The following is a 55,778-nucleotide window of genomic DNA, read 5'->3' as shown; positions in this document are numbered from 1 at the left end:
TTTGGACCTGCTGTGCGCGCAACTAGTCCGCGGCCATTCGGCGCAGTCGGCAATGCCCGCGCCAACTGTACGCAAGGGTCTGGTCGACTGGCAAGTGCGTCGGGTCACCGACTATATGAAGGATTCCCTTGACCAGGAAATTCGGCTCGATGACCTCGCCGGCCTGTTGCAGATGAGCCGTTTTCACTTCTGCACCGCATTTCGGCTTGCCACCGGACAAACGCCGCATGAATGGCTTACGGCACTGCGAATCGGCCATGCGCGCCATCTGCTGATCACGACCGAAATGCCAGTTACTAGTATCGGTATGGCAGTGGGTTATCAGACGCCATCGTCGTTTGCCTCTGCGTTCCGCAAGGTTTCGGGGGTTACGCCTTCATCGCTGCGCCGCTCCCGGTAGCAGACATCCAGCAGATCGCCGCAGCCGAGTCGACGCATCATCTCGGCACGCACTCGATCTAGTACGAGAAATACGACGTCGGCGCCGTCCTTCACTGGATCGACTATAGTCCGGAAAGGACGCTGTCCCGCGGGGGTCTCGACGATCATTGCCACCGCTCCTGCCGTGGCACCGGGAATCTCTTCCGCACACGAAAGCTCGTCGGCCGCGTTCTGAATCCGTTGCTGGAATTGGAGCCCCAGCCGGCGCGAGTAAGCTGCGCTCGTGGTCTGATCGGCGGGCAATTCAGGCCGTTGGAAGGGGCTTGACAGCGTACCAAACATTCCCGACATGACAAGCGCGCTCTCGATGCCGAATGGGACCAAATCGCGCGCATATTGCACGGCCAGCGCCTCAAGGCCGGACTGGATTGCGCAATACCAGCCAAGGTAGGGTGCCGTCCCGCCCCCGGCAGCGGTGCCGAGCACCCAGATGATGAGCCCCGCGTGGGCTTCGCGCATGTGAGGCAGCACCGCGCGCAAGGTGCGCTGCGCGCCCACAAGGTACCGGCCGAGAGTCTTGGATGCCTGCTCCGGTGCGAAAGCCTCTGTTGGTCCAACCATTGATGGAACACCACCTTGGACGAGGATATCGATCTGCCCACTTGTATGAACAATCTCACCGACCGCTTTCGAAACACTGTCCGACGACTCAGGCTTCATGTCGACTATCCGGATGTCGAGGCCGTGCTCGATGGCGCTGTCTCGCAGACGCTGCGCCTGTGCGCGGTCGCGCCAACGGCGGCAGTTGAGCGCCGCGTAGACGGTATGGCCGCCGTGCGCCAAGGCAGTCACGGTGATAGGGCCGACGCCTTCTGCGGCGTGGGTGACGAGGATGATGCAAGCTGCTGGCATAGGGTCACTAAGGCGAGAGAACTGAATGCATCCTTATAGGCTCACACCGCTCGCCGGGCTTTCCGTAGATTGCGCCAAATGTTCCAATCTTGCGATCTGAGTGTTCTCCTCCGAGATCGCAAGATCGGAACAACCGGCGCAAGACTGGAACGGCACAATGGGTCATCACTCCCTACTATTCAGTCATCCCTGCAACAACGCAGGCCTAAACGAATACCAGGAGAGTCGTATGCAAGCAAAACAGAAGATCGTCATTGTCGGTGGCACTGGACTGATTGGACGCAAGGTTGCGGCACTGTTACTCGCCGCCGGCAATGAAGTTGTCGTCGCTGCGCCCTCCACGGGTGTGGACACTTTCACTGGGGAAGGCCTGGCGGAGGCGCTGACCGGCGCCAATGTCGTGATTGACGTCAGCAACGCCGCATCCTACGACCCTACCGTAGTTAAAGCCTTCTTCGAGACGTCGAGTCGTAGTCTTGCCGTCGCTGAAGCGTCAGCCAAAGTACAGCACCACGTGGTGCTTTCGATCGTTGGCGTGGACCGCATGCCGGATAACGGCTACTTCCAGGGCAAGGTTGCACAGGAGGCGGTTGTGACCGCAGCGCCTACGCCATATACGATTGTGCGGGCGACGCAGTTCCTTGAGTTCCTGACTGCCATCGCCGACGGCAGCGCCGTGCAAAACAAAGTCCGCCTGCCAGGTGGCCTATTCCAACCGATCGCTGCCGACGATGTAGCGGGATTTCTCGCAGAGATTGCCGTCGGCACGCCGATTAACGGAATTCTTGAAATCGCGGGTCCGGAGCGCGCACCGTTCGACAACATCATCCGCAATCATCTGGCCTTGATTGGTGATGCACGTGCGGTCGAGCGCGATCCGGCTGCGACATACTTCGGCGGCACCGTCACGGAACACTCGCTGGTCCCGCTTGGCAAGGCACGCCTTGGCACGACCACACACGCGGCCTGGTTGCAAGGTTGGCAGGCCGCTCGCTGACTAGCTGCGTCACTATTCACGTTATCCAACCGGAGTTGCATTATGAACAAGCTCATCGCCTCGCTGCTGTTCGCTACCCTGCCGCTGCAGGCGGCATTCGCTCAGGACCACTCAGCCCATCAGACATCGGCCGCGCCGAGCGCATTTGCCATACTGACCACTGGCGTCAAGGTGACGCCGGTGTATCAGCAAGCCATTCCGAACATGCCCGGGAAGAGTATCAAGGGCGTGCTTGTCGAGTACGAGCCCGGCGGCGTCAACGCGGCGCACACACACGCCAAGTCCGCGATCATCTACGCGACCGTGTTGGAAGGTTCGGTATTGAATCAACTGAATGGCGGACCACTGCGCACCTATACCAAAGGACAGAACTTCACCGAGATGCCCGGCGATCGGCACGATGTCAGTGCGAATGCGAGCAAGACCGAGCCGGCAAAGTTGCTGGCGGTGTTTGTAGTGGATACCGATGATGTTGTGCTGACGACGCCGCTGAAACAGTGATGCAACTGTAGATCGCCCTGCCGCCGTTGATGTGGTCACCATACTCCGATCATTGGAAGCGCCGCCTGGCTTTCAGGGGAGTGTCCTGCGAAGCTCCAGCCAACGAAGGTGACCCTGTCGACCGGCTCTATTTGAGCCGGTAGCTGCATGGCGAAATCCATCGACACTAAGTTGGATGCAATGAGCTTCCTTGGGAAGCGACTACGTGGATGGGAAGGATGGGGCAGGGGTCCATTCTAGGCGCTCGCCTGGACTGGGCGACCTGAGGGACGATTGATTGGTGCGTTGAGAACAACAACGTAGTTCGCTGCCGTGTCTAGTGCCTGCGGAACCTGACGACTAAGCTTCCGCCTAGCAAGTTGGATATTGATCGTTGCGTATCGATGCATCGAGGTGCTACGAATCGGGCATCGACATCGAAGTTGACGATGTCAACTCTCGTTCAAGAGAAAAAATGACCGAGCGAAATTACTATATGGAGAAGGAGGCGCAGTTGAGGTGCGACAAGTACCGACGCTTCGCCTTCCGCTGGGCGGCTGCACTCGCGGTGGCGATGGCAAGTATTGCGACTGCCACCGCGCATCCGGAGCCGATTACGCCAGCGCAGTATGTCGATCCGGTTCAGCGCGCGATGCCCGTGCCCACAATGACGCTCGACATGGAGCGCACCTCGTTGGTCGTGATCGATCCTCAGATTGACTTCATGAGTCCGGAGGGTGCCGCCTGGCCCGCCGTCGGTGAATCCGTCACGGAGACACGGATCGTGCAGAATTTGCTACGTCTGTTCGATGCCTCGAAGAAGGCCGGTATCGTCGTCGCGATTTCGCCTCATTACTACTATCCGCACGATCACCGCTGGAAGTTTCAGGGCCCGGCCGAACTCTTCCAGCACAAGATCAAGATATTCGACCGGCCCAGTTCGCTGAGCCTGGATGGCTTCCGTGGCTCGGGGGCGGACTTCATGCCGAAGTTCAAGCCCTACATCGAGGATGGCCATACCATCATTGCCTCGCCTCACAAGCTTTATGGCCCGCAGGCCAATGATCTCTCGTTGCAGCTTCGCAAGCAGGCGTGACGAAGATCATCCTGGCGGGGATGCTGGCGAACGTGTGCGTCGAGTCACACCTGCGCGAGTTCCTAGAGGAAGGCTTTGAAGTGGCCGTCGTGCGTGACGCCGTTGCGGGCCCAAAGCTTCCCGAAGGGGATGGCAATTTGAGCGCGCTGATCAACTTCCGCTACATGGCTAACGCGTTGTGGACCACCGACGACGTCCTCGCCCGACTAGGGAAGACTGACAAACGCTGACGCATCGCTACCCTGGTCGCCAGTTCCGTTGTACCACCCTTAGTTAATCTTGATGCCATGAAACTCTCGCCTACGCCGCAGCCGTCGACCTCCACGGAAGTCTCCCGTCGCCAACTACTCGTGCTCGGAACGGGTGCTGCCGTCACAGCGGCGCTGCCGCTCGCGGCCCCAGCCACTGCAGCGACTCCCAAAGCACCACGGGGCGGAGCAGCCTCAGAGAAGAATTCCGCTACGAACTACGTCACGACCAAGGACGGTGTCCAGATCTTCTTCAAGGACTGGGGCCCTGCCAATGCGACGCCCATCGTCTTCTCGCACGGATGGCCGCTAAGCTCGGACGACTGGGACGCACAGATGATGTTCTTCCTGTCCAAGGGATACCGCGTCGTTGCTCACGACCGCCGGGGTCATGGCCGCTCGTCGCAGGTCTGGGACGGGCACGACATGGACCACTATGCCGATGACTTGGCTGCGGTGGTGGCTCATCTCGATCTCAAGGGCGCGATCCACGTGGGCCACTCCACTGGCGGCGGTGAAGTCGTGCGTTACCTGGCGCGCCACGGCGAGAAGCGGGCTTCGAAGGCCTGCCTGATCGCGGCAGTGCCGCCGCTGATGCTCAAGTCTGCGTCCAATCCGGAGGGTCTGCCGAAGGATGTGTTCGACGGTCTGCAAGTGCAGACGGCCACCAACCGCGCTCAGTTTTACCGTGACCTGCCGGCTGGGCCGTTCTACGGCTACAACCGAGCGGGCGCCAAGCCCCAGGAAGGCACTATTCAGAACTGGTGGCGGCAAGGCATGATGGGGAGTGCGAAGGCGCACTACGACGGCATTGTGGCGTTCTCGCAGACTGACTTTACCGAGGACCTGAAGAAGATCAATGTGCCCGTGCTCGTAATGCATGGCGATGACGATCAGATCGTTCCCTACGCCGATTCAGGGCCGCTTACGGCCAAGTTGCTAAAAAAGGGCACGCTTAAAACCTACAAGGGCTTCCCGCATGGTATGCCCACTACGCAGGCAGAGGTTATCAACGCCGACCTTCTGGCCTTTATCAAAGCCTGACCGCGTCAGCTACGCACTCCACTTGGCGGGGGAGATTCAGGATTAGGATCCTTCTGCGCTCGACGTGTTCGGCGCCGATGCCATGACGAGTGCGTTACTTAGAAAATTAGTCACGTCCTAGAGGACGTGGCTTTTTGCTTTCGAGAGCAACTCGATCAATGACTGGTTCGCACATGGGATTGGTCATTAGTGGCACGCTATTCGATTGACGCAGTCTGGCCGGTCTTAGTCCTCGGAATTTACGCAGGGCTTGCCGGCGCCAGAGGCGAGTCTCGACCTGTAGCGATCCGTATGTCCTTGCCGTTAGCAGTCATTTGTCAATCGCGGGAAGCGGTGCAGCTCCGCCCCGGTGCGGACTGCAGGGAGGGTGTGATCGCCGAAACGCTCTAAGCAGGCTTGAGTTGTCGAAGCGTACTCTCGTGAGGCAATTCAGTGGGGGCATCTCCAGCGATTCCGTATACTTCCATCCCACTTAGTAAGCCGCCACTTTCGTAGATGAAAATTCCAGCAGGCGCATATTTCGGGTCGAGGAGAAAATCTCCCAGGATGTGAACGCCCGGCGGCGAAGGTTCGCGACCTGTGATCTGGAAGTAGAGGCTTGCACAGCCGCAGGGGCAACGCCACGGTGTGACAGATGCAGTAGCGAGTTGTGGGAGAAACGCCCGGCCATCTGGTTCACCATGCACGAGCATCCAGCGAGCGAGTGACATCTCGGAGACTGACAGCGGTCGATTCATTTGCACTGGACTCATAGTTTGGGTGTGGTGCAAGACATTCAGTTTAGCAGTTCACACACCTTGCCGCCTGAAGGCGTAGCCACTCGCGAGTGGCTCCACAGCCGGTATGGGTGACAAGCAACGCAGCACCAGAAATGAGGCGCTGAAGAAGGCGCGGCGGTATGTCATCGCGACGGCCGCAAGCGGTGGGCTGGAAGCCGTCAAAATGCAATCGTTCTATAATCGTGCAGTAGAAAAAGCGCGGCGTCGCTTTGACGCTGGATAGCGGACGCTCGCTAACCAAATCGCAATGGCCGCTTCTGGCCGGCCTCGGCCGTTAGTCTACCCAGGGAAGAGGCGCAGTCGGCGCCAGAGGCAACTGCCGACCCTAAGCGGCCTCTGGCTGCAGTCTAATCCGACCGCCTAAGGCTGTCTTTCCAGCGCTCGGACCATTGTTGAACCGCCAACTAAGCCACTCGCTAGCCCGCAAGTAAAAGGTACGAGCTTCCATATCCGCGAGGGCATGGATGTGAAAGTGCAAATCGCAGTTCATGCCCATACGCTGTGAGGCTGCCTCGCAAATTCAACCGGTCAACGCAACAGCTTGATGGAATCCTCCAGGGGCAGTCAAGGGCGCCTATCAGGAAGAGTGCAGTTGGACCATAGAATGCGCTAGTCGCAGACGCTGTAAGCGCAGATTCTCCGCTCTCGCAGATGGCATTCGAATACGACCACTACCCCGGCATTTACGGCCTCAGCGTCCCAGATGGAGAAGTCAAGCCGTCTAGGGGGAGGAACCATGACCAAGATGTCGGGCGGTGTCTTGGGTGTGTTCCACCAACCATCCGAAAATTCTTCATACGACATCGGTCGGCGTTCAACCAAGGTCAGTGCAATAGCAGGAAATGAGGTCGGGAAGTTCTCGTACGGCCGCGAAGGGAGCGACTCGGTCGGGTGCATGCGTTCTACGGTCAGCGTCCGGTCGTTGCTGACCGTGTATTCGACGTAACTCCCGTCATAGCTGAAGCCGAACAGCATCGGCAATTCAGGCAAGGGCATGTCTTCGGGGTCGCTCCAGCCAAAGTCCTTCTGACTGAGTCGAACGACCTGCTGTAGCGGGGCGGGGCCGTGCAGGATTCCGGCAAACTGATAGCCGTGCTCTCCACCGAAAGTCGATGCCGATTCACTAATCTCTACCTGATGGGCGAACATGTAGCAAGCGCCGTCGTAGTAAGCGTGCACGAAACGCTCGGGCTTCGTGGGGTCGTTATCGAAACACTCGAGTTCGTAGGGAGAGGAGGGACGCTGTTGCCGGAACTCCATCCTGACCAGTTCGTCCAGCCAATCCTGTGCGTGGCCATATCCGAGCGAGACGGCCTCTTCGAGATACTTGCGCTTCTTGGCGTTGGTGGTCTCAAAATCCAGCCTGTTTGGACAAAAATCGTACGCCATGCACATAAAGTACTTCGCTAGCGGATCTGGTCCGGTTGCGCGCCGTTCGAGTTCCGCTATCCAGGCAGCCTGGTCGGAGTCATCAGCGGCATTCCAGGCCAAAGAGAATAGCGCAGGAGCGAAACCGTCTTCCGCTAGCGCCCTCAGCGACACCAGCGCGTCCGGTCCTTCCCCGGCGTCGAGGCGCTGGAGCACGTCCTCGAAACGGGGGCGAAAAGCTTCCATCCTTTTGTAATATGCCTCGTCCATGACTCTCTTCTTGCTTTCCTTATTGGTGACCTGAAGTGTGGGACATAGATGTGACAACTCAGTCCACTCCGTGACCGCTCCCGGGACCGCGTCGACACGAAGATAGTCGACTATCCACGCGTGACGGCGGAACGTCGAATACGGGTTCGATGACGGTCATCCGCGGAGGAGCGCTTCAGCGTCGCCTTCTGGCCGAACGCGGAAGTTCAGCGGTCGCGGACCGCCGCTGCGGCGTCGAACTTCCGCTTCCGACCCTTAGCGGACCGTTGCGTTGCTCGTGTCTTCAATTAAGCTGCTGAAGGCGTCAGAGACTGTCCTCCCCATCTACGGTCACAAGGACTATGAAGTCAACTACAAGTGATGACCGACGGCTGTTCTACGGCATTATCGATCCGCAAACGGGAGCGCCGGTGCTGCGACAATTCCGGAAGCAGCAGGCCACTAAGCTGCGTTAATCGGGGCGACTCTCGGAGGCTGGGTGGGTCCTTTTCTGATAGCAGTCATCAGTCGTGAAAATCTTTACTTCACAAAGGCTTCACCTTATCCGAACGGCTGATTGCTAGTATGCGGATACCAAGTAGCCAAGAACGGATTTGTATGAGGAAAACGCTGGTTCGAGCTACCATCGGCGTGGTGCTTTTGTTTGTCGTGCTGTTGGTCGTCGCTGCTGGTCTCGTTTTTTATCGCAACTATGACGGCGAGTTGCCTTCATGTGCCGAGCCACCTGAGTTTTACCAGCAGGCGGTACTCGACCACTTCAAGCGCAACGACCTGTCCACCGAGGGCCTCGAATTCATCGAGGGCTCAGTCTACGATTCCCAGCTATCTATGATTGCCTTACGCCAAGGCTGGGGGGAATACTACGCGATTGTGGATTGCCGGGGAAACCTCGAGTTCAGCTGGAAATCGAAATAGGGAAAGGCCCTCACTCGGCTGCGCGGCGCCGCGGAGGGTGTCCAACAAGGACAGCTCAACCGCAATCATGGCACCAGCCTACAGAAATGGGTGCCTAGCTTGGAAAGCCTGAGCCCGAATTGGACCACATGCTTCCAGGCTGCCACCCAAAGTCAACTACCGACCCTAAGCGGGCTCTGGTGTGTAGTCTAGTTCTGACCGCTTATGGTTATCTTTCGAGCACCGGAACCATTGTTTGCACCGCAAACTAGGCCATTGGTTAGCCAGCAAGGCAAAAAGGTATTAGCTTCCATATCCGCGATGGTACTCACGTGAAAGAAGCAGATCGCGGTTCATGCCTAGGCGACCGCTACTAGCCGATCTGAGGCGTCCGACATTCTCGTTCGACTTGAGCGAATGAGGATTAATGCCCCCTTTGCAGTGCCCCACCACGCCACGGTGGTGAATCGCACCGTTCCGTGCGACAGTGCTCGTACTATGCCCTCGGTCAACGAGAGGCAAGCACTTGTACCATCTCTGTGCGTCAGGGCAGCCTTGCCTCGATTGCTGAAAGCCTCTCGTCAAGTTGTCGAACTGCCGCCTCCTGAGCCGCCGCAAGCGCTGCCATGGCCTCGGCAAGCAGTTTGATGCCGAGATCAGGGTTAGCCGTAGCCCTTTGTGCGGCCATTTCCGCTGTTTCCCGAGCCTTCTTGAAAGACATCGCGAGCATCCTATTACGTTTCTATAGAGCAGCAATTGTGACATGTGCGGGCGCTTGCAAAGGATGGCGTTGGGAATTGATCACATGCCTATCCTGCGCTATGATTGCGCTACCTACCGCGTCTTAGACGCATCGACTCCGCACCTCTCGGTGCCAGCTTCTGCAGTACGGTGGCCCCCAGCCTAGTCTGGTAGTCCATCTCATCCACCCCCATCGGGAACCACGTTCCCGGTGCGGCAACGGGTTCCCCATTTCCGCGAGAACCCACAATGCAAAACCCTACTGTTGTTATTGGCAAGATCCGTCCTGGCCGCAATCCGCGCAAGTACTTCGATCCTGTCCAGATGGCTGAACTGACCGAATCCATCCGCATTGACGGTGTCATCCAGCCTGTTCTCATTCGTCCCATCGAGGATGAGGAGCATGGCCACGAGTTCGAAGTGGTGGCCGGCGAGCGCCGTTATCGCGCCGCGATGGCCGCGCACGGCGACAGCTACCCGATCCCGGTCCACATCAAGGTGATGACCGATGCCGAGGCAGATCGACACGCGCTGATCGAAAACGTGCAGCGCGCCGACATGGCGCCTTCCGAGGAAGCCGTGTCGGCTGCGCGGATCGTTGGCGACCTGCGGGGCGATCGCGACGAGGCGGCCCGCCAGCTGGGCTGGTCGCGCTCGACGCTCGACAAGCGTCTGGCGCTCATGAACTGCAGCGAGTCCGTCCTGGAGGCGCTCAACACCCGTACCATCCAACTCGGACACGCCGAACTGCTGGCCACGCTCGCCAAGGACAAGCAAGACAAGCTCCTGCCGGTTATCGTGAGCGAGAAAAAGCCCGTTGCAGAGTTGAAGAAGACGATCGAGGCCGCTGCGTGCAGTCTCGAGACCGCGATCTTCGACAAGACCGAGTGCGCGGCATGTCCGCACAACTCGTCGTTGCAAACGGAAATGTTCGGCGAGGCGATTGCCATCGGCAATTGCACCAACCGCGCATGCTACGACGGCAAGCTCACGGCCAAGCTCGAAGGCATTGCCTATGGGCTCAAGGACGAGTATCCGATCGTGCGCATCATCCGCCCGGGCGACAACCACACCCGGATCCAGCTGAAGGTCGAAGGACCGACGGGCGTCGGCGACGAGCAGGCGAAAGCCTGCCACGCCTGCCAGAACTTCGGGGCCGCCGTCAGTGGCTTGCCCGATTCCATGGGTAAGGTCTACAGCGGCCAGTGCTTCGACACGGTGTGCAACCAGCAGAAGGTGGCCGCCCGGATCAAGGCAGAGAAGGACGCCGCCAAGCCAACCGACGTCAAGCCGGCGACGGGGGGCAAGGTAGCTCCTGCGAAGAAGGGCGATTCGGCAGCCGCGGCCGCCGAGAAGCCGGTCACAGCCATCAGCGAATCCGACAAGGTGAAGACCTATCGGACTGCGCTGTGGCGCAAGGCGCTGCGCAAGGAAGTCGCGCAGAATCCTGACCAGGCGAACGCGTACCTTCTGGCCGTTGCACTGAACGGACTGGCGCGCAACATCGCCGGCGACGTGATGGGCAAGTTCTTCGAGAAGCTGACCGAGCAGAAGTCCTCGTCCTCGTTGCAGGGGTGTCTGACAGCCGTGCACGCGCTGGACGCGCAGAAGCGCCAGCAGTTGACGATCGCGCTGACGGTTGCTGCCATCGATGGCGTGGAGGTGAACAACCTCCGCGAGCTGTGCCGCTATCACAAGCTGGACCTGCGCGCCCACTGGAATCTCCAGCAGGCGCAGGATTTCCTGGAATTGCTCACCAAGTCGGAGATGAAGGTTCTTGCCGACGAGATGGGCATCCGCAAGGCGCTGGGTGACCAGTTCGCCAAGCTGTTCAACAAGTCCAAGCCGGAGGTCATCGCCGGCCTGTTGGCGGTGAAGGACTTCGACTACACCGGCAAGGTGCCGAAGGTCCTGCACTACTAGTCGTTCACCCATGCAGAGGGCGCCCCGGCGCCCTCTGTCCATTCCCTTTCCCCCCAACTCATTTCACCTATGTTCACTGAACTTGCACCCCTCGTGCGTGCGGCCGACAAGGTCGTCCTCACCCTGTCCATGTCGGGCGATGCCATGACTGTCGTAGTCATGCCCGTCATCAAGAACGCCGCGGATGCGGCCCTGACCACGCCCCTGTCGCTGACCGCGACGCCGGCGGAGTTGGACGCCGAGTTCGCCGCGACCCTGACGGGCGTGACGGCTTCGCACCGGTCTCTTGCTGAACAGGCCGAAGCAACGAAATCGATCCTGGACGCCGCGAAGTCGACCCAGTCATCCAAGGCAACGAAGGCGCTGGCCAAGGCGGCCGCGCCCTCGGGCGACGCTGCCGTCGATGAAGACGGCGACGGAGAGGACGGCCAGACGGTGGAAGGTGCGAAAGCGGACGCGAAAGCCGAAGCTGCCGCCCCGGCCGCCACGGGCACCGACCTCGCATCCCTGCTGTAAGGAGACCCGCCATGGCACTCGAAGTCACCAAGCTCAAGCGTGAGTTCTCCTACAACGGCAACGCTGCCGGACGTGAGTCCCCAGTTCTCGCCCGACCAGGTGCGCGATGTCTACGCTGCCCAGTATCCCGAACTGAACACCGCTGCGGTGGACGGTCCGGAGATCAAGGGCGGCGTGGCCCGCTTCACGTTTGTACGCGCCGCCGGCGCCAAGGGCGCGGCATGCGCAAAGCTGATCTGATGAAGGCACTGGCCACCGGCCAGTTCGCCGCAACCACGGAGCCGCCCGCGAGGGCGGTTTTTTTACATTCTGAGGAGACGCAACGATGCTGTTCGACCCTCGGTCGTTTGTTCCAGCGCTCGATGCAGGACAACCCGGTTGGGCGCCTGCGCAACAGCATTCCGTTGCCGGACGTCGACCTGCCCATGATTTTCTGACCCTGCCTGCGGTCTCCGCAAGCATCCCCGCAAGCGGGATACTGACCTTCGGCGACGAGCGGGACATCAACGATCTCGTCATCGCGCAGTTCCGCGCCGGCGTCATCGATGCGAAACACGTATCGAATCCCGCTGGCGTCGGCGACGCGTTTGCTCAGGCGTTCTACGGCTGGCTCGCACCACGCGTCCCGACAACAAAGGTTCTTAGTTTCGACTTTGCCCTCATCGACCATCAGGCTGTCGAGTCCGAGATCTCCGAGTTTGGCTTCGACATGCAAGAGACGTCGGCGCTCTACCTGGGGATCCGCCTTGAGGAGGAGACGGTCTATACGGTGACGGAGGAGCGCGCGGCGGCAATGCGCGCGCTGCATCCGTCGTTGGTCTTCATGACCTTTCAGCTGATTCGGGCTGCCACAGCGAGGTCGCTGCATCTCCGGACGCCCGACGACCTGCTCGACATGTTCGCGCGGTGGCACTGGGAGTTCGAACCGTTGACCGATGACGACGAAGCCCGCGAGGTCCTCAAGGAGCGCTACGGCGGCGACGACCCGGATATCGACCGATATCTGCCGTCCGTTGTCCGTCCGCTGCTGGCGCCCGATGAAACGCTTCCCAGGTGGCAATGGGCGCAGAGCGACCGAAACCTGTCGCTACTGAGCCGGCGCAAGTTGCGTGAACTGGCCCGCCTTGGTGCCAGCGACTGGCGTGGCAGCCTGTGCACCGCGTTGGCAGACCTCGATCTGGCGATCAGCCGGATGGGAAAGGCAACGTTGCTGCACAACGCTCAGTGGGCAGAGCCAGCGTACTCCGCAGCGACCATCGCCTACGCGGAGACCGACTACGTTGGAGAAGTGCTCGACGATCACTTCGAGTGCGCCAACAACAGTGGCTCGGCGACGCTTTTCCAATGCTTCATCCCGTTGGCCGGGAAGACAGCAACGATCCAGGCGCAGTACGCCGTTCTCGATGACACCCTCAAGCTGATCGCGGTACTGGATCGCGTGCTTGAGCATTTCAGTTAAGAAAGGAGGCCACATGGCCAGCATCCTGACCGCATCGCGGTCGCATGACGTGGTCCTCCAGGGGGCCATTTTGCTTTACGGCACCGCCCCGGGCTCGTTCTCGTACGCCACGGCCCATCGTGTCGAACCGGACGACTCTGGTCGCCCGGTGATCGGCGCCGGCGTGCCCCTCAATCGCATGGCGCTCATCCATGCCGTGCGCGAGGTTGCACAGAATGCGCTGCCAAAGGGGGAGTTTCTTCCGGCGAGCGTTCTGTCTATCAGCCCAAGCGCCGTGACTTGGTGGTGCCCACCCGCGATGCGGCGAGTGTTCTTCTCCTGCAAGGAGTTGGGCAAGCGCACAGCGGTGGTACCTCACCCGGGACTGGTCTTTCAGGCGTCGCACGCCGGTTTCGCCGTCTTCGCATTGCAAGGCGACGATCGGCCGGTACCGGACTCGGCGTTGTTCGAGCCACCGTACTTCAACACTTGGGACCACGGGAAAATCTGCATCGGCTCGGCTCACGTGCCCAAGCAGATCGACGTGGCATCCATCGACGGGTGGGAGGCCAGCTTCTTCAAGTCGGCATTTACCCATCCCAATCACGGGGGCAAGCGTCTTGCCTACGAGCGCGGCGAGTACGCCTTCTGGCAGGACATGCTCGATGGTCAGTTCACCGACTATCCGAAGCAAGTCCTCGTTCCCATGCAAAACACGCTGGCCGATCTGATCGCCGGCAAACTGGAGAAGTAACATGCATCCTGCGGACATTGCTCTGCAACAGTCGTTTCCATCCGTGATGGTGCCGCGCTTCGGGCAGCTTGCGCCGATGGCGCGGCCCGGGGAGCGGTTGCTCATCGCGGCCAACGGCGTCTTCCTGGAGATCGTGCGGCCTTGGCTGCGCGTTGTACGCCTGCTGGGAACCTTCCAGCATCGCTCTCCGATTCCCTATGGCGATGTGGCGGAAGAGACGGAGCTGCAATGCGGCCGCGTGCCTGGCGAGTTGATCGGCGAGTTTGCTGCCATGGCGCGCGCTGCCCATCCGAAGGAGACGGGCGCGTGGATCGTCTGGAATGCCGCCAGCGGGGCGTTTCGCCTGGTATCGGTCGGTATCCTCGAGCACAGTGGCGGGCACCTGAAGTATCAGCGCCCGGTACTGGCCGATGGCGATGTAGTGGTGGTCGATTGCCATTCCCATGGCAATCACCCGGCCTTCTTCTCTGCCACCGATGACGAGGATGACCGCCACGACGTGAAGTTCGCGTTTGTGATCGGAAATTGCGCGGCCCACGCGCCTTCGATGGCGCTGCGGCTTTGCGCCAAGGGGATCTTCGAGGCAGTGGAACGGGTGCCGAACGAGTGGTACACGGCGGCGCGCGAGGAGGTGCTGGCATGACCTTCGAGCACCGTATCCCCGCAAGCATGACAAGCCGGGCCTGGAAGGTGGCGGTCGTCGGTGCAGGTGGCACCGGCAGCGCGTTATTGCCCAACCTGGCGAGGCTGCATCACGCCATGCTGGAGCTCGGCCACCCGGGCGGCATCGATTGCACCGTCTACGATGACGATACCGTCAGCGAGACCAATGTCGGCCGCCAAGGCTTCTATCCTGTTGACGTGGGCCAGTACAAGGCCACGCTGATCGTGAACCGTCTTAACAATCTAATGGGTACGCGCTGGGAAGCGCAGACCCGGAAGGTTGGGGGCGATGACCGTTTCGTCTGCGATATGGTGATCGGCTGCGTCGATACCCGGCGCGCCCGAAAGGCGATTGTCGGCGCGATGAAGCGGGGCACCGGCGGCTACTACCTGGACTGCGGCAACGAGGCGGATAGCGGTCAGGTCATACTAGGCCAAGTCCGCGGCAAGGCGGCGCAACGGTTGCCACACGTCGGCGATCTCTATCCGGAGCTTCTGGAGCCGAAGGGAGACAAGGCCGACGTCGCGCCGTCCTGCTCGATGGCTGACGCATTGCAGAAACAGTCGCTGGTCATCAATCAGGCGATCGCCGTACAGGCTTACAACCTGCTGTGGACGCTGTTCCGAACCGGTACGCTCCAGTACTGTGGCGCGTTTGTGAACCTGGCGACAGGGCGCACCAGCGCGCTGCCGCTGGATCCGGCGGCGTGGGAGCGATTTGGCTACAAGCTGGGCATAGCCAAGGCTCGCGCCAAACGCCATCCGCGTCCATCCGTTTAACCAGCCACTCCCTTCGCGGGAGTGGCTTTTTTCTTTTGCGTCCTGCTATCATTACGCATCTCTCGCGTCATTGACGCATCGACAAGCCTGCCGCTGCAGGCCACTCCCACCGGGGCTTCCTTCCCCGGCCGGGCGATGGAAAGTCCCGTCTCCTTTCAACGGCTACGGTATGACCATCGACTTCTGCCTCTCCCTTTCCACGGCTCATGTGACCCAGGCTACGGCTTGCGGTTTCACCAGCTATCCGTTCCTCGCGGCAACCGATGCTGGCTGCTTCGTGCGTGTGGTCGACCCGGATGCACCGGACAGTAAGCCCATCCCTGACGATCTCGCCACTGTGCTGCGCTATGTCATGGCGCTGGGCATCACGCTTTTGCAATTCGACGCAGACGCGGATCGCCTTGCCGGATTGCCGGTCTTCGATTGGTAGTCATCTGATCCCTAGGATCAGGCACATCAGTTCTCTCACCCAATGGGGCATAGCCCATCGGGTCTGTGCCTCTTCACCCAGGAGCGCACATGCCGCAAATCACCCTTACCCGTCACCAAGCCCAGTCTCTCGTCTCGTTCTGCGAGGCGGCGAAGTCCGAATCGTTCTTCATCGCCAAGGACCACGGTGCCTATGTAGGCTTCAGCACCGGGCCCGCGCCCGAGCAGCAGTGCCTCTACTATTTCGCCGGCTGTGATCCGAGAACGGATGCACTCTTCTACGAGAACGCCTACCTGGCATTTGGCGGCGACGACTTCGGCGAACACCTGCCGTTGACCCACCTGCGCAGCGCGCTGGCGCACTCGGCTTGCAAACAGGTTCGCATCACCGTGACCGAAAGCGCGATCCATTTCGATGCCCTGACCTAAGCGTGCCGGAACCGCCGTATCAACCGGTTGATCATTGCCGCCTCCGCTGCTAAGATTTCGGCACCTATCGCGTCTCAGACGCATCGACACTTCCGGTTGGATAGCCGGACAGCTTTTTCTCTCCCACCACGGGCCTTCCTGCCCGTGGGCATGTTGGCCCTTTTTTCGTTCGAGGCCATCATGTTCAAGCGTTTCGTCGCACTTTTCCTCTCCTGCTCCCTGTTTGCCGGCTGCGCTGTTCAGCAGACGTCGCCGAATTCGTATCGCAGTTCGGAAGCGCTGCGCACGGGCTCCGTGGAAGTCGTTACCGTCGTTCGCGTCCGCCAGGTCACGATCGTCGACAGCGATGGCTACACGTCGGCCAACAGCGGCGTCCCGGGCATCGTGGGCGCCGTTGTCGGCGGTCTGCTCGGCGCCCGAGTCATCGGCGGTGGCAATGGTCGTTATGTTGCCGGCGCGCTGTCCGGCACCGTGTCGTCCGTGGCCGCCCAGGCGGTTGCCAGTCGCATGAACCGCCGCAACGGCGTGGAGGTCATTGTCCGCAAGGAGGATGGCCGCCAGATCGTCGTCACCCAGGACGCTGACCAGCAGTTCACCACCGGTGAGCAGCTGTACCTGGTCGCCGCAGCGGGCAACTATCGCCTCTCGCGCTAACGGGATCCGGATGGATCCCCATTTCCTTTCACCATCCCCCCTCGCGGGGGGCATCTTCTAGCAAGCCCGAAAGGGCTTGCCCAAGCCTCCGGGCTTCGGCAAGCCGCTTTTACCCGCGTCTCTGACGCATCGACCCTGTCCGGCATGTCCGGACCACCAACCCAGCTGGGACAATCGTCCCTTTGGGGAAGGATGTCCCGTCCTTATCAAGGATATCCATGAAAATCCCCAAATCTTTTGCCCGTCGACATCCGTCGACCAACACCGCGGCATGCCAGGCGATCCGTCGTGATGCTTGCCGCGTGCTGCGCCGCGTTGCCGGAGACATGGCGTTGCGCCCACGTGATTTCACGATCCGGGAGCATCGTCAGCGTCGCCGCGAGGTCGACGTGTTCGCGCTGCATACCGACTCGTTGCTCGTGGAGATCAAGCATCCCGCCGGCGCGGAAGGCGGCGTGCTCATGTCTTATCGGACTTGTCGCAACCGTGACGATTGGACCGGTGGCCGCGAGAACGCTGTCGCCGTCGAATCGTTGTCCAGCGACCAGGGCTACGCAACTCTCGTCGCCACGCTTCGCGTGGTGGCGGGGCGTCGTGGTTGAAAGGAAGACGCCATGAGTCAACTGATTAAGGTTACGTTCAAATCCACTTCCGGAGAAGAAACCACAGCGTTTGCCACGCTGCATAAGGATGACACTGTCGAGCTTCCCAAGCGGATGGCGGTACGTGTCACAACTGCGGTTGATGCCGGAGAGGGATATGCCCTCGTGGCCCATCAAAGGGGCAGTTCCGTTCCGCTGGTGCACATGGAGGACGCTGTGTATCGGCTCGACACCGAGCATGCCACCGGCGACGGTTGGCTCAGTCGGTTGGCCGACGCCCTTACTAACCCAACCAAGGACCAGATGCAGGCATATGGTCGCTATTACCATACGCTATCCGCGGCCTGCTCCGTTGGCTGCGCTGGATACGTTGCCGGCGTGCAATCGATCAATGCAACAGTCGTGATTAACGCGGCGTGCCTACTCCTCGGTGCTGCTGTACTATTTGCGCTAGGAGCAGTCTTGGCGAAAGGAGAAAAGGATGTTTGGACCATTTGTTCTTGGTTTTGCCTTGTGTTTGGCCGCGTTCGGCATGTGGGTTCAACGCAATGCCGATCGCCAGCGCATGCTCGAGGATCTCGACCGCAACGGCTGAGGCAATCCCTTCTCAGGAGCCGATTCGTCGGCTCACCGCTTGAAGGCACCTCAGGGTGCGTTTTTTCGTTTTTCCTCCCACACGGGCGCCGTCCCGTCGGGACGTCTCCCCACCAAAGGAGTATCCCGATGGATCAAATTTATGGCGCAGGCCTGGCCAGCTATCCCGCTGGCGTACTGCTTCGTGCCAGCGTCTATTCCACAAACCTTCGTGCAGCCATCTCGCTGGTCTGCGCCGACGACGAGATGCCTTACGGTGTCTTGTCGGTCAATCTGCCCGACGCCGCGCTGGCCGATGACGAGATCCTTGTCTCGGCCGACTGGAATCTGCCGCAAGATCTGAAGGCGGCCCTTCTTGCCACTGGCAAGTTTGTGCCAACCGGACGCTGGAACCAAGTCGGCATGGGCCGTGGCGAAGTCTGGCGCATTCTCGATGCCGACTTGCTGTCGCAGATCGCCGCAGCACGAGTCGTGGCCAGCCGTGGCAGACCGGCGCGGCGCATGGCGGCCATTGCCTGAGCATTCTCTTCGAACCCTAAGCGGGCCCAGCCCGCACGGCGGTGGGTCCGGATCTCTTCCAACCCTCTCGGGGCATGTCCCCGATGGGGCATGCTCCGTATCGGAGCCACCCATGTATGTCATCCACATCGGCGAACGCGCCGAGCATCGCACGACGCTGGCCGGCGTGCTTCAATACCTGAACGACGAGCGTGACGGCAAAGTCCTGCCCCGCGTTGAAGACATTGCCGTACGCCATGTCGAACGGGGCACGATTCCCGTTGAGCGGTTGGCAACCGGCAAGTTCGCTGTTCGTCCGCCAGGCACTCGACGGGCGATCCTTACTCTGGTACTGGATGAGGTCGATCGCTTCATCGTGCGTGTGGGCGGCAAAGTTCTGCGTCCGCACGAGATGAGCCGCGCAGCGTGGGGCGCCGTGGTGGCCGCTGGCCGCCTGGCGTACTTTCCCGAAGAAGCCATCGACATGTCGGGCAACGATGCCGGCCCGCTATTCGAGACCGTGGATCTTTTCGAAGAGCAGGGGCCTTTCGACGTCACACAGTTCGTCTGCGGTGAGTTCGTCCGGCGCTTCGGCTATGGCACGAACGGGCCGCTGTACCGCCCGAGCGCGCCTCCGAATTGTCGGCACGAAGTCCATGTGGCCTATGCATTGCTGCGTGGCGACAAGCTGCGCGAATGCATCATCAACACCTATCGCGATCACCCGCACTACGCGCGCTCCGAGCCGTGGATGCGACCGCTAATCGAGGTGCCGGCGCTGCGCGGCGCATTGTCACCCAGCGTGTTGCAAGCGCTCTGCCAGACCATGCGCGCCGAGAAGCTCGAGATCACCTCGTACAACGCGGGCAAGCTGCTCGCGGCGTTGCGCAATGTGCCCGAAGACGGCAACTACGTCCACGTCGACGACGCGCTGTACGCGGCGGGCGTCCTGCCATCGCGAACGCTTTCGACGTCCAAGGCCGTTGCAGCAGAGCCCGCACAGCCGGCCACCCCGCTGGCAGCGAGAATTCACACTCTCATTGCCGATCGTAGTTACAAGGAAGCCGTGCACAAGGCCGAAGTCGATCGCGCGGCATTGCAGATCAGCCAGCGGGAGTTTGACTGGCAGACCAAAGCGGCGGCGGCTCAACGCCTCGCGTATGGGTTCGACTGGGCCAACCGCGTCGCGCTGGCCGTTCTGGAACGCAACGTTGCGGTGGTTCTCCATATCTTCGACAGCCCCAAGGACTGGAACACGGAGTCCAAGCGCGCTCTGCGTGACGAACTCGGTATTGACGTCCTGCAATGCACGGCGGCCGTACGGCGACGTCAGCTGTTCGATCTGTGCGGGTTCTCCGAGGCCGAGCAGGCCGAATGGGAAACGCAGGAGGCCGATGCAAAGGCTCGTCAGCGTGCCGAACGCGTCATTGCCGAAGCCAAGTCGCGCGCCGAGGGGACCACCTATCGGCTCGAGACGGGGCAGGCCATGAATGGTCGCGAGTACGTCGACTTCTGTATCGACGCAGGCTTCTCGCAGCTGCTGGACGAGCAGCGGGGCAGTGCGAAGCGCTACTGGATCCACGATCCCGTCAAGCGCGTCTCGCGTCCGCTTCGCGCCAAGGATGGCACGCTCGACTACGCGCGTGCGCGCCTGTCGCAAGGTGCCATCGCGGAGGCTGCTTGATTGGTTCACCCCCGGCCGGTATCGGCCTGGGGGGCTTTTCTCGAATCAGCGGCTCGAAGCTGGAGTTTTCCCACGCAACGATCACCAGATCCGCGCTAGCCTTACCCTACCGATAGAGCTTGGTTCGCACTGACACATTCAGTCCAAAGCAAGTTTTACCCGCGTCCTGGACGCATCGACCCCAATGCCGGCATGCCGGCCATCTCTATCCACCGCCCACAGGGACCGCTCCCTGTCGGGTCGGCTCATGGGCATCACCCGATCTCCATGAACCAAACCTTGCTGTAGCCCCCTGGCGCTTGCCTTTTCGCGCCATAGGCGGCGACTAGCAAGCGTCTCTTCTCAACGACCGTGCCTTCTTGCGGTCGTCGCTTTTTCTCTCCCCATTTCATTTCGAATCCATTGCGAACCTCAGCGCACGCTGTCGTTCGCCTTGTCCTTAAGGAGCATTCTCATGTCCCATCTCGTTCAAACCATGGCATACACCGGCGCAACCCCCTGGCACGGCCTGGGAAACCGTCTGGCAGAGCATCAGCCGCTCGAAGTCTGGGCGGAGGCTGCCGGCATGAACTGGCGCATCGAAGAGACCAACGTGATGTATCGCGTCGGTTCTCACGATCTCGACCCGATCCAGTCGTTTCCGGAGCAGAAGGTGCTGTACCGCTCGGACAATGGTAAGCCGCTGTCGACGGTCTCCCAGCGTTATCAAGTCGTCCAACCCGCCGAGATCCTGGAGTTCTACCGCGACCTGGTTCAGGTCGGCGGCTACCAACTGGAGACGGCTGGTGTGCTCAAGGAGGGACGCAAACTGTGGGCGCTCGCGCGCACCGGCCAGTCTGCAACCCTCAAGGGTGGCGATCATGTCCGTGGCTACCTGCTGCTGGCGACCGCCTGTGACGGCACGCTGGCAACGACGGCCCAGTTCACGTCCGTGCGTGTGGTGTGCAACAACACGTTGCAGATCGCGCTGGGTCGCAACCGTGGTGCCGTCAAGGTGCCGCATCGCAGCCAGTTCGATCCGCGTGCCGTGAAGGATGAACTTGGCATCGCGATCTCGTCCTGGGACGGCTTCATGGCCAACATGCACGAGCTCGCCGCCCGCAAGGTTAGCCAAGCCGAATCGGAACGCTTCTTCCAGCGCATCTTCGCCTACGCGCTGCCGAAGGAGGGTGGCGATTCGCCTGCGCGCGTGAACGAGCGGGGGCTGAAGTCCGTGCTCAATCTCTTTGAAGGTGCGGGCCGCGGCGCGTCGCTCGAATCCGCATCCGGGACGGCGTGGGGGTTGGTGAATAGCGTCACCGAGTATGTCGACCACCAGCAGCGTGCCCGCAATCCGGGAAATCGTCTGGACTCGGCTTGGTTCGGTGCCGGCGCGGTGCTCAAGCAGCGTGCCTGGGATGCCGCGCTTGAACTCACACAAGACCTTGCCTAGTGCAAGCAATCTTGAACGATTCCTCCATACGCCCTTAAGCGATCCGCTCCGGTGCCGTTGTCTGGTGCTGGAGTGTCGTTTTTGGTCTTAAAGCCCCGGCTCACCCCCGGGGCTTTTTTCTTTTGCTCGCTGCCATGTACTCAACTGATTTCTATTCTCGTTACCCCCGCTGGTTGTTCCGCGAGAGCGAGCCAACCACTGCAAGGCTGCCGGAGCAGTACGCCTGCCATCGGACCGGGAGTAGGGTGCAGCGAGCGCAGGACCAGCTCATGCGACCACAAGCCCTTGACGTTGCGCGCTTCGATAAGGAGCGCTTCACCGGCCTATTTGATCAGTGGCGGGCTCAGATTCGCGATGGCGAGACGACCGCTACCTATGACACATGGCTGGAGCTTCGGTACCTTGAACCGGGCAGTTCACATACATACAAGCAAGGCGCGGTTGTATTTGACCTGATACATGGTGTCGTCTATGAAGTGAGGACAAGAGACCGCCTGCGAAGACCCTTCCGAGTTCAACTGGATCACGAGCTTCCCTACGTGTCCTTCCGGGACACCGCCAACGCGTTTGATTTCCCTTGGGTGGCCTTCCCCAAGGTCTTTACGCAAGCCGATCTCATGTCGCTGCGACGCGTCTACTGAACAAAATGCCCGGCAACGCCGAGCATTCTGCTTTTGAAAGAGCGGTCGGGAACCGTAGCTTTCGCACTGTTTGAAAGGAACATGTTCCTACTCAGGTTGGCGCGGTTGCCTCTGGCTCATTGATGTGGATTGCCGCCGCATCCTCCTTTGGTGGGGATCCACCATATCCGACAGCCTGGACACGGGTGATCGAACTGCCTTCGAGCGTGACGCTCTCGCCCAGGCGAATCGTGCCGGCATAGAAGATGCGGCCTTTCACGCGGCCATTAATCTTCAGCGAAGCGCGGCTCTTCACGTCACCCTCGACGGTGCCGTCGATGATGATATGTTCGCCCTCGACATCGCCGTGCACAACGCCGCCCCGGCCAATGTGCAGGAGGCCGTGGCTCGCTCTCACGTTGCCGGTCACAAGCGCGAGGCAGGTGAAACCGTCTTCCGACACGAGATCGCCGTGGATGCTCATGCCGGCGCGCAGGACACTGAAAGAAGGAGTGCTGGTCATCAGTCGTCTCAGAACAGTTTCACGTCGCGATTGGAAACGGGTTGCTGGGAAGTGGCAGCGCGCGGCGCGGCGTTGGTCACCGGCTTCGCGGCCGTCGTCGGCGCCGCTGTCGGAGGCGCTGCAGAGAGCGCCGGCTTCGCTGCTTCTGACTTGGGCAGGGCGATTCTCGGCGCTTGGGTGGCCGAAGCAGGCGCTTCAATCTCCGCAGCGGGTTGCTGGGCAGTCACTGGTGCGCCGACGTTGCTGCGCTGTGGCCACTCATGCGGCTGCGCTGCAGCGAGAGCCTCGCTAGCCGCGGGCGCGGTGGCTGCTGTCGCCGGAGTCGCCGCGGCCGCATTCTGGGATCTGACCTCGCGCTTGCCCATCGAGCTGCCAATGAGGAACATGGCTGCAGCGCCCACGGCGAACACCACGGCCCACAGCGCCCGCAGGCTCGTCACCCAACCGGCCGGTGAAGGCAGTTGTACCGCATCCGTTGCATTGCCCAAACGCAGAGGCGAGGGAGAGGCGATTGCCGGAGAGGGCGAAATGTCGATGGTGAGGGCAGGTTGGGCGTACTGAGCATGGAGTTGCTCGATTTCACGCATGTCCATGGGTCTGGCTCCGGGAAGAGTTTAGGAGGGTGCCGTCTGGGGCAAACTTGTCGGTGTCGGGGATGCAGAGTTGCTGGATCGACTTGATCCGCTTGGCAGCGATCACGGTCGTGGTCTCGCGCGAATCGGCGGTGATCGAGCCGCAGTTGAGGCTGTAGAGCGTTTCGGCGAAGATCCTGTCGTACTGCATCAGCAGTCGCAGCAGTCGCCCCGCAAAAGAATGGGAGACCTGTACCTCGCGGCTCTCATAGAACAGAGGAATCTCGATCTTCTCCGTTGCCGCGATCCAATCCAGAGCTTTGGAGAACCAGCTCTCCGCCTCGCGGAATGCTTCGTCCAGCGCCTTGACCTTGCCACCACGGGCGACTACGAACTTCGACGAACAGTAGTAGAAATGCGCATCGAGAAAGTCTCGGGCGAACTTCGAGCAGTATTCGTGGTGGGTGGCAGTCGCGGTCGCCGGTGTCAGCCGGCTAAGGCGCTCCTCGCTGTTCAGGCGCTCGATGGGCCTGAGGCCCGAACTGGGCTTCTTGGGTGGATCTTGATCGGCCATGTGTCCATGTCTAGGAATGCTCTCTCAGCCGAAATTGTCGGACACAATCGGACACAGTTGATTTTGAAAGCTACGCAGAATAGCCGAGCATTCGTCAGTTTTGAAAGAATGTCTCGTGCAACAATGCTTTCACACCTAGCGTCACTGACGCATCGACCCTGACTCCTGGCGAGTCCATCTCTTTGTTCAAGTCGTGCATTTGCGCACGCACCGACTGGTTGGCTACCAGTGTGGATATCTCTTGTGCTAAGTGTTTTCGCCGAACACTTCCCCTCATCAGCTCGTAATACGCGTTCCTCGCTGTGCCTCTTCATGAGCGCACGCTGGACACCGTTCGAGCCTGGGACCATGTGGAGCTCTCTCAAGGCCCCCTCCTAGGCAGAACGGCAGACGTCGAGCCGATCCGTGAACCTGCGGCCGAACCTGTGGGTTCGCGAAAAGGGTTGTTGTGCAGCGTGACCATGCTGCACGAGGGCGACTTTACGTCCTCAACAATGAGCCGCGCACAGAAGTGCGCCGCTCCCTGAGTGCCACGCCCCCGGAAGGGGCGTGGCATTTCGGGTTCCTGTCACTAAAGCTCGCTGCCGGCGCACACCCGGGGCGGGCTTTTTTTCGTTTCTGGATGAGAGACCTCGATTCCAGGAGCAATCGTGCACCATCAGAACGCCGAGATTTCTGCCGCCATCGCGGCAACGCTGAACCTGCGGCGTTCCAAGTACCGGGACATGCCGCAGGCTTGGCGAGCACTTTGTGAGGCGGCTCATGTCGCCAGTCTTCCGGAGGCCGCGAGAGCGAGCTTCCTCAATTCAGTAACGACCCAGCGCGGGGCAGACACAGCCTTGCGCCTTCGGGAGCATGCTGCGTCCATCCGGGCCAACGTCGTTCGTTTCCTCGACAGGAGAAAGAAAGAATGCATGCACCCATCACCTACAGCGAGCCTGGCGGGCGCCGAAGCCTGCTAGAAGAGCGGCCCATGCGGCCGCCCATCATCGGGAAGATCCGGCCCGGCATCAAGGTCCTGACCAAGGCTGCGCGCGACAAGCCCCAGGCCGTGAAGATCCACGATGCTGGCTTGGCCCGAGGAGATAGCTTCGAGCGCATCGAGACCGAGATCACCCGGGCGACCGGTATCAAGACACCGCTCGTGCCGAAGAACGTTCCCTGGTTCACCTGCCGCGCCTCCGACTTCGCCAACCCGGCGCTAGCCGAAGACATCGTGCAGCGCTACGGCGAGGACCGCAACGATGGCCAGGGGCACCGTCTCTGGCGCTTCCCCGTGGTCTTTGCTTTCGATGATTGGCTGAGCAACATGCCCAACCAACTCGTGGCCTGGACGAAGAGCGGCAGGCAGTACTTCTCGGAATATGGCCGTGACGGCAGGCGCTACTGCAAGTTGTACGCGCCTCCGGTGCGCGACGAGCGCGCCAATCGTGCCAAGCGCACGTGGGGCGGTCGTACCGTCATCCTGAGGCAGGACAATGATATTCAGGATGGATTGTGCGATCCGCAGGAATGTCCCCAGTACCAAGGCGGCCATTGCAACCTGTCAGCGAGCTTCTTCTTCGCGATTCCGCATGTCTCCGGACTCGGGCTCATCGAGATGCCAACCACCTCAATCTACGTCCTGCAAAAGGCCCACGCCGCCATGCAGACCGTGGCGATGGCGCGAGGCCGGCTCGTAGGCGCCAAGTTCTGGATGTCCAAGCAAGAGCTTGAGATCAGCCGCATCGACGACACAGGAAAGCCGGTGCGCCAAATGCAGTGGCTGATCACGCTGGACGCTGAAATCGATATCGCAGCATTGCTTGATGGCTCGGACCGGCACCCGCCGGCATTGGAGATGGCAGAACAGGCCGTTTCCATGCTGGAAGGGGGCAGGGAGGTCCGACTCGAGCATGGCTCAGCCGATGACGGCACTATCGGAGCGCCGCAGACCGATACGTCGGAAATCGGGGTAATTCAGTCCGCAAGTTCGATACCTCCGTCCGACACGGTGGGTACTGAGGACCTGGAGAGCGAGTATCTCGATCTCGTGAAGCGCCTTGGGCTCAATAGCGAGGATGGCACACGCCAACTGAAAGCTTTTGCAGCGGCGACCTTCGGGCGTGGCTGGTCCAAGCGGGATCAGGATGTGCGGCGGCTCTTGGCCGAACTTCGCACTGCGCTGGCCAATCCGATGGCATTCCGTGAGCAGGTGGCCGCCATCGCCGCCGACGTCGCTACGTAACTTTCGCCAGCCTTGTGCCGGCAGTTGAGGGAAGCCCATGGGCTTCCCTTTCTTCTTTCTTGCCGCATGCCGGCACATTCCCTTGGAGGTTCCAAAATGCTCAACGATGGCGGAAGCCTGTTGGCTGCGCATTTCTCTGATTTGCACTACTCCCCCGGTCATCTGGCCGAGGCGGATCGTTGTTTTGGCTTCGCTGTAGAGGACGCGATCGCAAGTCGCTGCCAGGTGGCTGTGGTGTCTGGCGATTCGACCGATCATCGGCTCGATGCCCACACGCCCGCGCTCTCCGCGCTGGGGCGCCGCATTCACGAGCTGTCGGTACACATGCCCGTACTGATGCTTCAGGGGACATTCAGTCACGAGCCTCCCGGCACGCTGGATCTGTTCCGGCTGATCGGCGCACGCCGCCCTGTGTATGTCGCCGATCGGATTCACCAGGTCGCGCTTATCGGCGAGGCATTCTTTCCGAGCGATGGCGCGATCTTCGACGAGCCGGAAATAGACGAACTGCTGACCCAGCACGGTCTGCCGGACGTCGTGTTCACCTGCGTGCCCACCGTCAACAAGGCGGTGTTGGCGGCCGCGGCCGGCGTGGCGAACGCTGCAACGGCGATCGGTGACCACTTGGCTGACTATCTGGCGGCGGCGGGCGCTGGGAATCGTCATTGGCGAGCGCTCGGTGTTCGTACCATCGGTGTTTCGCACGGTACGGTCAACGGTTGCCAGACGGAGCACGGCGTGCCGATGGCCGGGCTCGACCACGAGTTCACTATCGGGGCACTCTTCGATGCCCACTGCGACGCCTTCATGTTGGGCCACATCCATCGGACCCAGCAGTGGGAACGCGAGGGCAGGGTGGTGGCCTATCCGGGCTCCATCGGGCGGTTCCACTTTGGCGAGATCGGTACGAAGGGGTATCTGCAGTGGCAGGTTTCACCGGGACAGGCGGTTGCCACCCCAGTGAAAACGCCGGCGAGTGAGACCGTCTGCATCGACTTCGACGGGCCGCCAGACATGGCCAAGCTTGCAGAGATGGCCGCCGACGCTGCAGAGAAGCACGTTCGCGTACGCTGGACCTTGAACGAGGAGCATCGGCAATTGGTGGACCGTGAGGCCATCGAAGCGCTCTTCTCAGCCAGTGCCGAGCTCAAGCTCGAGGCTCGCGTGCTGCCAGCAGTTCGTAGCCGCGCCGAAGGCATCAGTCGGGCCGCAACCCTGTCCGACAAGCTGGGGCGATGGTGCGAACTGACCGGCGTCGATGCGAATCCGCTGCTGGACAGCCTGTCGATGCTGAAAAATCTCGATGCACAGGCGATTGCCGATCAGGTGCTGGCAGACCTTGCGCGGACGCCGGCCCCTGTTACGCACGAATCTGCTGTGTTGCCATTCATTGCGACGCTGGAAGACTTGGGGGCCGACGATGATAGCGCCGAGCCAGAGCCGATACTTGCCGTGTCCGAATCCGAACCCGCCACAGCCGTTTCGACTGCAGCCGCACCAATGAACTGGCTCACCGACGATCTTTTTGCGTAGCGATACGCCAATCCCTAGAACATGCGAAAGCCATGTTCCGACAGCCTTCGTGGCTGTCGAAATCTGGTTTCACCCGCGTCTCTGACGCATCGATCCCGCAGTATCCATATCTTTTCTAATCTACCCGACGGGTGCTTCCCGTCAGGGCGCACTTCGTCCCGACTTAGGAGTGCAAGATGATCTACTACCCCGCCGGTCCTGACTGGCTTTTCGTCGAAGAGACTGCTATCAACCGTTCGGACATGGCCAAGCGCCTTGCCGAGGATCACGGATTCACACAGTGCATGATGTATGAGCCGTTCGGTCCAGGCCGCGGAGCCGTGATCGCCAAGCGCGACTACATGCTGGTGATGGCATTGGGCGAGGCGGGTGGGAACACCTTCTTCGCCGTTGCGCCGTCAAAGGAGTTGCAAGACCTGATCTGGTCGTTCTCGAACGGCCTGGCGTCGCAATGGAGCCCGCTCGAGCTTCGTGCGCTGACGGGACATGAGGACTGGGCTGCCGTGATGAAAATGGCGGCCTCCCAGCTTGCAGATGCGCGTCGATCCGTCGAGCGCGCTGTCTCGGGCAAGCTAGAAAAGGAAGGGGCCACGGTTGCAGATGTGACTCTCTACGACGAGAACGTCATGGAGATGCCCTCTGACTACCTCCATTCCTTTGATGCGCAGGAGACATTCGAATGCGCCCACTGAAGCTCACGCTTACAGGATTCCACGGGATCCGCGACGGCATGCATCGGGATAGTGTCACGCTGGATCTGTCGACGCTGCCTGGCGGCCTGATCGCCCTTGTCGGCCCCAACGGGGCTGGGAAGACCACGATCATGGACAATCTGCATCCGTTTCCGATCATGCCGAGCCACGCGAGCAAGATGTCGGCCGACGCATTCTCGTACTGGGATCATCTCTGCGCACCGCGCGCAGAAAAGGACCTGGAGTGGGAGTACGGCGGCAAGACATACCGTTCCGCATTCGCGTTTCGCAACCCTGGTAAGAGCCGCAAGGCCGAGTACTACTTGTTCGAGAAGGACGCCGCAGGTGACTGGAAGCCGTTACAACTGGCGGACGGCACGCTGTCGGACGGCAAGGCGGATACCTACAACCGGTGTCTCGAAGCTGTCCTGGGGTCTCCGGAGGCGTTCTTCACGAGCGTATTTTCTGCCCAGAACAGGCGGCCGCTCGCCAGCTACCAGCCCGGCGAGATCAAGAAGCTGCTCGCCGAGCTGCTTGGGATCGATCATTTGCGTGACTTGTCGGCGAAGGCAGGCGAGGTCGCCAAGCTGCTTACCCGCTCGCTCGACACCCTACAGCGCGACGTGCTAACCCTCACGGGAAAGCGCGACCGGGCGACTGTGGTGGCTCGCGAGATCTGGCAAATGCGCGAGAGTCTGGATGCCGAACGCAATGCACGGGAAGCTGAAACTGCTACGGGCAGCAAGCTCCTGCAGGAACGCGCGACTCTGGCGGCAAAGCAGGCCGCAAATGCCGGTACCGAAGCGCGGTTGCGGGAACTGAGCCAGCGCAAGGGCGAGTTGGACCAGCGTGCGGCATCTCTGTCCAACGATGCACAGGCCTCCGCCGGACGTGTCATGACACGCCGGCGCGATCTGGATCGGCAGGCGGCAGGCCATCGTGTCGTATTGGCGGAGGCCGCTGACATTGAGGCAGCTGCGGGCGAGAGGGATATCGTGCAACTGGCCATTGGCCGGAGGCAGGATGAAAATGCGCGCCAGCGCGCGCTCGTGGAGAAGCTCGATGCCGTTCAAGTCGAGCACGCTGCGCTCAGTACGGAGCTCAAGGGCTTGGAACAGCAAGGCGTTGCTGGCGCGAAGTTGGCCGATTCGTTGAAGCTGCAAGCGGATGTCATTGACACCGTTCCTTGCCACGATGATCCCATGCACGCTACCTGTCCACTGCTGGCGCAAGCTCGCAGTGCCAAGGCAAAGCTCGGTGAGCAGGTCGTATCTATCAAGGCACTGCGCGAGAGCTATCGGAAGAAGCAGGAGCACATGCAGGCTATGCAAAGCGCAATGTCTGAACGCGCTACGGCTCGGGCGGCACTATCCGCCTTGGAGGCGCACCTCGTGCGTGATCAGCAGCTCTTGCAGCGGCTCGCGGCAATGGCTGCCAAGAAACCGATGTTGGACGCTGCGCGTGAAGGATTGGCGCAGGTCGACCGCGATCTGACGGCTTTGAGTGAGGAAGATGCGGCCCGCATTGAGCGCCACAAGCGCGATATCGCGGACGTGCAATCCCAGCTTGAAGCGGTGCGTCGGGAGTTAGCGACGCTGGCTACGGAGGACGTGACCGGCATGCTGGCTACGTTGGACCGCCAAATTGCAGCCAGCCGGGAGGCTGTCGCGGCCTTCTCCGGCCGGATCGAAGCACTGATTCGGCAGGAGAGCATGTTTGTGGCGGAGCGCGAGCGTCTGGACGTTGAGCTCGCCGGCATGCCTGCGCTCGAGGCCAAGGCGCAGGCGCTGTCTGATCAGATTGCACAGTGGAAGCTGCTCGCGAAAGGCCTGGGCAACGATGGCGTGATTGCGTTGTCCATCGATGACGCGGGCCCCGCCATTACGCAGATCGTCAATGAGTTGCTGCTGGCCTGCTATGGACCCCGATTCACCATCGCGATTCAGACGCAGACAGCGCTGGCCAGCGGTGAACTGCGCGAGGGCTTCTCCATCAACGTGATTGACGCCGACACCGACACCACGAAGGATTTCGGCGTGATGTCAGGCGGACAGAAGGTCTGGATCAATGAGTGCCTGACGCGCGGAATCGCCCTCTATCGGGCGCAGGACGCGCAGCAGCCTTTCCAGACGCTGTTCACCGATGAAGCGGACGGCCCGCTGGATCCCGACCGCAAGCGCGCCTTCATGAAGATGAAGCGCGAGGTGCTGCGAGTCGGCGGGTATGAGCGGGAGTACTTTATTTCCCAGACCCCAGACCTGGTGGACAATGCCGACGGCGTCATTGATGTTGTTGCGCTGTCGCTCCAATAGGCCGCGCCATTCACTAACCCTATGCCCGTTTCCTGAAAGGAAGCGGGCATTTTCTTTTTTTCAAGCATCAATAAATGACAGCCAATTTCAGTCGTGAGCAGGAAGCCGCCGTCGTTGCGGCCGTCCAGCAAGGAAGAGACGACATCATGATGTGGATCGCCAATGGCTCGGTGTCGCCCACAGTGACGGCGTTCGCGCAGCTCCATGATCATCTAGATGCCAACACTGCCGGCGACCTGTGCAGGGCCGGGGGGGCAGTTCGCCAACGCCTTCCCTCAAAACGACGACGCGGAAAGCGAATTATCAGTGCATGCAGCCAATCGCGTACAGGAAGCGTTAGACAACTGGCTAGGGAGCAGCACAGAGCGAATCCGGTGGCTAGTGGAGGAAACTATCGACGCGGCGCTGGACGCCGCTGTCGAGAAGGTCCAGCAGATCCTGAAAGTCGACGCTGGCGATGTCGCAGCCGTGTCTTTTTCATGGGCGGACAGGGAGAGGCGGTTCGCGACTATTTCCGGCGCTATGTGAATGGCGAGATCGCAGCGCTGCTGAAGGATCGAGCTATCGCAGCACCAGACAACTGAGCAATTCTCTTTTATTTCCAACCCAACGGGTCTCCTCGCCCGTAGGGGCGTGGACCCCAATCGACAAGGTCCATCATGGAAACCATTTCTCTCTTTCCGCAGGGTGCATGCGACCCCGTAGAAATGAAGGCCGACAAGGCGATCGCAGCCATCGTTGCGTTGTTCGCGGCCGGCCACCCTGTCGTCGTCGCTTATAGCGGCGGTAAGGACAGCAGTGTTGTCGCAGCCCTTGCGTTGTATGCTGCCCTACCGCTGGGCATCTTGGCGGTAGGAAAAATCGTCCCGGCCGCGATCATGGTCGCGCACCGCGAGTCGGTGGCTCTGGCTGCGGAGCGCCCTGTAAGCCCTTCGGCTGCCGTTGTCATTGCTTTAATCTGGGCCGCGTCCATTACCTTGACTCTGTGGCTTGGCCTACCGGTATTTCTCAGTAGGAATTTGATGCCTCCTCCCGGGTCCCGCAGAATTGGCCGCTTCGTGGGGCAGAGTTTTGACATGCAATGTAACATTGGAACGGCTCATGCGCGTTGTCGATCTGGGGAGCTGCTGTCGCGATGGAAGGGCGCTGATTGAGGCCGACACGTCAGTGGTGCAAGGCGGATTAGGAAGGTGCGACGGATCGCACCTCCTCAGGTGCGGGGCATCGACTCTCAAGCTGTAAGCTGGTGCTGGCTCCCACCGTCGGCCACGCTGTCGGAACCGTTTCGAAACCTCGTTACCCCAGGTCTCAGACTGGGCGCGGCGGCCGCGCGGCTGTGGCAGCGCACCGCCCCATATTCCGCTAGGCGTAGATAGAGCATACGAGCGTCTCGGGATATGGGCTGTCAAAGCGAAACGTTGGGCCACGTTAGTGCCCGCTGCAAGAGGAATCAACGTGCGACGACGGGATCAGGTCGGTTCTGGCAAGTGCGGAAGGATCTTTTCGATGGTCACCGGATAGCTGCGCACGCGGGCGCCGCAGGCGTTGTACACCGCATTCGCAACGGCGGCTGCCACGCCGGAGATGCCTAGCTCGCTAACCCCCTGCGCCTTCATTGGCGAGGAGTGGGGGTCGAGGTGGTCGATGAAGATCACCTCCTGCTCGATGATGTCGGCATGTACTGGCACCTCGTAGGACGCCAGGTCGTGGTTCACGAACAGGCCCAGACGCGGATCGACTGCCAGAGATTCCATCAGCGCTGCGCCGAGACCCATGGTCATCGCACCGATAACCTGGCTGCGCGCGGTCTTCGGATTAAGTATTCGCCCGGCAGCGCAGACCGCGAGCATGCGCGTGACGCGCGCCTCGCCGGTGGCGCGGTTCACACGAACCTCGCAGAAGTGCGCGCCGAAAGTTTGATGTGCAAGTCCACCGCGAGCCTGATCGAATTCGATCCCGTCCTCCACCACCACCTCGCCGCGTCTAGCAAGGGCGCTCAACGCTACGCGGCGATCGCCTTCACTGACGAAACCATCGGCGAAGGTGGCGCGCGCAGGGTCGAGGCCGGCCGTCGCGCACAGTGTGTCGCGTAGCCGAGCACAGGCGGCATACGTGCCCGACGTCGAGCTGTTGGCGCCGCGCTGGCCCAAGGAGCCGGAGGCGCGCGGGAACGTGGAATCGCCCAGCCGCACTTCGACGCGCTCCAGCGGCAACCCCAGCATCTCCGCGGCAGTCTGGCCGATGATGGTGTAGCTGCCAGTGCCGATATCGGTCATGTCAGTTTCCACGAGCAGGGTGCCATTGCGCCGCAGACGAACACGGGCGGCGGAGTTGGTCACGTTATTGCCCCGGATTGCCGACGCGACGCCGAAGCCTACATAGTCGTCGCCCTCTATCCATTGCCGGGGAGCCGTGCGACGGCGGTGCCAGCCGAATCGCTCGGCACCGGTGCGCAGGCAATCCACGAAATGGCGTGTACCGAAGCGCTTACCGCTGGTCGGATCGACCGCAGTGTCGTTGCGGATGCGCAGTTCGACTGGGTCGAGGTGGAGCTTTTCAGCCAGTTCGTCCATCGCGACTTCAAGGGCCATCAGCCCCGGCGCCTCCCCAGGCGCGCGCATGGCGTTGCCCTCCGGCATATCGAGCCGGCCTAGCCGCGTCTGTGTCAACCGGTTTGCACCGGCATACAGTGAGGCGGTGGGAATGGTGCAGCGCTCGGCGGGCCCGCCGGGCAAGTTGCCGGACCAGCTTTGGTGTCCAATCGCTTGCAGGCGGCCCTCACGGTCGGCGCCCAGGCGCACGCGCTGATGAGTCGCTGGCCGGTGGGTGGTGTTGTTGACCATGGTGTGCCGCTCTAGAGCGAGCTTTACCGGGCGGCCGCAGTGGCGTGCGGCCAACGCGGCCAGCACGGCGTCACTGAGCACGGTTGCCTTGCCACCAAAGCCGCCCCCGATGAATGGAGACACGATGCGGATGCGGTCCTGGGGCAGTCCGAAAATCTTCGCCAGGTCGCGCAACCCCCACGAGACGATCTGGATCGATGTCCACACAATCAGTCGCCCCCCCCTCCAGGCAGCGACCGTTGCGTGCGGCTCCATCATCGAGTGCGATTGATCGGGAGTGTCGTAGGTCGCATCGACTTGGACTGGACTGGCGGCGAAGGCCCGTTCAAAGTCGCCGATGTGCGAATCGGGGCTACCCGTTGGCGCCTTGTCATCGAACTTTGCCCGCTTCAGTTCGAAGGCGCCGGGCTGGCGCATGTAGCGCACTCGCACGCGTGCGGCGCCTTCGCGCGCCTGTTCCAGAGAGCCGGCCACCACCACCGCCACCGCCTGGTGATAGTGCTCCACCGCGTCGACGGCCAACGCCTTGGCGACGTAAAACTCCCCGACGTCCAGCTTCCCGGCTGTGCGACCCGTGATGACCGCTTCGACGCCCGGGGCGGCCATCGCATATCTGGTGTCGATGTCGAGGATGCGGCCGTGGCCAATGCCGGCTGCCACGATTGCCCCGTACAGCTGATTGGATGCCACCTCGTGTTGCTCATAGGCGTACCGCGCCTGACCCGCTACCTTCAGCGGGCCATCCAGGCGGTCGTAGGCATGGCCGACGACCTTGAGCTGGTCGATCGGATTATCTGCAGCGGGCTGTGTGAACTTCATGCTGTTCTCCTTGGGGCCGGCGCGTCAGCTCGCCCGTACCGCGGGGGCGCTGAGGATCGATGCCAACGTGCGTCGAACCAGATCGACCTTGAAGGCGTTGTGCGGGGTCGGATTGGCGCCCTCGAGCAATTGATGTGCAATGGACATGGGTGACTGGCCAGCCCTCCAGCGCAGTGGGCCGGCCCAAGGCTTGTGGGCGACGCCGCCCAGGGCGACGCGAACTGCGCCGTCGTGCTCGATGATGGCGGCGACAGAAATAAGAGCGAATGCATAGGACGCGCGATCTCGCAGCTTACGGTAGACGTGCCGCCCGCCAATCGGCGGTGGTAGCACGACTCCAGTGATGAGCTCGCCTTCATCGAGAACCGTTTCCCGATGTGGTGTGTTGCCAGGGGGCAGGTAGAAGTCGTCGAGGGGGATAGTGCGGCTTGTCCCGTCCACGCGCATTGTTTCGATCGTCGCCTGTAGCACGCGCAAGGCTACCGCCATGTCGCTGGGGTGCGTGGCGATGCAGTCGACACTGGCCCCGACCACCGCCAATTGGCGGCTGTAGCCGCCAACGGCAGCGCAGCCACTGCCCGGCAGCCGCTTGTTGCAGGCTTGGTTGACGTCATAGAAGTATGGACAGCGGGTGCGCTGCAGCAGGTTACCGCCGGTGGTAGCGCGGTTGCGCAATTGCCCGGAGGCGCCGGACAACAGCGCCAGCGACAGCACGGCATAGTCCCGACGCACGTCCGGATGTGATGCCAAATCCGAGTTGCGCACCAGCGCACCGATGCGTAGTCCGCCTTCGGGGGTCCGCGTTACGTCGTCCAGCCCGATGCCATTGATGTCGACCAAGTGCGCGGGAGTGGCGATCCGCAGTTTCATCAGGTCCAGCAGGTTCGTACCCCCTGCGATAAATCGCGAGCCTTTGACTCGGGCGAGCTTGGCAACTGCATCGGCCGGAGAAGTTGCGCGTTCGTAGGTGAACTGCTTCATATCAGGCCTCGGACGCGTCGAGAATCGCGGCAATGATGTTGGGATAGGCACCGCAGCGGCACAGGTTTCCGCTCATGCGCTCGCGCATTTCAATGGCTGAGAGTTTGGGGGTGGCGGCCGGGTCCGTCGCCGCGAAGCTCGGCATTCCGCCGGCAATCTCGTCCAATGCACCCACCGCAGAACAGATCTGCCCGGGCGTGCAGTATCCGCACTGAAAGCCGTCATGCTTGACGAAGGCCGCTTGCAGCGGGTGAAGGCGCTCGGGCGTGCCCAGTCCCTCGATGGTGGTGACCGATGCACCATCGTGCATCACGGCCAAGGTCAGGCAGGAATTGATACGCCGCCCGTCGAGCAGCACCGTACAGGCACCGCACTGGCCCTGGTCGCAGCCCTTTTTGGTGCCAGTCAGGCGTAATTGCTCCCGCAACGCATCGAGAAGAGTCGTACGATTGTCGACCTGCAGCACGACGGCTCTGCCGTTTATCTCCAGCGATAGATCGGTGGTAGGCGGCAACGCCGTTGGATCTTTCGGGTGATCCGCCGCGGGTGTCCGTGCTACCGCGTTGCCAGCGACGAGCGACGAAGCCGCCGCGCCCGCGGTACTAGAGGCCCCCAAGGCAAGGACCTCGCGACGGGACATCTTGAGATTGTTCATGACTAACTCCGGTGAGGGTTGCGGCGGAAAGGATGCGCTGCGTATGCTAGGGATGCACGATGCTTCAAGTAAGTCCGACAGCGCGCATGCGGTGTTGAGTGAGATTCACCGATTAGCAAGAATCGCCGACGCCTAGGACGCCGGCCGACACTCAACCATGATCGCCTCCGCTCCGAACCGGGCTCGCATTGAGCCGGGGAGAACGTGCGGCGCCACCCGTTGCACGGAAAACAATGGCACAGGCAACCCCTGCCAAGAGGGCGTCGCCGATGGCGATCTGAAAGAGGCTCAGCCCGCGTGCCAGTTGGCCTGCGACGAAGGAGGGCACGGCCGCGCCGCAGTAGGAAGTCGCATAGATCAGCGCCAAGAGTCCGGCTCGTTCGCCCATGGGCGCTTCGGATACCAGCGATCGGATACCGCCAGTGAGCGTGGCGCCGAGCGCCACGCCGGCGACCGCGCTGGCGGCGATGAAGGGTGTAACCGCGCGCAGCCGCAGCGAGGCAAGCAGGCCCAGCACAGCCAGGAAGAACGTCAGCATGCCGGCGCGCTGCACGGTGGTGGCGGGGAAGCGGCTGGCCCACGCGCTGCCAAGCGCGCTGGGCGCCATCAGCGCCGCCACTACCAGGGCGGCCACGATCGCGTGGGAACTGCCGAGTTGCTGCGCCGCGATCGAGGGACCAAACGCCTGGTAGAAGCCGCCAAGTGCCCAGGTCGCAACGAAGGTACAGGCTGCGATGGCGAACTCTTTGCGCGCGCGGGCGGGAAGTCTGAAACGCGGACGCAAGCTGCCCAGCGCCCCAGGAGTGCGTGAGGCGGTTTCCCCGCTGAATGCCACAAGAGCGGCACCCAGCGCAAGGCCGGCCAGCGCGAACAGATACGGTAGGGTCCTGGGCATGGGCGCGTATTCAACTAGTGCGCCAGAACCCAGCACGCCTGCGGTCAGTCCAAGCAACGGCCCGTTGCTGGCGACCGCCGCCCCAAGCCAATGCGGTGATCGCGGTGCGCTGTCCATGGCGTATGCCGCGGTGGCACTGGATGCCAGGCCGCAAGCCAATCCGAGCAGTAGCCGCGCGACAATCAGCGGGATGGCACTCGAGACGTTCAGCAGCATCAGGCAGGCTATAGCACACAGACCCAGCGCGGCCAAGGTCACAGGACGGCGGCCAACGTGGTTGGACAACCGTCCAAGGAGCAGCAGCGCGCTCACTGTTCCCGCGAAATAGGCCACCGCGGTCAGCGACAGATCGGTGTACCCGATGCCGTTCGATTCGCGGTACGTCTCGTAGAGCGGGATGGGGCTGGCGGAGGCGGCGAACATCGCCGCTAGCGAAACCGTGGCGCCAGCGAATGCCAGGGTGCCAGTGCCGTTCTTAGGCATCGTGACCCTCACCTACGTCCACGCCGGTCCCTGCCGAGCGGGCATGTTGCGCGGCCAAGTCATCCCGCACGAATATCGGCTCATCGGCCAGCGGCAGATTATCCCTATCCCGGACGGCATCGAGCGAACCTGACGGGTCGGCTTGCGCTGGAGAGAACAGGGCGTCGAAGTCTTGCGTGGGTGGCCCCTTTTCCGCGACGAGCTCTACTGTCTTCTGCGTCGCCGCGGCAGTCGACAGGCTGCGTACCAGAACCTCCGCGATCTGTTCGCTGGCGACTACGCCATCGCTGGGATCGGTTGCCCAGCGAGTGTCCCCCTGCAGAAGGGTCAGGCGATGTTGGTCGGCTTCGTTGTAGTCGAACCAGCCGGGCCGGACGATGGTGTACGCGCATCCGCTGGCACGCACCAGACGTTCGGCGCGCCGCTTCCAGTCGTGGCCTTCGAGCGCACCCCAGCGAGCATCCACGCGCTTGGTCACACCAATGGCAGTCATCAGCGCGATGCGAAGCTTGCGCTGCCCGAGCGCGCCGAGCACGTTGCGCACACCGCCATAGTCGACGCTTCTTGCATTGGGCGCGCCCAGCGTAAAGACGATCGCATCGACGCCATCGGCTGCTCCGTGCAGCGCATTCATGTGCGTGACCTCGCCGACGACGAGCTGCGCTTGGGACGGCAGTACGCGGCGGGCCTTGTCGACATCGCGGACCAGGGCCCGCACCTGATAGCCTTGCCTGAGCGCCTCGGCCACTACAAGGCGGCCAATGCTGCCCGTGGCTCCGACAACCAGCACCGTGGCGGGCGGACGGGCCACGGTAGCATTCACGTCAGCATGCTGTCCACACATCGGTATCCTCCCGTTGACAGCCGCCTGGTTTCTCGAATCAGGCGGCTTGGATTCATAGTGTTCGCGCGAAGAACGTCGTCAGCTTGCCGATGGCCGCGTTCACATACTTGGGCACCCAGTAGGTTTCGATGTGCGTCGCGCCATCGATCTTGAACAGCTCCTTGTCGCGGGTTCCGGTAGCTTTCGGAAACGTGTCCTCGGTCATATAGAGACTGTCGGCCTTGGTTCCCGCGATCATCAGCAGAGGCTGGTCGATCAGGTCGATCTGATCGTTCACGTCGAAGCGCACCAGATCCAGCAAGCTGCTGGTTGTGTACTTGAACGTCGAACCGGGGTGCGCATGGGTCTTCCAGTAGTACTCGTAGCCCTGCCGGTACAGGTCGAACGGCAACGCCCCGATCTGCTGGTCCGTCAGGTTGGCGTCGCCGGAATAGAGGACCTCACCGTCTGCCGCCTCCTGCGCACGCGCCGCCGAGGCCTGCTGAAGCCGTTGCTGGATGGTGTTCAGTTGCGAATCGTTGTAGCCGTTGCGGCGTACCCGTCCAGAGTTGAACATGCTGACCGTTGCGATCGATTTGAATCGCTTGTCGGTTTTCGCCGCCGCCAGCGAGTAGCCGCCGCCGCCGCAGATGCCAAGCAATCCGAGGCGCTTAGGGTCGACTCCCGCGTACTGGGTGATGAAGTCGGCCATGCCGTGGATGTCCTCGATGCGATACATCGGCTTGTCGACGTTGCGCGGCTGCCCGCCGCTTCCGCCCTGATACGCCGCGTCTGCGGCGATCGTGATGTAGCCCTGTTCAGCCAGTCGCTGCGCGTACAGGCCTGCGACCTGCTCCTTGACCCCGCCATTCGGATGTGCCACCACCAGCGTCGGATAGCTCTTCTTCGCGTCGTAGTTGGGCGGGGTGTAAACGTTGGCAACGATGTTCAAGCCGTTGAGCTTGTACGTCACCGGATGAATGTTGACCTTGCCCGGCTCGTTCCTGGTGATGGCACCATCGTAGGCAAGGGTAAACGGGTTCTTTCTGTAATCCGCGGCCATAGCCTCGCCAACGGTCATGCCGACGATGGCTGCCACCAACGTCGCGCCGGCGACTGTACTCTTCATATAGTTGATCCTTATCGTTTGAAAACGTGCTTCACTCACGCGCTACCAGCGTCCTTTCAGCGCGCAGTTGCGTCTTGGCGCGTCAGTCCAGGTTCTTGTCCGCGAGGAACTTCGATACCAAGTCGGCGATCTGGACATTGTTCAAGTCCGACATCGGGAAGTGCGTGTTTCCCTTGATGCCGATTTCCGGGAGATGGACAAGCGTGGCGTTTCCGCCATGCTTGTTGATGGTGTCGCGCCACAACCGCGCCATGGTGAGTCGCGCGCGCCAGCTGTCCTGCGCGGGCAGGTCGAGTGCCTGTTCGGGAATGTTGTCGCCGTAGATGACCAGGATTGGGATCCTGGTGAGCGCAGCGAACTGCGACATCGGCACTGCCGCTCCCTGCACCGTATCGAATGCGCTAGGAATCGGCGGCGGTACTTCGCCTTCCGGGAAGATAAAACTGCTGCCCGGCTCGAACGCGACGATTGCCCTGACCTTGTCGTTCTTGATCGCGGTCAGCCAGCCCGGCCCGCCACCCTGCGAATGGGTGAACAGGATGCCGGCGCCGATACGATCGAACACCGCCGATACCCCGTTGGAGACCACTTCCATGTCGAAGGGCCCAGTGTTCGGCGTCATCGCGCGGAAGAACTGGTCGCGAGTCTGGGCATCGCGGGCGAACTGCACCCCGTCGAAGTAGTTTGGCCACAGCCCGATGCGGAACTGGTTGAACCACAGTTGCTCGTCCGGCGTTGGCTTGAGCGTCGCTTCAACCATGCTCCGACCGGCATTGCCGCGGCGTGGCTGATCGATCAGGAACACCCCGAAGCGGCGGCGAAGAAAAATGTTCTGGAAGCCTTCCCGCCCGTCGGCCGTTGTCTCCCACGTTTTGGAGAACTGCCCGGCACCATGCCACATGACGATCGGCAGCTTCCGCGCGTTCACCGGGATCTGGTAGAAGGTGTACGCGTGGTCGCCGTGGTAGGTCTGACCAGCTGGCTCAAGCGGCTTGCGCGGATCAAAGGTGCCCGGCGCTGTGGCAACCTTGCCACCGGCCGCGAAGCTGCCCTGCCCCTGAATGACAAGGGGCGCCCGCTTGGTCGTGTCTGCCGCGGACGCGGCAACGCTGATTGCCAGCATTGCCACGCTGGCGACCGCGGTCAGCCATCCCGCGGGTTTCTTCGAATGCATGTTGGGTAGGCTCGTCATGGGATCATTTCCTTTGCGCAAACACAGTCTGGAGGACGGGCAGTGCGGACATGGCGCGCGGCCATCCGGCATAGAACGCCAAGTGCGTGACCACCTCGGCTGCCTGCGTTTGCGTAAGACCGTTGTCCATAGCTCGGTTCAGGTGGAAGGGCACTTGATCAAGCTGGCCGCGTGCCACTAGCGCGGCCATCGTCACCAGACTTCGATCTCGCGGGGCAAGGTCTGGCCGCCGCCACAGATCGGCGAACAGGACATCGTCGGTGTAGCGCGCTAGCTCGGGGGCGATCGGCGTAACGGTGGCGGCAACCGCTGCGGCACGCTTCGCTTCGGCGGCCGCATCGACAGGCACCAACTCGTCCGATGCAGGGCGGTACTGGTCGGAACTGATGCCCCTCTTGTTGAATACCTCCCTGGCGATGCCGACCACGCTCATGCCATTGGGCCAGCCGGTGTAGAAAGCCAGGTGGGTGACGAGGCCAACAATCTCTCGTGGTGTCACGCCGTTGTCGAGCGCCAGATTGATGTGCGAGGTCATTTGAGCGCTCTGGCCGTTGGCCAGCAGCGAGGACATGGTGACCAGGCTGCGGTCGCGCGGCGAGAGTTCCTTGCGCTTCCACACGTCACCGAACAGCACGTCTTGCGTGTAAGCGAAAAGCTGAGGGGCCGTCTCCTTGGCTTGCCGGGCGGCGGGCGTGTCCGGCACCGTACTTTGCGCGCCCGCCTGCGGGGACGGGGCCGCGAGCAGAGCCGCCATGAGTGGTGGTAAGAGCTTCATACTGCGCGTCTCCTAAAGTTGCAAGGCGGCATCGCCCCCAAGTGGCGGTCGCGAACGGTGCGTGTGCGGGATTGGAAGTGAACCGAAGAAGCTGGTACTCCAGTGGTCAGCCATCCCTTGTTGGATAGATGGCATCGTACGGAGAGTGAGCCTTTTGATTAAGACCAATATTCAGCAAGGACTGCTGAACTGTTCTCATGAATGAGGAGCTGGGCTTGCGGAAAGGGGACGCTAAGCGACGCCGTGAAGCGGGGAGTCGGGGCGCGACCCTACTCCCGATGTCGCAGCGCTTCAACAACAACGGCCAAGGCGCGGGAGGACTGACGACGGCTGGGATAGTAGAGGTAGTAGCCCTGATAGGGAGCGCACCAGTCGTCCAGGACTCGGACCAAGTCGCCCGTGACAATGCGATCCAACACCATGTCCTCCGGAACAAAGGCCAGGCCATGGCCCTCCAACGCCGCCCGGACGATCGATGAGCTGTTGTTGAACACCCATCGTCCCGTGACCCGGAGCTTGATCTCTTCGCCTCCCTTGTCGAAGTCCCAGGGCAGTAATCCACCATGGGTTGGAAGCCGCAGGTTGATGCAGTCGTGCTGCGCCAGCTCGCGAGGTGTCACTGGCACTGGATGATTGGAGAAGTACGTGGGGGAACCGACCACGGCGATCCGTTGATCGGGACTGATGCGCACAGCGATCATGTCCTTGGCCACTTGATTCCCCAGTCGCACCCCCGCGTCGTAGCGTTGGGACACGATATCCGACATGGTGTAGTCGACAGTGATTTCGACGCTAATGTCGGGGTAAGCGGCCATGGCCTTGGCGAGCTTGGGCCACAATATGTTGTTGGCAGCATGCTCGGCCGATGTGATCCGGATGGTCCCGACAGGCTTGTCGCGCAGATTGCGCACCGCGGCCAGCTCGGCATCGATGTCTTCGAACCGCGTGGCGACACTGAGGAAGAGACGTTCGCCTGCCTCGGTCGGCGAAACGCTTCGCGTGGTGCGCGTCAGCAACCGGACGCCGTGCCGTGTCTCCAGGCCGCGGATGGCATGACTCAATGCCGAGGCGGAAACCCCGATGATGGCGGCCGCCCTGGTGAAACTACCCTCACGCACGACATGGACGAAGGCGAGGACGTCGTTGAAATCTTCTATAGCCATGAATGCCCCGCTTGGATCGTTAGCCGAGACCGTCGCTTGATGGATAACGCAGTGCATCGATAAGCACGGTCATCGCACGCGACAACTGTCGCCGGCTGGGGTAGTACAAGTGATATCCAGGAAAAGACGGGCACCAATCCTGCAGGACTTGCCGTAAGTGCCCCTTCGTGATGAAAGGTCGCGCCATGTCTTCCGGCACGTAGGCCAGGCCGAAGCCGGCCAACACCGCATCCAGGATTTGTTTGGTCCCATTGAAAACAAGCTGGCCATCCACACGCGCCTTGACCTGATGCCTGCCCTTCTGGAGCTCCCACGCGTAGAGGTCGCCATGGCTCATCAAGCGCAGATTGATGCACTCATGTTGAGCCAAATCCTGGGGCTTGAGCGGAGGGGCGTGGTTCGCCAGGTACGCGGGCGACGCCACGATCGTCACGCGCATGTCAGGTCCAATACGTACCGAGGTCATGTCCCTTGCAAGGTCGTCGCCCAGGCGCACGCCCATGTCGTACCGTTCTGTCACGATGTCGGCAAAACGCGCGTCCACCGTCAGTTCGACCTTGATCTCAGGGTACTGGGGCAAGATCTTGGCAAGCCGGGGCCATAGGACGGTTTCCGCGGCGTTCTCACTGGCCGTAATGCGGATCGTGCCGGCTGGCTTATCGCGTAGTTCTCCCAACGCCGCCAGTTCGGCCTCTATTTCCTCGAAGCGGGGGGCGACGTTCTGTATCAGGCGTTCGCCGGCCTCCGTCGGAGACACACTGCGCGTGGTGCGCGTCAGCAATCGCACTTCCATCTTCGCCTCAAGAGCGCGGATGGTGTGACTCAGTGCGGACTGGGATACGCCGAGCTTCGCTGCCGCGCGCGTGAAGCTGCGTTCGCGGGCCACAGCAAAAAACGCAAACAAGTCGTTGTAGCTCTCTCTCGGCATTGATGAGCCCCATTCAATAGTGTGTGCCGATTCTAACCTCTAGTCGCCCGTTCCGACGATTGCTACATTGCATGAGTGCATAAGCCCACCATCCGACGGCCAGCACGGCTTCTCGGTGAACGGCACAGCAGTGGATCCGATGCCGAACAGAATGAACCGCCGAAGCTAATACGCGTTGGTTAGGCAGGTAGCGTCACAGGAGATTCAATGATGCATGAACGGACACTTGGAAAGAGCACGCTGGAAGTTTCCGCTCTAGGTCTAGGTTGCATGGGACTCAGCCACGGCTATGGTCCGGCAACCGACACGCAACAGGCGGTGTCCCTGATCCAGGCCGCCGTTGACCGCGGCGTGACATTTTTCGATACCGCTGAGGTCTACGGACCCTACCTCAACGAGGAAGTGGTGGGCATGGCGCTCGCCCCCTTGCGCTCTCGGGTGGTGATTGCCACCAAATTCGGCTTTACCTTCGGTCACGACAATAAGCAGCAGATCCTTAACAGCCGGCCGGAGCAGATCCGATTGGCAGTCGACGGCTCGCTAAGGCGCTTGCGCACCGACGTGATCGACCTGCTGTATCAGCACCGGGTCGATCCGAACGTGCCGATCGAGGAGGTGGCCGGGACGGTCAAGGATTTGATTGCAGAGGGCAAGGTCAAGCATTTCGGTCTATCGGAAGCCGGAGCCCAGACGATCCGACGGGCTCATGCCATACAACCTGTCACGGCCGTGCAAAGCGAGTATTCGCTGTGGTGGCGTGAACCAGAGGCAGAGATCCTGCCAACGCTAGAAGAACTCGGGATCGGTTTCGTACCGTTCAGCCCTCTGGGCAAAGGTTTCCTTACGGGAGCCATCAAGGAAAGCGCAACCTTCGGTGCGGACGATTTCCGCAGCAAAGTGCCGCGCTTTGCGCCGGAATCGCTGCGAGCCAATCAGGCCCTGGTGGACTTGTTGGGCCGGATCGCAGCAGAGAAGGGCGCCACTCCCGCACAAATCGCATTGGCGTGGCTGCTCGCCCAAAAGCCGTGGATCGTGCCGATTCCAGGCACAACAAAACTGCATCGCCTGCAGGAAAACCTTGGCGCCGCAGCACTTGTGTTGTCCGCATCGGATCTGGACGAGATCGCCGGAGCCCTGCAGGACGTCCGGATTCAGGGCGATCGCTACCCGGCGAACTTGCAGGCCCGCGTCGGACGCTGAACCTTGGAGCCGGCATGACTGCAGCACCCCCCGATCCCATCCGGCGCGCAATGATGGCGGCTCTTGCCGCTGCCCCGCTTACGAGCTCTGCAAGTCCTGACATTGGTTCGGCACCCCCTGACAAGCATGGACGGCCAGTGACGCCGTTCCGATCACAGTCCTTAGGACGGAGTAAGAAAATGAAGATTCGCAAACTTGGAAGTAGTGGCCTGGAAGTTTCCGCCCTCGGGCTGGGATGCATGGGCATGACCGCCATATACGGCCCGGCCCCGGACAAGAATGAGATGGTCAAGCTCATCCATGCCGCGTACGACCGCGGCATCACCCTGTTCGATACCGCAGAGGTCTACGGCCCCTTCGCCAACGAGGAATTGCTCGGAGAAGCCTTGGCGCCGATCCGCGATGAGGTCGTCATCGCCACGAAGTTCGGCTTTGACATCGATCCGAAAACAGGAGCACGCGGCGTCGGCACGAACAGTCGCCCCGAACATATTAAAGCCGCTGCAGAGGCCTGTCTCAAGCGCTTGCGCACCGATCGCATCGATTTGTTCTACCAACACCGGGTCGATCCCGCGGTGCCAATTGAGGACGTGGCTGGCGCCGTCAAGGACCTGATCGCAGAGGGAAAGGTCAAGCACTTCGGCCTGTCGGAGGCCGGCGTCCAGACCATCCGCCGCGCCCACGCCGTGCAACCCCTGACCGCAGTGCAAAGCGAATACTCGCTGTTCTGGCGGGGTCCTGAGTTGGAGTTGCTGTCGGTACTGGAGGAACTGGGAATCGGCTTCGTCCCGTTCAGCCCGTTGGGCGCAGGCTTTCTGACCGGCAAGATCTCCGAAGGCACCAAGTTCGATCCGACCGACTTCCGCAACCATGTGCCGCGCTTCTCTCCTGAGGCACGCAAGGCCAACATGGCGCTTGTGGAGGTCGTCAAGGCAGTGGCAACGCGCAAGAGCGCTACCGCTGCTCAGGTCGCGCTGGCCTGGCTACTGGCCCAAAAGCCCTGGATCGTGCCGATTCCGGGCACCACCAAGCTGAACCGCCTGGAAGAGAACCTGGGATCCGTCGATCTTGAACTCAGTGCAGCCGACCTGGACCTGATCAACGACGAGGTGTCAAAGATCCAGGTCGAGGGCGACCGTCTGCCAGAAGCCGTGCTCAAGATGACGGGACTGTGATTGGGCACTTCCAGATATTGCACGGTAAAAAGCATGACCCGGAGTCCATCGTCGCGCCGACACCCTGGCGGTCCCCAGCGACAGTCCGCCTCGAGGCTCCGCGTTCGCGTCGTGCGTGCGGTGTCGCATGGCGTTCTGCCGCTGGCTCTGGCAACGCCGTGCAGCGAGGCTGCAGACGTGAGTCCCATGCGCACTGACAAGCCCGCGGGGCATGCCGCACGGCCAAACGGCACCAAACCTCCATTTCCCCACCTGCGTGCAGGTGATCGGCTTGGCGACCTGCTTCGGCATCCCGCATTTCGCGGCTTCAGCCACAGGATGCTGCCTTGGGACGGCAAGCCATACGACGAAGCGATGCCGCTCAGAGAGATTGGCCAGCTCCTGCCGTATCACAGCCACGTGGTTGTCGACAACGTGGTCGCGTCCCTGAATCGGATGGTGGACGATGCCAACGCAGGGCTCACCGTCTTCTACGACTCTCACAGTGAAACCGAAAAGCACGCCGCACCAGCGTTAAAGTACACCGGCCTGTTCTTCTTTCGAGGCAAGCCTGGCGCGCCTTTCGCCGTCATTGCGCCCGGGGGCGGCTTTTCCTATGTTGGCGCTGTGCACGAGGGCTTTCCGTACGCCGCGGAGATCAGCAGGCGGGGACTCAATGCATTTGTCATCAAGTATCGAGCCGGCCATGGCGGCAGCATGGCCACGGAGGATCTGGCCTCAGCCCTCTCGTACGTTTTCCAGAACGCAAGCACGATGCAGGTTGATACCCACGGCTACTCGCTGTGGGGAAGTTCTGCCGGTGCGCGAATGGCGGCGGCGATCGGCTCGCACGGCACCGTCGCCTTTGGGGGACGACCGCTGCCCAAGCCTTCCGCAGTGGTGATGGCTTACACGGGCCACTCCGACGTGGCTGCCTGCGAGCCACCGACGTTCGTCGTTGTGGGTGACCGGGACCGCATTGCACCGCCTGCCTTGATGAACACGCGCGTTGCCGCCCCTCGCCGAATCGGAGCACCCGTCGAGTCCCGCGTGTATCCGGACGTGGGCCACGGATTTGGCGTCGGGCACGGCACCAGCGCCGAGGGCTGGATCGACGAGGCAGTGCAATTCTGGAAGAACCAGATCAGGGAGAGACCAGAACCGGCTTGTGAAAAGCGGAACGACCGATAGCCCCGGCTTGCGCACCGCGCACCAGGCCGAGCTCAACGGTCTCACAATAGAAATTGTTTGCAAGAAGGACTCGAAAATGAATTCTCCAGCAGTGATTGCCATTGCCTTGTTCTTGACATGTTCTGCGGCATCCGCAGCAGAGGCCACACGAATCACTGTCACGCGAGCTGGCTCCCAGCCTTCCAATGCCGGACCTGAGAAGAACTTCAGCGGCTCGGTACGTGTGGATTCGCGTTTCCAGGCTCCTAGCCCAGCTCGCCTTGGAGGCGGCCTCGTGACCTTCGAGCCCGGTGCGCACAGCGCTTGGCACACGCATCCACTTGGACAGACCCTCATTGTCACCGCCGGCCTAGGATTGGTGCAGGAGTGGGGCGGCCCTGTCCAGAAGATCCGTCCAGGCGACGTGGTGTGGATTCCGCCGGGCGTCAAGCATTGGCATGGCGCCAGCCCGAACGTTGGCATGAGCCATTTCGCATTCGCGGAGGCGCTGGATGGTAAGTCGGTAGAGTGGCTCGAGAAGGTCGTTGAATCGCAATATCCGCGCTGACTCCCCTGATCGCTGCACGAGAAGTATAAGCGGACGCCCGAGATATATTTCATTCAGGAGCCATCGAAGTGAAAGTACGTTCTATTGATCCGACGCCGCGCAGGCAGTTTCTGGCTGCCGCAGCGGCGCTGGGTGTAGCTCCCTGGCTCCTATCCGCCTGCGCCAGGACGGTCAGTAATCCATCAGCGGTGCAGGACAAGGTTGTATCTGCAGAGCGCCGTAGCCTTGGGCCGTTCAAGGTGTTTCCCGTCGGTTTAGGGGTCCAGTGGCATGCAGGCGACAGAGCGAGTGCAGTGGTAGATCTGTACTCCAGCAGCACTGACCGGCAACGCGGCATTATCCTCATCCGGCGCGCGGCCGATGCGGGCGTCTCGCTATTCGATACCGCGGAAGCCTATGGCCCTTTCATGTCGGAAGAGCTCCTCGGCCAAGCACTGCAAGGCAGCGCTCGCGATCGCGTCGTTATGTGCACGAAGTTCGGCTTTGACATCGACCCGGCAACAGGCCAGCGACGCGGCGGCCTGAACAGCCGACCGGCCCACATCAGGCAGGTCGTTGAGGCACAGTTACGACGTCTGCGCACGGACCGCATCGACCCGTTGTACCAACACCGCGTCGATCCGAAAGTTCCCATCGAGGATGTAGCCGGAACCATCAAGGATCTAGTCAAGCAAGGCAAGGTGCTGCACTACGGTTTGTCCGAGCCAGGGCTGCAGACTGTCCGTCGCGCGCACCGGGAGCGTCCGGTGGCCGTCATCCAAAACGAATACTCGATGCTGTATCGCGGCCCCGAGACCCAGGTGCTGCCGTTATGCGAAGAGCTAGGCATTGGCTTTGTACCTTGGAGTCCGTTGGGCATGGGTTTTTTGGCTGGTAACATCAACGCCACCGCCAGCTTCGAAAAGCGAGATTTTCGCGCAACGGTTCCGCGCTTCGAACCCGATGCTCTGAGAACGAACATGGCACTCGTGGACCTGGTCAGAACGTGGGCTGCCCGCAAAAAACGCTACGCCGGCGCAGCTTTCCCTGGCTTGGCTGTTAGCGCAGAAGCCCTGGATCGTTCCCATTCCCGGCACCACGAGCATCTCGCACATGGAGGAAAGCGTCGGTGCAGCCAAGATTTTCTTCACTGCTGCGGAACTCAAGGACCTGAACGCAAACGTGGCGGCGATTCCCATCCGCGGGGCCCGTCTGTCGCCCGCCATTTTGTCTGCGACAGGCGTTGAAGCACCACCGAAGTCATGAAGGCCTGGATCGATGAAAGATAGACGCGACAGCCGCTCAGCAACGCAATGGGCTGAAACGATCATGGCAAGTCGTGTCTAGAGGTAGCCGTCGGCGAGGACTCTTGCCGACCCATAGCCGCCACTAGAGTACCGATTTGGGATGTCTGTTTGTCAACGGATAACGAACATTGCCATGCTTAGCGACCTATGCGCTACCCAGAGCTTGAATAAGCGCCGTTGCGCCATGGCGAGCTCGGAAAGCATTCATCAGCTTCGGCCCCACTCCATCCTGCCAGTTGCTTGCCCGGTGAAGTTCCGAGGCGACCATGACCCAAGTCGTCAGCGTCACCCCCGCCTGTTGGAGGCGGAGGAGCGACACCTGCTCGATTTGCTGGGTGAACGATGCGCTAGCATCAACGACCACCTGAACGGTAAAGCCTCTGCGGCGGGCGGTGAGCGCCGGCTGCATGACGCACAGGTCCGTGGTGATGCCGGCGAAGACAACTGACTTCCGGCCAGTCCTATGGACCGCGTCCACGAAGGCGGGGCTCTCAAAGCAGTCGACGCAATTTCGCTCGACGTGCTGGCGGCTTTTTTCGCATGCTGCGACGACTTCCGGAAGAAAAGGGTCCTTCGGACGGCCGCCGGTAGTGATGATGGGGAGGTCGAATGCAGCGGCGATCTCGGCCAGTGCAACCGCATTAGCGGTCAGCTTCTGCGGCTCCATGGTTTGGCAAGCCAGCATTAGCGTGGGCATGTAATCGATGAGCACTAGGACCGTATCATGGGCGTCGATCTGGGCCCCGGGGAAAGGCGAGGATTTAGTCATGTCAAGCCCCCTTAGCGCATCGCGGGGGCGATAACCTTTTGCAATATCTCCTGGCCTTGCGGACTCGACCAGTTCTCAGCCAGTTCTGCGACCACCTGCCCCGTGCCCAGCACCGTTGCACCCGCTCTCTCCATGCGGCGCAGCGCCAAGTTATCGCCCATTGCACTCGGCGAGCCGCCGGCGTCTGCAACCACGAATACCTCGTGCCCTCGGTCGAGCAAGCTCAATGCCGGAAACACGGTGCAGACGTCGTTGGTCACGCCAGCAAGGATGAAGCGCTGCCTCCGTGTGGTTTGAACCGCTTGCGCGAAGAGTGGATCCTCCATGGCGTTGACGATACCCGTTCGTTTGACCCTCGCATCGAATGCGTCGCGGCTGATCTCCTGTAGCTCATCGATGAGTGGTCCTTGCTGATGGTCTTCCATGCTGGTCGTGAGCACGATTGGCATGCCAAGGATGTGGGCTGTCTTCGCTAGCATCACCGCATTCTGCTTCAACTCTCCGCCCGGCATGGACGACACCATTTTGATGGTGCCGACTTGATGGTCGATCAGGAGGAGTGCAGCGTTGCTGCCGGTCAGTCGTTCGAAAGCCATGGTCATCTCCTAGATTAAAGTGCTATTGGTGGTAGGGAACTCCGCTGAAGATCATCACTTTGGCCGCGCCATGGGGGGCGCTGAGCACAACTTCGCTTACCATTTCGCTGGACTGGAATACGGGCGCCGTTAGGTCATCCAACCCAAAGTCGTTGCCCGACACAGAGACCGTGCCATGAACGGGCAGGAAGAAGGTGGAACGGCCGCGAGTCAACGGCAGTCTCAGCTCCGCTCCGCGCTCGAGCGCTACATCAAACATGTCGACGTCGGCCGGAGCGATGCCCGGAGCGCGGCGCCCGGCAAATTCACCGGCCACCACGCGCAGGTTCACGCCATGCAGCGAGACAACGGGTATGTCCTGCGGTTCAATCGATAGCGTTGAAGCCGGCGCCGATCTAAGTGCCGGCCGAACCTGCACGAAGATTTGCAGGGAGTGCACCGTCTTGCCTTCTACTGCCGGCACTTCTTCATGCGTCGCGCCGTTTCCTGCCATGAGCCAATGCACACCACCTGGCTTGATGAGGTTGCTCAACCCAGTCGAGTCGCGGTTTGCCATCCCAGATTCACTGTCGGGGAAGACGTACGAAATGGCCGCGAAGCCAGCATGCTGATGAGGTGGGAAAGTTGGCCCGCTCATCCAAGCGTGGTCAACGTTCATAAAGGGGTCCAGGTAGCGAGCGGCCCCGCGCAATCCTAAGGCGCGAAACTGGGAGCCATAGCTAGCGCTTTGAAGTGGGACGACAACAGGCATGGCGGTTGCTCCTTCTTAGGCGGTGGTGGGATTCTGTTCCAGCGCGGGGTAGTCGATGTAGCCCACCTCGCCACCTCCGAAGAAGGTGTTGCGGTCGGCCGGTGTCATCGGTACGTTGGCCTGGAGTCTGGCGATGAAGTCCGGGTTCGCCAACACCATCTGCCCGTAAGCTTCGATGTCTGCGAAGCCCGACGACAAGTCGGTGCCAATTGATTCACGGGGCCGCCCCGGCCGATTAACTACCAGTGCGGTCGACCAACGCTTGCGGATGTCATCAATTAGTAGTTCGTTTCCCAAGTGCATCACGTGTAGGTAGACAAGACCCAGCTTATCTAGCTCCGTCACCAAATAGCGGTACAGATCTGGGCCGTCGGCACCCTCGTCAATGCCCCACATCCTCGTACCGGGGGAAAGCCGAATCGCCGTGCGTTCAGCCCCAATTTCTTCGGCAACGCCTCTCGCGACCTCAATGGCAAATCGAGCTCGGTTCTCGATAGATCCACCGTACAGGTCGGCGCGATGGTTTGCACTCGGAGCCAGGAACTGTTGAATTAGGTAAGCATTGGCGCCGTGGATTTCCACGCCGTCGGCGCCTGCTTCAATAGCCGTGGAGGCGGCGTGCCGGAAGTCCGCGATGGTCTGTCGAATGTCCTCGATGCTCATTTCACGAGGCACCCGTGCCGCTTGTATGCCGGTAGGCGTGAACATGGGTTCACCGGAGGCGATGGCAGATGGCGCGACAGCTTGGCGATGATGCGGCGTGTTGTCTGGATGGGACATGCGACCTGCGTGCATAAGCTGAATGAAGAGGCGCGAATTCTTGGCGTGGACGGCGTCGGCAATTGCCCTCCATCCAGCGACATGGGCCTCCGTATAAATGCCCGGCGTCATCATGTAGCCTTGACCGTCTTCGGACGGTTGAGTACCTTCGGTCACGATGAGCCCCAGCGTTGCGCGCTGACCGTAATACGTTGCCATAGCTGTAGTGGGCGTGCCGTCGTACTGGGCGCGTGAGCGCGTCATAGGCGCCATGGCGAAGCGGTTCTGGAGGGTGTAGCGACCGAGGGGAACGGGCAAGAATGGAGTCGACATAAAGATCCGTAGGATATGAATTTAGTGATGGGCTCGATTGGCCTTCTGAATAACTGTGTCCGAAGCGGCCATGAACCTGCCTATGTGCTCATCGGTGAGGCCGGAGGACGGGAGTATTGCGACGCCTTTACGGTCGAACATGGCACCACTGTGGCCATCGAGCTCCGGTGCAAAGAAAAGTGGTGCGATGCGCTTCGCGTACTCCTGAGGAGTGGGTGTCAACAGCCCGATCAGTCCTTCGAGAACGCGCGACTTGAAGCTTCCCTGTCCCAAAAGGTTGTCGCGGATATTGGTTTTGATGAGGCCAGGGTTCAGGCCATAGAACGATGCGTTGGCCCAGCGCTTCGCGCCCTCAAGGACTAGCATCTCGTTGCCCGCTACGGTATTCATGTGAACCGGCATGGCCTTGTACGAGCGCTCCGCATTGAGGTCGTCGTAGGAACCATTCTGCCCCCCACCCGGATAGCCCATTAGGAAGACGCGCGGCACGAACTGTCCAGCGCTGCGGCCTGCCCCCAATCTCGGCGCAATCGACTGCAGCATCACTCGACGATTCAAATAGCTGACGGCAAGGTCGCGCTCGATCCCCTCAGGCGTTTCTTGGCGGAGAGGACTGGCGAAGATGCCGGTGGTGAATATGAGTAGGTCGAGTTCTTCGGCAGGAAGTAGGTCAGCGATGCGCTGGGCCTCTCTCATAAGGCTAAGGTCGGCATTCCAGAATTCAATGCTGGGAATGTCGGTATCACGGAACGTCTGTCCGACTACGAGGACGCTTGCCCCGAGGCCAGCAAGCTCGCGCGAAAACGCACGACCTATGCCCCCGGTCCCGCCAACGATGACGACGCGTTTGCCTGCCACCGTGCTGCGAGTAAGAGAGGTTGTCTTGAACTGAAAGGATGGGTCTTTTTTCATGGAGCGCTTTCGAGATATATCCATGATGGACTAAACTGTTGGTGGGATAAACATGACAAAATGGAAATCATTGATCCATTTGTGGAGCAGCGGAGCAGCGGAGCATGGAACTCCTGAACGACATGTCTCTGTTCGTCGAGGTCGTAAATGCCAAAGGCTTCCGAGGCGCATCTAATGCAACGGGAGTTCCAAACTCAACGCTTTCACGGCGCATCAGCTTGCTCGAGAAGGCGATCGGGCTGCGCCTGCTGCATCGGACGACCCGCAAGGTTGAACTTACGGAGGCAGGGCAGATTTACTACGAGCGCTGTCGACGTATCGTTGATGAAGCTCGTGTCGCGCACGAGCAGTTAGGCGAGATGCTGGCCCAGCCTAGTGGCCTCCTTCGGGCATCCCTTCCTGTGGATTTCGCGACTATCTACCTAGCACCCATCATCAGGGACTTTGCTGAGCGCTACGCGAGGATCACCTTTGAGTTCGACCTGACGCCGCGCCGCGTTGATCTGGTCACCGAACCGTTCGATGTCGCCATTCGCATGGGGGAGCAGCCGAATTCGAACCTAATTGCACGGCAGTTGGCCGTCTTGAGAGCACAGGTCTACGCATCGCCGCGGTACTTGGAAATGGCTGGGGTGCCAGAGACGCCTCAAGACTTAGCACGCCATGAGTGCCTTGGTTTTCCAAAGGTCGACACATGGGCGTTGGAAAGCGGCGTGACGAGTACCGAGGTGAAGATTGGCGGCCGCTATGTCTTGAACAGCGTCGGAATGTTCCGGACGATGGCTACACTCGACCAAGGCATAATTCTGCTGCCTCGAGCTGCAGTCGCCGAAGAATTGGCGGCTGGCCGGCTTCGTCAAATCCTTCCTGAATGGCAGGGCAGGCCACAGCCCGTGTATGCCCTCACGGAGACAAGACTGCTACCGGCAAAGACGCAGCGGTTCATGGAATTTGTACAGGAGCGACTCGCAAAAATTGAATAGCGATTGATCTCCAACGACGGCTCTTACGTTGAAGGCGGTCAGTCCGGTACTTTCTTGGCCGGCCGCACCTGGCCGGTCTCAGGCTTCTGGTCGACGGCCGTGATGGCCCACTAGGCTCTGACCGACCCTTCTGCGTCGTTCGGGGCTGCCGCTATCGATGGCAGCAGACGCAAGGCAGCCTTTCGGAAGCTGCGTAGGCTGAACTCAGGAACGGGTGTGCGCCTTCTCAAGGGAACTGTTGGCGGAGGCCACTGCCGGGTGGTGGTGCTGGCCGGCGACGCCCGGCGCAGGGGGAGCCGTTCCCTTGATCTGCAACTGACTCACAAAGTGCGTTTTTATTTCTACTTACTTCTGATGTGCATTATGCAATACATCGCGGGTCGCCGCTCCTTTTAGACGCTGCCCAAAGCAATGCAGCCATTGATATCCTGCAATTACGGGGAGGGCCGAAGATGAAACCTTGCGGGGAAGAGCATCGCGTCGTCGCAGTAAGGGCAGTGGCGGTTGCCCACCGGGACAGGCCAATAAGGCGAAGTGCTAGCTAAATTCTGAAGACCGGGAGGCGCCCCGCTACTCAGGGGACCGCCGCTCGATACGCCGTGGAACGGCGGCAATGAAACGCGTAAATGCCGTTCGACTTGTCTCTCTGAGAGGATGGTAGTTAGCCGGACCTGGATCGCTGGCTACCATAGGACCCGGAGCTACGGCGCCGGAGGAGATTATTTACCCGGCAGCATCTGGCCCAGCCAATGTGCTGCTAGGTAATTTTGGTGAATTGTTTCTGCGAAGCTCCGCGCCACCATGTCATCCGTCCGAACCCTCGCCGCCCGTGCATGGGCCCACGTTGCCGCGAGATCTACGGGACAGCCGATGGATCCAGGCTGGCGCGTAACGCTGAACTTCCACCCGGATCGGTTGTTTCGCGGGCGGCCGCTACTGGCGGTGATGGCAGAAGATGGCGTGTATCGATCCCAGTTCGAAACTGGCACCAGCAATGGTGGACTGACGGCGTATCCCGGTGGCGACCGGTGGCAATGGGAAAGCCGGATATTCGGGCAGGCCTATGACACAGCGCCACCTTCCGAGCGACCATGCTATGGCGCGCTGAATCTGGATGATGCAGCAGCCGGCGCAGCGCCGCGCTTTGGATCAGCCCATCTGCGGCTTACGCCCGGCACGCTGGATCGCACGACGTTTTGCTACCCAGACAGCGTCTACGAGCCTCGTCACTTCGGCGTGTTCGATCGTTTCGCCCTTGTCGATCATCTGGCTGCCGCGGCGGGACAGGTCGATCCCCTTGACCATTATATCGAGGCTCATGTTCATGGCGGGGTGCTAATCGCACGCGACGTGGAGGCCATCGTACTCGACCCATCATTCCGGGATACGCGTGTCGAGACGCTTGCCCATGCATTGCCATGTCATGTCGAATGGCACGCCGGCTTTCGCGCAGAGGCAGAGTTGCTGTGCCGACAGCACGAGTACCGCGGTCCAGCCGTCGCGGAACTTGCGGCGACCCTGGCCGGCGCACGCTTGCTTACTCCGGCGCGGATTGGCGAGGCCGTGCGCGTCAACCAGCACGATGCGCAGATGCTCAAACAGGTGTGGCATTGCCTGGCCCGTTTCGGCAACTGCAATCACCGGTAAGCCACTTTCACCAACGCTCAGGGTGCCGGCCGTTGATGAGCGCGATGCTGGGCTGCAGATTGGGGCTTACGCGCTGGAAGCTACTCGTTTCGGCGTTGTCCTCCTCTCGTCGTCCATGGCGGAAATAGGAAGCCTCGACGGCTGACGGCTACTGGAGGGACCCGGTCTTCGGCACACTCACAGGCCCCACCAAGCTCAATCGGCGGTTCTCGACTGTAGATTCAACCGGTCCACGCAACGGTCTGATGGAATCGTTCAGCGGGTGTATCAAAGTTTAATGTCTTTCTCGGCCGTTCATTGAGTCG

The 55,778-nt window shown here is 61.2% G+C and carries 55 protein-coding genes and 3 pseudogenes (1 of these 58 running past the window's edge); 37 read left to right on the top strand and 21 right to left on the bottom strand.

Going from position 1 to position 55,778, the window contains the following annotated elements:
- Window positions 1-400, top strand: partial view of a helix-turn-helix domain-containing protein gene (locus EV147_RS25125; protein ID WP_130393945.1) — the final stretch only. It extends 488 nt beyond the left edge of the window; the window shows 400 of its 888 coding nt (coding positions 489-888); the start codon falls outside the window, past its left edge; its stop codon occupies window positions 398-400.
- Here the strand turns inward: EV147_RS25125 and EV147_RS25120 are convergent.
- The gene (locus EV147_RS25120; protein WP_130393944.1) at window positions 322-1,293 is read right to left on the bottom strand and encodes an SDR family NAD(P)-dependent oxidoreductase; all 972 of its coding nucleotides are present in this window, start codon (window positions 1,291-1,293) and stop codon (window positions 322-324) included. The two genes, EV147_RS25125 and EV147_RS25120, sit on opposite strands and share 79 nt — an antisense overlap.
- Before the next feature lie 229 nt (window positions 1,294-1,522).
- On the opposite strand from EV147_RS25120, the gene EV147_RS25115 reads away from it, so the two are divergent.
- The 5 genes and pseudogenes from EV147_RS25115 to EV147_RS26035 all read left to right on the top strand — a co-directional run bounded on the left by EV147_RS25115 (window position 1,523) and on the right by EV147_RS26035 (window position 6,160).
- Window positions 1,523-2,290, top strand: coding sequence for an SDR family oxidoreductase (locus EV147_RS25115; RefSeq protein WP_130393943.1), 768 nt, complete (start codon window positions 1,523-1,525; stop codon window positions 2,288-2,290).
- A 42-nt stretch (window positions 2,291-2,332) separates the two neighbouring features.
- On the top strand, window positions 2,333-2,791 hold the full coding sequence (locus tag EV147_RS25110; protein ID WP_130393942.1) for a cupin domain-containing protein: 459 nt from the start codon (window positions 2,333-2,335) through the stop codon (window positions 2,789-2,791).
- Between the two features lie 553 nt (window positions 2,792-3,344).
- Window positions 3,345-4,096: pseudogene (locus EV147_RS25105) on the top strand (isochorismatase family cysteine hydrolase).
- Between the two features lie 57 nt (window positions 4,097-4,153).
- Window positions 4,154-5,158, top strand: a complete 1,005-nt coding sequence (locus tag EV147_RS25100; RefSeq protein ID WP_198680362.1) for an alpha/beta fold hydrolase — start codon at window positions 4,154-4,156, stop codon at window positions 5,156-5,158.
- An 843-nt stretch (window positions 5,159-6,001) separates the two neighbouring features.
- Window positions 6,002-6,160 (top strand): hypothetical protein, encoded by a 159-nt coding sequence (locus EV147_RS26035; protein ID WP_157994725.1) that lies wholly within the window; start codon window positions 6,002-6,004, stop codon window positions 6,158-6,160.
- 386 nt (window positions 6,161-6,546) lie between these two features.
- On the opposite strand, the gene EV147_RS25095 is transcribed toward EV147_RS26035, so the two are convergent.
- The gene (locus EV147_RS25095) at window positions 6,547-7,575 is read right to left on the bottom strand and encodes a hypothetical protein (RefSeq protein WP_130393941.1); all 1,029 of its coding nucleotides are present in this window, start codon (window positions 7,573-7,575) and stop codon (window positions 6,547-6,549) included.
- A 597-nt stretch (window positions 7,576-8,172) separates the two neighbouring features.
- Between EV147_RS25095 and EV147_RS25090 the strand changes: the two genes are divergently transcribed.
- Window positions 8,173-8,490: a hypothetical protein gene (locus tag EV147_RS25090; protein WP_130393940.1), complete on the top strand. Its 318-nt coding sequence runs from the start codon at window positions 8,173-8,175 to the stop codon at window positions 8,488-8,490.
- A gap of 523 nt (window positions 8,491-9,013) precedes the next feature.
- On the opposite strand, the gene EV147_RS26030 is transcribed toward EV147_RS25090, so the two are convergent.
- Entirely contained in the window at window positions 9,014-9,190 is a 177-nt protein-coding gene (locus tag EV147_RS26030; protein ID WP_157994724.1) for a hypothetical protein, read from the bottom strand.
- Window positions 9,191-9,459: 269 nt separating this feature from the next.
- On the opposite strand from EV147_RS26030, the gene EV147_RS25085 reads away from it, so the two are divergent.
- The 15 genes and pseudogenes from EV147_RS25085 to EV147_RS25010 all read left to right on the top strand — a co-directional run bounded on the left by EV147_RS25085 (window position 9,460) and on the right by EV147_RS25010 (window position 22,247).
- Complete coding sequence (locus tag EV147_RS25085) at window positions 9,460-11,133, top strand: PRTRC system ParB family protein (RefSeq protein WP_130393939.1); 1,674 nt, start codon at window positions 9,460-9,462, stop codon at window positions 11,131-11,133.
- 69 nt (window positions 11,134-11,202) lie between these two features.
- Entirely contained in the window at window positions 11,203-11,649 is a 447-nt protein-coding gene (locus EV147_RS25080) for a PRTRC system protein E (protein WP_130393938.1), read from the top strand.
- 11 nt (window positions 11,650-11,660) lie between these two features.
- Window positions 11,661-11,889, top strand: a pseudogene (locus EV147_RS25075) (PRTRC system protein C).
- 85 nt (window positions 11,890-11,974) lie between these two features.
- Window positions 11,975-13,108 (top strand): PRTRC system protein F, encoded by a 1,134-nt coding sequence (locus tag EV147_RS25070; RefSeq protein WP_130393937.1) that lies wholly within the window; start codon window positions 11,975-11,977, stop codon window positions 13,106-13,108.
- A 13-nt stretch (window positions 13,109-13,121) separates the two neighbouring features.
- Window positions 13,122-13,841 carry a PRTRC system protein B gene (locus tag EV147_RS25065; RefSeq protein WP_130393936.1) on the top strand — a complete coding sequence of 240 codons (720 nt, stop codon included), beginning with the start codon at window positions 13,122-13,124 and terminating at the stop codon, window positions 13,839-13,841.
- A 1-nt stretch (window position 13,842) separates the two neighbouring features.
- The gene (locus EV147_RS25060; protein WP_130393935.1) at window positions 13,843-14,484 is read left to right on the top strand and encodes a PRTRC system protein A; all 642 of its coding nucleotides are present in this window, start codon (window positions 13,843-13,845) and stop codon (window positions 14,482-14,484) included.
- Entirely contained in the window at window positions 14,481-15,284 is an 804-nt protein-coding gene (locus tag EV147_RS25055) for a PRTRC system ThiF family protein (RefSeq protein WP_130393934.1), read from the top strand. The genes EV147_RS25060 and EV147_RS25055 overlap by 4 nt, the downstream gene beginning before the upstream one ends.
- A gap of 169 nt (window positions 15,285-15,453) precedes the next feature.
- A complete protein-coding gene (locus EV147_RS25050) occupies window positions 15,454-15,714 on the top strand; it encodes a DUF5983 family protein (protein ID WP_130393933.1) in 261 nt (86 codons plus the stop codon).
- Between the two features lie 89 nt (window positions 15,715-15,803).
- Complete coding sequence (locus EV147_RS25045) at window positions 15,804-16,142, top strand: DUF3085 domain-containing protein (RefSeq protein WP_130393932.1); 339 nt, start codon at window positions 15,804-15,806, stop codon at window positions 16,140-16,142.
- Window positions 16,143-16,322: 180 nt separating this feature from the next.
- Window positions 16,323-16,796 (top strand): outer membrane lipoprotein, encoded by a 474-nt coding sequence (locus tag EV147_RS25040; RefSeq protein ID WP_235845009.1) that lies wholly within the window; start codon window positions 16,323-16,325, stop codon window positions 16,794-16,796.
- 218 nt (window positions 16,797-17,014) lie between these two features.
- A complete protein-coding gene (locus EV147_RS25035; RefSeq protein WP_130393931.1) occupies window positions 17,015-17,398 on the top strand; it encodes a hypothetical protein in 384 nt (127 codons plus the stop codon).
- A gap of 723 nt (window positions 17,399-18,121) precedes the next feature.
- Window positions 18,122-18,511, top strand: a complete 390-nt coding sequence (locus EV147_RS25025; protein ID WP_130393964.1) for a hypothetical protein — start codon at window positions 18,122-18,124, stop codon at window positions 18,509-18,511.
- A 112-nt stretch (window positions 18,512-18,623) separates the two neighbouring features.
- On the top strand, window positions 18,624-20,174 hold the full coding sequence (locus tag EV147_RS25020) for a hypothetical protein (protein ID WP_130393930.1): 1,551 nt from the start codon (window positions 18,624-18,626) through the stop codon (window positions 20,172-20,174).
- A gap of 454 nt (window positions 20,175-20,628) precedes the next feature.
- Window positions 20,629-21,606, top strand: coding sequence for a DUF932 domain-containing protein (locus EV147_RS25015; protein ID WP_130393929.1), 978 nt, complete (start codon window positions 20,629-20,631; stop codon window positions 21,604-21,606).
- Window positions 21,607-21,875: 269 nt separating this feature from the next.
- On the top strand, window positions 21,876-22,247 hold the full coding sequence (locus tag EV147_RS25010) for a hypothetical protein (protein WP_235845006.1): 372 nt from the start codon (window positions 21,876-21,878) through the stop codon (window positions 22,245-22,247).
- Between the two features lie 91 nt (window positions 22,248-22,338).
- Here EV147_RS25010 and EV147_RS25005 read toward each other — a convergent pair whose 3' ends face one another.
- The 3 genes from EV147_RS25005 to EV147_RS24995 are packed head-to-tail and all read right to left on the bottom strand — an operon-like array spanning window position 22,339 to window position 23,895.
- Entirely contained in the window at window positions 22,339-22,749 is a 411-nt protein-coding gene (locus EV147_RS25005; RefSeq protein ID WP_130393927.1) for a bactofilin family protein, read from the bottom strand.
- An 8-nt stretch (window positions 22,750-22,757) separates the two neighbouring features.
- Window positions 22,758-23,342, bottom strand: a complete 585-nt coding sequence (locus tag EV147_RS25000) for a hypothetical protein (protein ID WP_130393926.1) — start codon at window positions 23,340-23,342, stop codon at window positions 22,758-22,760.
- Window positions 23,329-23,895, bottom strand: a complete 567-nt coding sequence (locus tag EV147_RS24995) for a hypothetical protein (RefSeq protein ID WP_130393925.1) — start codon at window positions 23,893-23,895, stop codon at window positions 23,329-23,331. Before EV147_RS24995 ends, EV147_RS25000 begins: the two co-directional genes overlap by 14 nt.
- 725 nt (window positions 23,896-24,620) lie before the next feature.
- On the opposite strand from EV147_RS24995, the gene EV147_RS26540 reads away from it, so the two are divergent.
- The 7 genes from EV147_RS26540 to EV147_RS24960 all read left to right on the top strand — a co-directional run bounded on the left by EV147_RS26540 (window position 24,621) and on the right by EV147_RS24960 (window position 31,813).
- Window positions 24,621-24,857 (top strand): DUF7696 family protein, encoded by a 237-nt coding sequence (locus EV147_RS26540; RefSeq protein WP_456236671.1) that lies wholly within the window; start codon window positions 24,621-24,623, stop codon window positions 24,855-24,857.
- Window positions 24,806-26,122 (top strand): recombination directionality factor, encoded by a 1,317-nt coding sequence (locus tag EV147_RS24985; RefSeq protein ID WP_407923288.1) that lies wholly within the window; start codon window positions 24,806-24,808, stop codon window positions 26,120-26,122. The genes EV147_RS26540 and EV147_RS24985 overlap by 52 nt, the downstream gene beginning before the upstream one ends.
- Before the next feature lie 96 nt (window positions 26,123-26,218).
- A complete protein-coding gene (locus EV147_RS24980) occupies window positions 26,219-27,655 on the top strand; it encodes a metallophosphoesterase family protein (protein WP_130393922.1) in 1,437 nt (478 codons plus the stop codon).
- A gap of 176 nt (window positions 27,656-27,831) precedes the next feature.
- Window positions 27,832-28,347, top strand: coding sequence for a hypothetical protein (locus tag EV147_RS24975; RefSeq protein ID WP_130393921.1), 516 nt, complete (start codon window positions 27,832-27,834; stop codon window positions 28,345-28,347).
- On the top strand, window positions 28,335-30,659 hold the full coding sequence (locus EV147_RS24970; RefSeq protein WP_130393920.1) for a sbcc family protein: 2,325 nt from the start codon (window positions 28,335-28,337) through the stop codon (window positions 30,657-30,659). The genes EV147_RS24975 and EV147_RS24970 overlap by 13 nt, the downstream gene beginning before the upstream one ends.
- 216 nt (window positions 30,660-30,875) lie before the next feature.
- Window positions 30,876-31,187 (top strand): hypothetical protein, encoded by a 312-nt coding sequence (locus EV147_RS24965; RefSeq protein WP_130393919.1) that lies wholly within the window; start codon window positions 30,876-30,878, stop codon window positions 31,185-31,187.
- A 131-nt stretch (window positions 31,188-31,318) separates the two neighbouring features.
- Window positions 31,319-31,813: a hypothetical protein gene (locus EV147_RS24960; RefSeq protein ID WP_130393918.1), complete on the top strand. Its 495-nt coding sequence runs from the start codon at window positions 31,319-31,321 to the stop codon at window positions 31,811-31,813.
- Between the two features lie 315 nt (window positions 31,814-32,128).
- Here EV147_RS24960 and EV147_RS24955 read toward each other — a convergent pair whose 3' ends face one another.
- From EV147_RS24955 to EV147_RS24910, 10 genes are all read right to left on the bottom strand, one after another.
- Window positions 32,129-34,321 (bottom strand): xanthine dehydrogenase family protein molybdopterin-binding subunit, encoded by a 2,193-nt coding sequence (locus EV147_RS24955; RefSeq protein ID WP_130393917.1) that lies wholly within the window; start codon window positions 34,319-34,321, stop codon window positions 32,129-32,131.
- Window positions 34,322-34,345: 24 nt separating this feature from the next.
- Window positions 34,346-35,302 carry an FAD binding domain-containing protein gene (locus EV147_RS24950; protein ID WP_130393916.1) on the bottom strand — a complete coding sequence of 319 codons (957 nt, stop codon included), beginning with the start codon at window positions 35,300-35,302 and terminating at the stop codon, window positions 34,346-34,348.
- Between the two features lies 1 nt (window position 35,303).
- A complete protein-coding gene (paoA, locus tag EV147_RS24945; protein ID WP_130393915.1) occupies window positions 35,304-35,957 on the bottom strand; it encodes an aldehyde dehydrogenase iron-sulfur subunit PaoA in 654 nt (217 codons plus the stop codon).
- A 151-nt stretch (window positions 35,958-36,108) separates the two neighbouring features.
- Complete coding sequence (locus EV147_RS24940) at window positions 36,109-37,335, bottom strand: MFS transporter (RefSeq protein ID WP_130393914.1); 1,227 nt, start codon at window positions 37,333-37,335, stop codon at window positions 36,109-36,111.
- The gene (locus EV147_RS24935) at window positions 37,328-38,158 is read right to left on the bottom strand and encodes an SDR family oxidoreductase (RefSeq protein ID WP_235845005.1); all 831 of its coding nucleotides are present in this window, start codon (window positions 38,156-38,158) and stop codon (window positions 37,328-37,330) included. The genes EV147_RS24940 and EV147_RS24935 overlap by 8 nt, the downstream gene beginning before the upstream one ends.
- Before the next feature lie 73 nt (window positions 38,159-38,231).
- Window positions 38,232-39,239: an alpha/beta hydrolase gene (locus EV147_RS24930; protein WP_407923289.1), complete on the bottom strand. Its 1,008-nt coding sequence runs from the start codon at window positions 39,237-39,239 to the stop codon at window positions 38,232-38,234.
- 130 nt (window positions 39,240-39,369) lie between these two features.
- Window positions 39,370-40,479: an alpha/beta hydrolase gene (locus tag EV147_RS24925; RefSeq protein WP_157994723.1), complete on the bottom strand. Its 1,110-nt coding sequence runs from the start codon at window positions 40,477-40,479 to the stop codon at window positions 39,370-39,372.
- 4 nt (window positions 40,480-40,483) lie between these two features.
- A complete protein-coding gene (locus EV147_RS24920; protein ID WP_130393912.1) occupies window positions 40,484-41,254 on the bottom strand; it encodes a carboxymuconolactone decarboxylase family protein in 771 nt (256 codons plus the stop codon).
- 269 nt (window positions 41,255-41,523) lie between these two features.
- Window positions 41,524-42,417: a LysR family transcriptional regulator gene (locus EV147_RS24915; RefSeq protein WP_130393911.1), complete on the bottom strand. Its 894-nt coding sequence runs from the start codon at window positions 42,415-42,417 to the stop codon at window positions 41,524-41,526.
- Between the two features lie 19 nt (window positions 42,418-42,436).
- Complete coding sequence (locus tag EV147_RS24910) at window positions 42,437-43,345, bottom strand: LysR family transcriptional regulator (RefSeq protein ID WP_130393910.1); 909 nt, start codon at window positions 43,343-43,345, stop codon at window positions 42,437-42,439.
- 210 nt (window positions 43,346-43,555) lie between these two features.
- Between EV147_RS24910 and EV147_RS24905 the strand changes: the two genes are divergently transcribed.
- From EV147_RS24905 to EV147_RS26440, 6 genes and pseudogenes are all read left to right on the top strand, one after another.
- The gene (locus EV147_RS24905) at window positions 43,556-44,545 is read left to right on the top strand and encodes an aldo/keto reductase (RefSeq protein WP_130393961.1); all 990 of its coding nucleotides are present in this window, start codon (window positions 43,556-43,558) and stop codon (window positions 44,543-44,545) included.
- Window positions 44,546-44,724: 179 nt separating this feature from the next.
- Window positions 44,725-45,720, top strand: a complete 996-nt coding sequence (locus EV147_RS24900; RefSeq protein ID WP_130393909.1) for an aldo/keto reductase — start codon at window positions 44,725-44,727, stop codon at window positions 45,718-45,720.
- Between the two features lie 186 nt (window positions 45,721-45,906).
- Window positions 45,907-46,890 carry an alpha/beta hydrolase gene (locus tag EV147_RS24895; protein WP_235845004.1) on the top strand — a complete coding sequence of 328 codons (984 nt, stop codon included), beginning with the start codon at window positions 45,907-45,909 and terminating at the stop codon, window positions 46,888-46,890.
- 76 nt (window positions 46,891-46,966) lie between these two features.
- Window positions 46,967-47,437, top strand: coding sequence for a (R)-mandelonitrile lyase (locus EV147_RS24890; protein ID WP_130393960.1), 471 nt, complete (start codon window positions 46,967-46,969; stop codon window positions 47,435-47,437).
- A gap of 68 nt (window positions 47,438-47,505) precedes the next feature.
- Window positions 47,506-48,381, top strand: a pseudogene (locus EV147_RS24885) (aldo/keto reductase); the annotation flags it as partial.
- Between the two features lie 46 nt (window positions 48,382-48,427).
- Window positions 48,428-48,682 (top strand): aldo/keto reductase, encoded by a 255-nt coding sequence (locus tag EV147_RS26440; protein WP_328591166.1) that lies wholly within the window; start codon window positions 48,428-48,430, stop codon window positions 48,680-48,682.
- A gap of 186 nt (window positions 48,683-48,868) precedes the next feature.
- Here the strand turns inward: EV147_RS26440 and EV147_RS24880 are convergent, their stop codons facing one another.
- From EV147_RS24880 to EV147_RS24860, 5 genes are all read right to left on the bottom strand, one after another.
- Window positions 48,869-49,492: an isochorismatase family protein gene (locus EV147_RS24880; protein WP_130393907.1), complete on the bottom strand. Its 624-nt coding sequence runs from the start codon at window positions 49,490-49,492 to the stop codon at window positions 48,869-48,871.
- Window positions 49,493-49,503: 11 nt separating this feature from the next.
- Window positions 49,504-50,088, bottom strand: coding sequence for an isochorismatase family protein (locus EV147_RS24875; protein ID WP_130393906.1), 585 nt, complete (start codon window positions 50,086-50,088; stop codon window positions 49,504-49,506).
- Between the two features lie 22 nt (window positions 50,089-50,110).
- Window positions 50,111-50,746 (bottom strand): pirin family protein, encoded by a 636-nt coding sequence (locus tag EV147_RS24870; RefSeq protein ID WP_235845002.1) that lies wholly within the window; start codon window positions 50,744-50,746, stop codon window positions 50,111-50,113.
- A gap of 108 nt (window positions 50,747-50,854) precedes the next feature.
- On the bottom strand, window positions 50,855-51,931 hold the full coding sequence (locus EV147_RS24865; RefSeq protein WP_130393904.1) for an alkene reductase: 1,077 nt from the start codon (window positions 51,929-51,931) through the stop codon (window positions 50,855-50,857).
- A 21-nt stretch (window positions 51,932-51,952) separates the two neighbouring features.
- Window positions 51,953-52,843: an SDR family NAD(P)-dependent oxidoreductase gene (locus tag EV147_RS24860; protein ID WP_130393903.1), complete on the bottom strand. Its 891-nt coding sequence runs from the start codon at window positions 52,841-52,843 to the stop codon at window positions 51,953-51,955.
- A 104-nt stretch (window positions 52,844-52,947) separates the two neighbouring features.
- On the opposite strand from EV147_RS24860, the gene EV147_RS24855 reads away from it, so the two are divergent.
- The gene (locus EV147_RS24855) at window positions 52,948-53,826 is read left to right on the top strand and encodes a LysR family transcriptional regulator (protein ID WP_130393902.1); all 879 of its coding nucleotides are present in this window, start codon (window positions 52,948-52,950) and stop codon (window positions 53,824-53,826) included.
- An 870-nt stretch (window positions 53,827-54,696) separates the two neighbouring features.
- Window positions 54,697-55,473, top strand: a complete 777-nt coding sequence (locus tag EV147_RS24850) for a DUF3626 domain-containing protein (protein WP_235844999.1) — start codon at window positions 54,697-54,699, stop codon at window positions 55,471-55,473.
- Window positions 55,474-55,778: the final 305 nt, after the last annotated feature.

The sequence above is a fragment of the Cupriavidus agavae genome, assembly GCF_004217045.1.
GTDB lineage: Bacteria > Pseudomonadota > Gammaproteobacteria > Burkholderiales > Burkholderiaceae > Cupriavidus > Cupriavidus agavae.
Note: the sequence above shows the minus strand (reverse complement) of the source record. Positions and strands in the feature narration are given on the sequence as shown.

Excerpts from the sequence above, each read along its gene's own strand:
- EV147_RS25120 (WP_130393944.1), bottom strand. The coding sequence starts at position 1,293 with ATGCCAGCAGCTTGCATCATCCTCGTCACCCACGCCGCAGAAGGCGTC.
- EV147_RS25115 (WP_130393943.1), top strand. The coding sequence starts at position 1,523 with ATGCAAGCAAAACAGAAGATCGTCATTGTCGGTGGCACTGGACTGATT.
- EV147_RS25110 (WP_130393942.1), top strand. The coding sequence starts at position 2,333 with ATGAACAAGCTCATCGCCTCGCTGCTGTTCGCTACCCTGCCGCTGCAG.
- EV147_RS25100 (WP_198680362.1), top strand. The coding sequence starts at position 4,154 with ATGAAACTCTCGCCTACGCCGCAGCCGTCGACCTCCACGGAAGTCTCC.
- EV147_RS26035 (WP_157994725.1), top strand. The coding sequence starts at position 6,002 with ATGGGTGACAAGCAACGCAGCACCAGAAATGAGGCGCTGAAGAAGGCG.
- EV147_RS25095 (WP_130393941.1), bottom strand. The coding sequence starts at position 7,575 with ATGGACGAGGCATATTACAAAAGGATGGAAGCTTTTCGCCCCCGTTTC.
- EV147_RS25090 (WP_130393940.1), top strand. The coding sequence starts at position 8,173 with ATGAGGAAAACGCTGGTTCGAGCTACCATCGGCGTGGTGCTTTTGTTT.
- EV147_RS26030 (WP_157994724.1), bottom strand. The coding sequence starts at position 9,190 with ATGTCTTTCAAGAAGGCTCGGGAAACAGCGGAAATGGCCGCACAAAGG.
- EV147_RS25085 (WP_130393939.1), top strand. The coding sequence starts at position 9,460 with ATGCAAAACCCTACTGTTGTTATTGGCAAGATCCGTCCTGGCCGCAAT.
- EV147_RS25080 (WP_130393938.1), top strand. The coding sequence starts at position 11,203 with ATGTTCACTGAACTTGCACCCCTCGTGCGTGCGGCCGACAAGGTCGTC.
- EV147_RS25070 (WP_130393937.1), top strand. The coding sequence starts at position 11,975 with ATGCTGTTCGACCCTCGGTCGTTTGTTCCAGCGCTCGATGCAGGACAA.
- EV147_RS25065 (WP_130393936.1), top strand. The coding sequence starts at position 13,122 with ATGGCCAGCATCCTGACCGCATCGCGGTCGCATGACGTGGTCCTCCAG.
- EV147_RS25060 (WP_130393935.1), top strand. The coding sequence starts at position 13,843 with ATGCATCCTGCGGACATTGCTCTGCAACAGTCGTTTCCATCCGTGATG.
- EV147_RS25055 (WP_130393934.1), top strand. The coding sequence starts at position 14,481 with ATGACCTTCGAGCACCGTATCCCCGCAAGCATGACAAGCCGGGCCTGG.
- EV147_RS25050 (WP_130393933.1), top strand. The coding sequence starts at position 15,454 with ATGACCATCGACTTCTGCCTCTCCCTTTCCACGGCTCATGTGACCCAG.
- EV147_RS25045 (WP_130393932.1), top strand. The coding sequence starts at position 15,804 with ATGCCGCAAATCACCCTTACCCGTCACCAAGCCCAGTCTCTCGTCTCG.
- EV147_RS25040 (WP_235845009.1), top strand. The coding sequence starts at position 16,323 with ATGTTCAAGCGTTTCGTCGCACTTTTCCTCTCCTGCTCCCTGTTTGCC.
- EV147_RS25035 (WP_130393931.1), top strand. The coding sequence starts at position 17,015 with ATGAAAATCCCCAAATCTTTTGCCCGTCGACATCCGTCGACCAACACC.
- EV147_RS25025 (WP_130393964.1), top strand. The coding sequence starts at position 18,122 with ATGGATCAAATTTATGGCGCAGGCCTGGCCAGCTATCCCGCTGGCGTA.
- EV147_RS25020 (WP_130393930.1), top strand. The coding sequence starts at position 18,624 with ATGTATGTCATCCACATCGGCGAACGCGCCGAGCATCGCACGACGCTG.
- EV147_RS25015 (WP_130393929.1), top strand. The coding sequence starts at position 20,629 with ATGTCCCATCTCGTTCAAACCATGGCATACACCGGCGCAACCCCCTGG.
- EV147_RS25010 (WP_235845006.1), top strand. The coding sequence starts at position 21,876 with ATGCGACCACAAGCCCTTGACGTTGCGCGCTTCGATAAGGAGCGCTTC.
- EV147_RS25005 (WP_130393927.1), bottom strand. The coding sequence starts at position 22,749 with ATGACCAGCACTCCTTCTTTCAGTGTCCTGCGCGCCGGCATGAGCATC.
- EV147_RS25000 (WP_130393926.1), bottom strand. The coding sequence starts at position 23,342 with ATGGACATGCGTGAAATCGAGCAACTCCATGCTCAGTACGCCCAACCT.
- EV147_RS24995 (WP_130393925.1), bottom strand. The coding sequence starts at position 23,895 with ATGGCCGATCAAGATCCACCCAAGAAGCCCAGTTCGGGCCTCAGGCCC.
- EV147_RS26540 (WP_456236671.1), top strand. The coding sequence starts at position 24,621 with ATGCCGCAGGCTTGGCGAGCACTTTGTGAGGCGGCTCATGTCGCCAGT.
- EV147_RS24985 (WP_407923288.1), top strand. The coding sequence starts at position 24,806 with ATGCATGCACCCATCACCTACAGCGAGCCTGGCGGGCGCCGAAGCCTG.
- EV147_RS24980 (WP_130393922.1), top strand. The coding sequence starts at position 26,219 with ATGCTCAACGATGGCGGAAGCCTGTTGGCTGCGCATTTCTCTGATTTG.
- EV147_RS24975 (WP_130393921.1), top strand. The coding sequence starts at position 27,832 with ATGATCTACTACCCCGCCGGTCCTGACTGGCTTTTCGTCGAAGAGACT.
- EV147_RS24970 (WP_130393920.1), top strand. The coding sequence starts at position 28,335 with ATGCGCCCACTGAAGCTCACGCTTACAGGATTCCACGGGATCCGCGAC.
- EV147_RS24965 (WP_130393919.1), top strand. The coding sequence starts at position 30,876 with ATGCCAACACTGCCGGCGACCTGTGCAGGGCCGGGGGGGCAGTTCGCC.
- EV147_RS24960 (WP_130393918.1), top strand. The coding sequence starts at position 31,319 with ATGGAAACCATTTCTCTCTTTCCGCAGGGTGCATGCGACCCCGTAGAA.
- EV147_RS24955 (WP_130393917.1), bottom strand. The coding sequence starts at position 34,321 with ATGAAGTTCACACAGCCCGCTGCAGATAATCCGATCGACCAGCTCAAG.
- EV147_RS24950 (WP_130393916.1), bottom strand. The coding sequence starts at position 35,302 with ATGAAGCAGTTCACCTACGAACGCGCAACTTCTCCGGCCGATGCAGTT.
- paoA (WP_130393915.1), bottom strand. The coding sequence starts at position 35,957 with ATGAACAATCTCAAGATGTCCCGTCGCGAGGTCCTTGCCTTGGGGGCC.
- EV147_RS24940 (WP_130393914.1), bottom strand. The coding sequence starts at position 37,335 with ATGCCTAAGAACGGCACTGGCACCCTGGCATTCGCTGGCGCCACGGTT.
- EV147_RS24930 (WP_407923289.1), bottom strand. The coding sequence starts at position 39,239 with ATGACCGTTGGCGAGGCTATGGCCGCGGATTACAGAAAGAACCCGTTT.
- EV147_RS24925 (WP_157994723.1), bottom strand. The coding sequence starts at position 40,479 with ATGACGAGCCTACCCAACATGCATTCGAAGAAACCCGCGGGATGGCTG.
- EV147_RS24920 (WP_130393912.1), bottom strand. The coding sequence starts at position 41,254 with ATGAAGCTCTTACCACCACTCATGGCGGCTCTGCTCGCGGCCCCGTCC.
- EV147_RS24915 (WP_130393911.1), bottom strand. The coding sequence starts at position 42,417 with ATGGCTATAGAAGATTTCAACGACGTCCTCGCCTTCGTCCATGTCGTG.
- EV147_RS24910 (WP_130393910.1), bottom strand. The coding sequence starts at position 43,345 with ATGCCGAGAGAGAGCTACAACGACTTGTTTGCGTTTTTTGCTGTGGCC.
- EV147_RS24905 (WP_130393961.1), top strand. The coding sequence starts at position 43,556 with ATGCATGAACGGACACTTGGAAAGAGCACGCTGGAAGTTTCCGCTCTA.
- EV147_RS24900 (WP_130393909.1), top strand. The coding sequence starts at position 44,725 with ATGAAGATTCGCAAACTTGGAAGTAGTGGCCTGGAAGTTTCCGCCCTC.
- EV147_RS24895 (WP_235845004.1), top strand. The coding sequence starts at position 45,907 with ATGCGCACTGACAAGCCCGCGGGGCATGCCGCACGGCCAAACGGCACC.
- EV147_RS24890 (WP_130393960.1), top strand. The coding sequence starts at position 46,967 with ATGAATTCTCCAGCAGTGATTGCCATTGCCTTGTTCTTGACATGTTCT.
- EV147_RS24880 (WP_130393907.1), bottom strand. The coding sequence starts at position 49,492 with ATGACTAAATCCTCGCCTTTCCCCGGGGCCCAGATCGACGCCCATGAT.
- EV147_RS24875 (WP_130393906.1), bottom strand. The coding sequence starts at position 50,088 with ATGGCTTTCGAACGACTGACCGGCAGCAACGCTGCACTCCTCCTGATC.
- EV147_RS24870 (WP_235845002.1), bottom strand. The coding sequence starts at position 50,746 with ATGAACGTTGACCACGCTTGGATGAGCGGGCCAACTTTCCCACCTCAT.
- EV147_RS24865 (WP_130393904.1), bottom strand. The coding sequence starts at position 51,931 with ATGTCGACTCCATTCTTGCCCGTTCCCCTCGGTCGCTACACCCTCCAG.
- EV147_RS24860 (WP_130393903.1), bottom strand. The coding sequence starts at position 52,843 with ATGAAAAAAGACCCATCCTTTCAGTTCAAGACAACCTCTCTTACTCGC.
- EV147_RS24855 (WP_130393902.1), top strand. The coding sequence starts at position 52,948 with ATGGAACTCCTGAACGACATGTCTCTGTTCGTCGAGGTCGTAAATGCC.
- EV147_RS24850 (WP_235844999.1), top strand. The coding sequence starts at position 54,697 with ATGGATCCAGGCTGGCGCGTAACGCTGAACTTCCACCCGGATCGGTTG.